The organism is Helicobacter muridarum (assembly GCF_000765805.2).
Lineage (GTDB): Bacteria > Campylobacterota > Campylobacteria > Campylobacterales > Helicobacteraceae > Helicobacter_A > Helicobacter_A muridarum.
The window spans coordinates 173,015-217,728 of the sequence record NZ_JRPD02000001.1; the positions used below are offsets into that span (position 1 = coordinate 173,015).

Annotated in this window: 33 protein-coding genes, 2 tRNA genes and 2 pseudogenes; 23 read left to right on the top strand and 14 right to left on the bottom strand. The window is 33.3% G+C overall.

The window, feature by feature from the left end:
- Positions 1-106: 106 nt before the first annotated feature.
- Positions 107-1,405: a hypothetical protein gene (locus LS73_RS00800; RefSeq protein ID WP_034557086.1), complete on the top strand. Its 1,299-nt coding sequence runs from the start codon at positions 107-109 to the stop codon at positions 1,403-1,405.
- A 62-nt stretch (positions 1,406-1,467) separates the two neighbouring features.
- Here the strand turns inward: LS73_RS00800 and actP are convergent, their stop codons facing one another.
- Both actP and LS73_RS00810 read right to left on the bottom strand, forming a co-directional pair.
- Positions 1,468-3,135 (bottom strand): cation/acetate symporter ActP, encoded by a 1,668-nt coding sequence (gene actP, locus LS73_RS00805; RefSeq protein ID WP_034557084.1) that lies wholly within the window; start codon positions 3,133-3,135, stop codon positions 1,468-1,470.
- 9 nt (positions 3,136-3,144) lie between these two features.
- Entirely contained in the window at positions 3,145-3,492 is a 348-nt protein-coding gene (locus tag LS73_RS00810; RefSeq protein WP_052089494.1) for a DUF485 domain-containing protein, read from the bottom strand.
- Positions 3,493-3,869: 377 nt separating this feature from the next.
- On the opposite strand from LS73_RS00810, the gene hemJ reads away from it, so the two are divergent.
- A complete protein-coding gene (gene hemJ / locus LS73_RS00815; protein ID WP_034557082.1) occupies positions 3,870-4,304 on the top strand; it encodes a protoporphyrinogen oxidase HemJ in 435 nt (144 codons plus the stop codon).
- Between the two features lie 103 nt (positions 4,305-4,407).
- Positions 4,408-5,685, top strand: coding sequence for a hypothetical protein (locus LS73_RS00820; RefSeq protein ID WP_104692183.1), 1,278 nt, complete (start codon positions 4,408-4,410; stop codon positions 5,683-5,685).
- 133 nt (positions 5,686-5,818) lie between these two features.
- Here LS73_RS00820 and LS73_RS00825 read toward each other — a convergent pair whose 3' ends face one another.
- Positions 5,819-6,847, bottom strand: coding sequence for a bifunctional 3,4-dihydroxy-2-butanone 4-phosphate synthase/GTP cyclohydrolase II (locus LS73_RS00825; protein WP_034557079.1), 1,029 nt, complete (start codon positions 6,845-6,847; stop codon positions 5,819-5,821).
- 119 nt (positions 6,848-6,966) lie between these two features.
- Between LS73_RS00825 and LS73_RS00830 the strand changes: the two genes are divergently transcribed.
- Positions 6,967-7,041, top strand: a tRNA-Gln gene (locus LS73_RS00830).
- Between the two features lie 7 nt (positions 7,042-7,048).
- A tRNA-Met gene (locus tag LS73_RS00835) sits at positions 7,049-7,125 on the top strand.
- Between the two features lie 149 nt (positions 7,126-7,274).
- Here LS73_RS00835 and LS73_RS00840 read toward each other — a convergent pair.
- Positions 7,275-8,429 carry a bifunctional chorismate mutase/prephenate dehydratase gene (locus tag LS73_RS00840; protein WP_104692184.1) on the bottom strand — a complete coding sequence of 385 codons (1,155 nt, stop codon included), beginning with the start codon at positions 8,427-8,429 and terminating at the stop codon, positions 7,275-7,277.
- A 128-nt stretch (positions 8,430-8,557) separates the two neighbouring features.
- Between LS73_RS00840 and LS73_RS00845 the strand changes: the two genes are divergently transcribed.
- The 8 genes and pseudogenes from LS73_RS00845 to LS73_RS00875 all read left to right on the top strand — a co-directional run bounded on the left by LS73_RS00845 (position 8,558) and on the right by LS73_RS00875 (position 16,561).
- Positions 8,558-9,595, top strand: a complete 1,038-nt coding sequence (locus tag LS73_RS00845) for a YeiH family protein (RefSeq protein ID WP_034557078.1) — start codon at positions 8,558-8,560, stop codon at positions 9,593-9,595.
- Positions 9,596-9,859: 264 nt separating this feature from the next.
- Positions 9,860-10,720 (top strand): plasminogen-binding N-terminal domain-containing protein, encoded by an 861-nt coding sequence (locus LS73_RS00850; RefSeq protein WP_052089493.1) that lies wholly within the window; start codon positions 9,860-9,862, stop codon positions 10,718-10,720.
- 336 nt (positions 10,721-11,056) lie between these two features.
- A pseudogene (locus LS73_RS00855) lies at positions 11,057-11,834 on the top strand (site-specific DNA-methyltransferase); the annotation flags it as partial.
- Positions 11,835-11,948: 114 nt separating this feature from the next.
- Positions 11,949-12,756: pseudogene (locus LS73_RS00860) on the top strand (DNA adenine methylase).
- 2 nt (positions 12,757-12,758) lie between these two features.
- Positions 12,759-15,938 (top strand): type ISP restriction/modification enzyme, encoded by a 3,180-nt coding sequence (locus LS73_RS00865; RefSeq protein ID WP_052089492.1) that lies wholly within the window; start codon positions 12,759-12,761, stop codon positions 15,936-15,938.
- 5 nt (positions 15,939-15,943) lie between these two features.
- Positions 15,944-16,105 carry a hypothetical protein gene (locus LS73_RS10075; protein ID WP_158655857.1) on the top strand — a complete coding sequence of 54 codons (162 nt, stop codon included), beginning with the start codon at positions 15,944-15,946 and terminating at the stop codon, positions 16,103-16,105.
- A gap of 2 nt (positions 16,106-16,107) precedes the next feature.
- Entirely contained in the window at positions 16,108-16,257 is a 150-nt protein-coding gene (locus tag LS73_RS10080) for an adenine specific DNA methyltransferase (protein WP_081955496.1), read from the top strand.
- Positions 16,250-16,561 carry a type ISP restriction/modification enzyme gene (locus LS73_RS00875; protein ID WP_034557075.1) on the top strand — a complete coding sequence of 104 codons (312 nt, stop codon included), beginning with the start codon at positions 16,250-16,252 and terminating at the stop codon, positions 16,559-16,561. Before LS73_RS10080 ends, LS73_RS00875 begins: the two co-directional genes overlap by 8 nt.
- A gap of 168 nt (positions 16,562-16,729) precedes the next feature.
- Here the strand turns inward: LS73_RS00875 and waaA are convergent, their stop codons facing one another.
- The 4 genes from waaA to LS73_RS00895 all read right to left on the bottom strand — a co-directional run bounded on the left by waaA (position 16,730) and on the right by LS73_RS00895 (position 20,572).
- Complete coding sequence (waaA, locus tag LS73_RS00880; RefSeq protein ID WP_034557074.1) at positions 16,730-17,983, bottom strand: lipid IV(A) 3-deoxy-D-manno-octulosonic acid transferase; 1,254 nt, start codon at positions 17,981-17,983, stop codon at positions 16,730-16,732.
- A 25-nt stretch (positions 17,984-18,008) separates the two neighbouring features.
- Positions 18,009-18,797, bottom strand: coding sequence for a zinc ribbon domain-containing protein (locus tag LS73_RS00885; RefSeq protein WP_034557072.1), 789 nt, complete (start codon positions 18,795-18,797; stop codon positions 18,009-18,011).
- A gap of 12 nt (positions 18,798-18,809) precedes the next feature.
- The gene (locus LS73_RS00890) at positions 18,810-19,568 is read right to left on the bottom strand and encodes a Nif3-like dinuclear metal center hexameric protein (RefSeq protein WP_034557070.1); all 759 of its coding nucleotides are present in this window, start codon (positions 19,566-19,568) and stop codon (positions 18,810-18,812) included.
- 74 nt (positions 19,569-19,642) lie between these two features.
- The gene (locus LS73_RS00895; protein WP_034557069.1) at positions 19,643-20,572 is read right to left on the bottom strand and encodes a ribose-phosphate pyrophosphokinase; all 930 of its coding nucleotides are present in this window, start codon (positions 20,570-20,572) and stop codon (positions 19,643-19,645) included.
- Between the two features lie 169 nt (positions 20,573-20,741).
- On the opposite strand from LS73_RS00895, the gene LS73_RS00900 reads away from it, so the two are divergent.
- From LS73_RS00900 to LS73_RS00920, 5 genes are all read left to right on the top strand, one after another.
- Positions 20,742-20,960 carry a DNA-directed RNA polymerase subunit omega gene (locus LS73_RS00900; RefSeq protein ID WP_034557459.1) on the top strand — a complete coding sequence of 73 codons (219 nt, stop codon included), beginning with the start codon at positions 20,742-20,744 and terminating at the stop codon, positions 20,958-20,960.
- A gap of 215 nt (positions 20,961-21,175) precedes the next feature.
- Positions 21,176-23,323, top strand: a complete 2,148-nt coding sequence (locus tag LS73_RS00905) for a RelA/SpoT family protein (RefSeq protein ID WP_034557067.1) — start codon at positions 21,176-21,178, stop codon at positions 23,321-23,323.
- A 17-nt stretch (positions 23,324-23,340) separates the two neighbouring features.
- The gene (tyrS, locus tag LS73_RS00910; protein WP_052089491.1) at positions 23,341-24,579 is read left to right on the top strand and encodes a tyrosine--tRNA ligase; all 1,239 of its coding nucleotides are present in this window, start codon (positions 23,341-23,343) and stop codon (positions 24,577-24,579) included.
- Positions 24,580-24,609: 30 nt separating this feature from the next.
- A complete protein-coding gene (locus LS73_RS00915) occupies positions 24,610-25,701 on the top strand; it encodes a nitronate monooxygenase (RefSeq protein ID WP_034557066.1) in 1,092 nt (363 codons plus the stop codon).
- Between the two features lie 10 nt (positions 25,702-25,711).
- Complete coding sequence (locus tag LS73_RS00920) at positions 25,712-27,004, top strand: N-acetylmuramoyl-L-alanine amidase (protein WP_034557065.1); 1,293 nt, start codon at positions 25,712-25,714, stop codon at positions 27,002-27,004.
- Between the two features lie 53 nt (positions 27,005-27,057).
- Here the strand turns inward: LS73_RS00920 and LS73_RS00925 are convergent, their stop codons facing one another.
- From LS73_RS00925 to gltB, 5 genes are all read right to left on the bottom strand, one after another.
- Positions 27,058-28,044: a DUF475 domain-containing protein gene (locus LS73_RS00925; RefSeq protein ID WP_034557064.1), complete on the bottom strand. Its 987-nt coding sequence runs from the start codon at positions 28,042-28,044 to the stop codon at positions 27,058-27,060.
- 10 nt (positions 28,045-28,054) lie between these two features.
- Complete coding sequence (locus tag LS73_RS00930; RefSeq protein ID WP_034557062.1) at positions 28,055-28,681, bottom strand: threonine/serine exporter family protein; 627 nt, start codon at positions 28,679-28,681, stop codon at positions 28,055-28,057.
- Positions 28,674-29,522 carry a threonine/serine exporter family protein gene (locus LS73_RS00935; protein ID WP_236097212.1) on the bottom strand — a complete coding sequence of 283 codons (849 nt, stop codon included), beginning with the start codon at positions 29,520-29,522 and terminating at the stop codon, positions 28,674-28,676. Before LS73_RS00935 ends, LS73_RS00930 begins: the two co-directional genes overlap by 8 nt.
- A gap of 10 nt (positions 29,523-29,532) precedes the next feature.
- Entirely contained in the window at positions 29,533-31,260 is a 1,728-nt protein-coding gene (locus LS73_RS00940; protein WP_034557061.1) for an ABC transporter ATP-binding protein, read from the bottom strand.
- A gap of 363 nt (positions 31,261-31,623) precedes the next feature.
- Positions 31,624-36,426, bottom strand: coding sequence for a glutamate synthase large subunit (gene gltB, locus LS73_RS00945; RefSeq protein ID WP_233708827.1), 4,803 nt, complete (start codon positions 36,424-36,426; stop codon positions 31,624-31,626).
- A gap of 480 nt (positions 36,427-36,906) precedes the next feature.
- Here gltB and acpP point away from each other — a divergent pair, with 480 nt between their 5' ends.
- The 3 genes from acpP to accA are packed head-to-tail and all read left to right on the top strand — an operon-like array spanning position 36,907 to position 39,382.
- Positions 36,907-37,158 carry an acyl carrier protein gene (acpP, locus tag LS73_RS00950; RefSeq protein ID WP_081955494.1) on the top strand — a complete coding sequence of 84 codons (252 nt, stop codon included), beginning with the start codon at positions 36,907-36,909 and terminating at the stop codon, positions 37,156-37,158.
- Between the two features lie 32 nt (positions 37,159-37,190).
- Positions 37,191-38,438: a beta-ketoacyl-ACP synthase II gene (locus LS73_RS00955; protein ID WP_104692185.1), complete on the top strand. Its 1,248-nt coding sequence runs from the start codon at positions 37,191-37,193 to the stop codon at positions 38,436-38,438.
- 2 nt (positions 38,439-38,440) lie between these two features.
- Entirely contained in the window at positions 38,441-39,382 is a 942-nt protein-coding gene (accA, locus tag LS73_RS00960) for an acetyl-CoA carboxylase carboxyl transferase subunit alpha (RefSeq protein ID WP_034557058.1), read from the top strand.
- 241 nt (positions 39,383-39,623) lie between these two features.
- On the opposite strand, the gene LS73_RS00965 is transcribed toward accA, so the two are convergent.
- Positions 39,624-40,259 (bottom strand): superoxide dismutase, encoded by a 636-nt coding sequence (locus tag LS73_RS00965; RefSeq protein ID WP_034557056.1) that lies wholly within the window; start codon positions 40,257-40,259, stop codon positions 39,624-39,626.
- 353 nt (positions 40,260-40,612) lie between these two features.
- Between LS73_RS00965 and LS73_RS00970 the strand changes: the two genes are divergently transcribed.
- On the top strand, positions 40,613-42,280 hold the full coding sequence (locus LS73_RS00970) for a lactate permease LctP family transporter (RefSeq protein ID WP_172458476.1): 1,668 nt from the start codon (positions 40,613-40,615) through the stop codon (positions 42,278-42,280).
- Positions 42,281-42,556: 276 nt separating this feature from the next.
- Entirely contained in the window at positions 42,557-44,191 is a 1,635-nt protein-coding gene (locus LS73_RS00975) for a multidrug ABC transporter permease/ATP-binding protein (RefSeq protein WP_034557054.1), read from the top strand.
- The last annotated feature ends 523 nt before the right edge of the window (positions 44,192-44,714 follow it).

The window sequence follows — 44,714 nt, forward strand, 5'->3', positions numbered from 1 at the left end:
TTTTTGTATTTTTTAGTTTGTAAAACTTGTATTATGATTATATAATATAGCATATGTGTCAGTTATTATTAATAGCAATTTATAAAATATATAATTACAATATATAATGATAAGTTTTTATTCAAGCATACTTAATAAATTTTCCACCCTGCTAGCTAAATGTTCATCTTCGCTTGTTAATTATTCGTATTTTCCAAAGCTAGATCTATATCAAGGATTAAGTTCCAAACAAACCAATGATTATCCATTCGATGATTCGCTATATGATTCTAACATCATTAATATAAGTCAATTCTCATTTGAGTCAAATATATCATATGTAGATAAAATCTTAGGATTTATGAATCATAATAAATTTTATCCATATTCTAAGTCAAGACATTGGGATTTATTGGTTAGCTTATTTAATAAGAAAATACGTGTTATCCCGCTTGATTTGTTGCAACACAAAGAGTTAATTATTCAAAAACAAGAATTATATGAGAGAAAATTAGATGATGTTCTATTAACAAAAGCCAAGCAGACAAGAATCCCATTAGCAACACATGAGTGCCAATTCATATTAAATTATATGGATAGCACTAGAGTGAAATTTGAATCATTTTTTGTAAATTCTAGGCTACTTTGCGAGGAGTCTATAGAATCAAAAAGCAATATTTACTATGTCAACCCTCTTTTAATATTTAGTAATCTCAATATGATGTTCCCTAATTTGAGTGATTATACTGTGATATTTCAAGATAAGCATAAGCATGCTATAGCACATTATAGGTATGGAGCTATTGATTTTTGTGCAATAATAGAAAAACAAATACCATTACAAAACTATTATCGCAATATTGATTCTATAGGTGAAGTTATTGTGTGTAATTTAACTTCACAATCATTTACTACTAGTAAAAGCCCAACAATAGAATCTATACTATCTTATGTTATTAAGTCTAATTGGCATACAAGTAAAGATATTGAGCATTATTTAGAAAAGTTTAATATATCTGAATGTTTTAGAATTTTGATGATTAATTATTTTTACTCTACTAATACGTCATTTTTACATAATATGTTAATTATTCCTAAACGGTTTTATATCATGCAGCGCAGAATTATCTTATATGGTGGTATAGGGATTCTTGCTGTGTTGCTTAGCAGTGCGTATAACCTGTATTTACATTATCAACAAAAGCTAACTATTCAAAAAGAGTTAACAAACTATTATCAAATAATTAATGATGAATATCATAAGAAGAAAAGTTATACTTCTGTGTATAGTAAGATTTATGATAGTATTAATAACAATAAGAGCTTGAATTTCTCAATAGAGCAGCATTATAACTCACAATTAAGGCAATGGGAGGATTCTAAGCAGAATCCACCAAGCAACCAAATCAGAGCTTCACTTAATTAAATGAAGCTAAACTATGTTTATATTTAAATCTAGTCTAAGGAATCCTGATATCTATTTTGATATTAATGTGCTACTGCTTTATCAGCACCAATTCCAGTTTTTGCCCTAAAATCAAAGGCTTCAAAACCTTCTTTATCAATCTTTGCCCTCTCGCTCTTGTCTGTGATAGAGAAAAACCACAGCAAGAAGAATGTAAGAGGGATAGAGAATATAGCGGGGTGGTCATAGGGAAATATTGCTTTTTCAAATCCCAAGGTCTTCACCCACATGCTAGGGCTTAGAATTACAAAGCTTACAACAGATATTAAACCTATCAATCCGCCCATAAATACGCCTCGAGTGGTTAGTCCTTTCCAATAAATGCAAAGTAATATGATTGGGAAATTAACACTTCCAGCAATCCCAAATACTAGTCCAACAATGAATGCTACATTTTGATTCTCAAAGACAAATCCAAGCACAATGGCAATCACACCAAGCACCACCGCAGAAATCTTACTTACCCTTATTGCCATCTTACTATCCACATTTCCCTTTTTGATTGTGGTTGTATAGAGGTCATGAGCGATTGCTCCAGCTCCGCTTATGCAAAGCCCAGCCACAACAGCTAAGATTGTAGCAAATGCCACTGCTGAGATAAATCCAAGCAAAACATTTCCACCTAGAATTTCTGATAACAAAATAACTACCATATTTGTAGCACCTGTAAAGTTGCCTTGTGCATCTACATATTTTGGATCTCCAAGCACAAAGGCTATTGCCCCAAATCCTAGCACGAATGTAAGTATAAAAAAATAGCCTATGAATCCAGTTGCATAGAATGCCGACTTTCTAGCTTCACTAGCGTCTTTGACTGTAAAGAATCTCATTAAGATATGGGGTAGTCCAGCTGTGCCAAATGTAACAGCTAACCCAAGAGATATGGTAGCTATTGGGTCTTTAAAGAATACCCCAGCTTTCATTATTGCTTCGCCTTTTGGGTGATTGTTGATTGCTAAATCAAAGTAATAATTCAAATCAAATTTTGATAGATAAAGAATCATCAAAGCCATTAGGGTTGTCCCACCTAGAAGCAAGCTTGCTTTTATGATTTGCACCCAAGTTGTAGCGTGCATACCACCAAAGACAACATAGCATACCATTAGGATTCCAACAAGAACGACAGCTAGGGCATATGGCAAGCCAAAGAGAGTTTGTATAAGCTGCCCAGCTCCAACCATTTGCGCAATGAGATAAAATATTACAATAACTAGTGTGCTAAGGGCTGCTACAATTCTTATTGGCTTTTCTTCTAGACGCAGAGCTATTACATCTGTAAAGGTGAATTTACCAAGATTTCTAAAGCGTTCAGCAATAAGGAATAGTATTACTGGCCACGCAATAGTCCAACCAACAGGATAAACTAGGGCATCAAATCCATATGAGAATATAAGCGCGGTAAGCCCTAGAAATGCTGCCGCACTCATATAATCTCCAGAGATAGCTAAGCCATTTTGAAACCCAGAGATACCACCCCCAGCAGTGAAGAATGCAGCGGCTGAATTTGTTTTTTTGTTAGAGTAGTAAGTAATGCCAAGTGTAACTAGCACAAAGGCTAGAAACAAAATTACAGCTGTGATATTTAGTTCATTTTTTACTACTTCATCATCACCTGAATCAAATGCAGCCCCAAAGGCTAGATTGCTACATAATAATAGTAATAATAGAATAAAAGTATTGAATTGTCTCATTGTTTTTCCTTAGATGATTTCGCTTTTTTGCATTTTGTTAAGAATTTCTTTTTGCTTATCATCAAAAAAATAATTCGCCACAAATCCATACAATCCCGTGCTAATAATGCCTAGTAAAATTGCACAGATTCCAAAGACAATGCCTACAGTAACAGGAGAATCCCCCACCCTCAAACCTAAAAGGTCTGGGAAAAATCCAACTAGCCCCAAGAAGCTAAAATAACAACCAAGAATCAACACAGTCAAAAAAACACAAAACCGAATCTTAAAACGCATGAATTCTTTGAATTCTTCATACACAATTTTTTGTTCTTTACTCAAATTATCTTGCTTAAAAACAAACCTTTTGTTTGACATTAACTCCTCCTTAAAAATTTATGTGATTTGTATTAATTATATTTAAAAAAAACATGAAATTACCTAATTTTTTATAAAAATATCTTTATTTATTAATAAATTAAGATAAAAATTAGGTAATAACGAACTAATTCTATACAACTGTAGAAAAATATATCTATAACATTGCATTTATTATATTTTTTGTATATATTTTGTGAATATAAATTACAAAATATACACTTATAATTTACTATGAACAATTTATGTTCATTGTGCTATTTATATTGTGTAGTTGCTAAATTTTAGGACTAGATACTAAGCACTTTGTGGATATAGATTATGTTTATTGGGCTAGAATTTCAACTCTAAATCTATATTATTTAATAAGGAGCAGCATGATAGAGTTTTATGGTGCTTTTAAGGCTCTTCACATTATTGCAGTAATTTCATGGATGGCTGCTTTACTATATTTGCCAAGATTATTTGTATATCATTCAGAACAGAAAGACAATATACAATTTAAGCAAGTAGTCCAAATACAAGAGAAGCGACTTTATTATGGCATTGGCTATCCCGGAATGCTACTATCTATTATTAGCGGGATTCTTATGATATTATCTAATCCGCATTTATTTGCAAGCGGTGGTTGGTTACATGCAAAGCTAACATTTGCATTGTTGCTTATTATTTTTCATTTTGCTTGCGGATTTTACCGTAGAGCTTTGATGCTAGATAATTATAAGAGTGCTAGATTCTTTAGATTCTTCAATGAGATTCCTACGTTATTAATGATAGGAATTGTGATTATGGCTGTGGTAAAACCTTTTTAATAAGAATTTATTTTCATTCTATAGTCCCATATTAAGAATTGCGTAAATATCTTTTGATTCGTGCTACAATATTAATTGTTTCAAAGTTTCAGCAAGGATGATAATGTTTTGTAGAAGCTTACTTCGAGTCATATTTTTTTTTAGTGCTTTTGTATGGGCAGATCAGTATTATATTTCTGGCAATAATTTTTATACGCGCGAGTCTTATAATCATCTTATTTCGCCAATACCAATTCCAACGCAAGAAGTAGTTAGACTAGATTCTAAAAAATGCACAAAAAATTGTCTAAATTCTATGTTTGATAATAAGATGTATTTCAGCTTTATGTCAAAATATATAGACTACAAAGACGATCTCTTAAGCAAGCGTTTTAACTCTGCTGTTAAAGCTTTGCTAGATTCTGAAATGTTGCCTATTATTACTAGTGATGAAATTATTCGTATAGCTTTGCTTATCCCTCAAAAGAGCATTGGTAGATATTCTGCTAGCAGTGCCGTTAGTATTCTTTCTTATCTCATTACAAAGGGTGTAGACTTTGAGTTTGATGTATTTGATTCTCAAAATGAAGATGCAAGCAATCTAAGTAGGGCATATTCTGAAATTCAAGAGCAGGAGTTCAATTACATAATAGCTATTTTAACTGGTAAAGGGTTGGAGAATTTAATAAATAGCACAGATATTACAACACCAATATTTGTGCCTACTTTAAATAAGTATCAAATTCCATCATCGCTAGATGTTAGCAATATATTCTTTGGTGGTATAGATTATAAAAAGCAAATTCAGATGGTGCTTGATTTTGCTAATGACAAGAAAGCAAAAATCATAAGCTATAACGATGATGGTGTGATTGGTAGAATGCTAGGAGGAATTGTTTCTGCGAAGGCTAGCTCCATTCTTGCAGAGGAGAGCGTAGATTCCAAACAAGCGACAAAATTTGGGACTTCAATAAGTAAGGTTAGAAAAGATTTAAAACAAAGTGTGGTAATTCTTAATACTTCTGTAACTAAAAGCGGGTTAATCATTCCGCAAATAGGCAATACATCTCAAGTACCAATAGCATTTCTTTCTACTCAAATTAACTATAACCCATATTTATTAAGATTAGTGCCAAAAGAAGATTCAAAAAATATTTTTGTTGTTAGTTCTATTGGTCTATTAGGCGACAAACTTTTGGCGTTTAGTGATTTATTAAGCTCTGATTTGCAATATGATTGGGTAAATTATGCTACTGCCTTAGGTGTAGATGTTATGCTTTCAAAAAATACTAAAGGTTGGAATAGATTCTTTTCTGAAAAAATTCAAAACAACCAAGTTTTATATCATAATAGATTTTATGGCGTTAAAGATTCTCACTTTGTACCTATTGATCCAAAATGATAAACATCTCTTGGCTATGTAATTTCAAAATCTTTTCCTTAGTTGTTACTAAAATGCTTATTGTTTATCTCAATGTATAGATAATAATAGCCTATTTTGCTTTGAATTCAAATACATTTAGAGTTCAATATAATCAAATCTCTATTTTTTCTAATAATGTAAGATTAAAACCACTTAAAGCCGCATATTCACTCTTACTAGAGCTAAGTAATCTAAAGCTTTCAACCTTAAGTAGCCTTAAAATTTGTGCTCCTACCCCATAATCTTTTACGTCTTTATTTTGTAATGAATCTGAATTCAAAAATATGCAATATCCACCCTCTTTTTGTATTTTTTCTATGGATTTTAATAAATCATCAAACTCAGCTCCATTTTCCAGAAGCTCCAAATCACTCCTAATGCTATGGAATTTAACCAACGGAATATCCATACAATGTTTGCTAAATTGAAATGATGTATGTTTATAGCCTAAATGGTCATGAAAGATAATGCGCTTACATTTATACCCTAATAATTCAAAGTCATCTTCAGTTATCTTGGAGACTAGATTCTCATAATTTAGTCGATACTGAATTATATCTGATACATATAGAATTTTTAGATTCTGTTCTTTAGCAAAGTCAAGTAAGAATTTATCACCACGTCTAGCCATTGAGCCATCTTTCTTCATGATTTCACAAATCACGCTAATTGGAGAGACACCTGCGAGTTTGCAAATATCAACACTTGCTTCTGTGTGTCCTGTCCTAGCTAGCACTCCACCCTCCTTAGCAATTAGTGGAAATATATGCCCAGGTCGCACAAAGTCACTAGGAGAAGCATTTGCATCGCACATAAGCCTAATTGTCATATCTCTTTCATAAGCAGAGATACCTGTTTTTGCCTCTCTAGCGTCAATAGAAACAGTAAAGGCTGTTTCATGATTGCTATCGTTCTTACTAACCATAGGGGGTAAATCTAGCTTTAGGGCAATTTCTTGTGTGATAGATACACAAATTAATCCCCTTGCTTCTTGTGCCATGAAATTTATTTTTTGTGGTGTGGAAAAAATTCCGGCCATGACCAAATCGCCTTCGTTTTCCCTATCTTCATCATCCATAATAATTATCATTTTACCGTTTTTGATTTCTTCTATGGCTTCTCTCACTCTTTTTTGATACATGAATATGCCTTAATCTTTACGTTTTTGCAAAAATTATAGCAAAAATATTTGACTTTCAAAATTTTCACGCTATAATACTATCTTTGATTTCTAGTTGAAATTTTTAGTTAATTTTATATTAGGGTATCGCCAAGCGGTAAGGCAGCAGGTTTTGGTCCTGCCATTCCGAGGTTCGAATCCTTGTACCCTAGCCATTTATATCGCGGGATAGAGCAGCCAGGTAGCTCGTTGGGCTCATAACCCAAAGGTCGGGGGTTCAAATCCCTCTCCCGTAACCATTCTTAATTAAATTATTCATTTTTTCTCACATATACATATCATAATAAAGCTATCTTTAGATATTAGTGTTTTATATAAAGCTTTAATGCTTATTTTAATTTGTTTAACTTTGTGTAACACAAAGTTTAGCATTATTTAATATTATAAATTACTTTGATTCTTTCGTGGTAGAGGTAGGATAGCTACCTAGCCACTTGATTTCATCACCTCTTTTAGCAAAGATTCTAGCTATATTCTCATCATATCTATGTCCATAGAAATCCATATAAAATCCAGAACGAAATCCTCTATCATAGTGAATAGGGCGTGAATCTATCTTTGTAATATTGATATTTTCCTCTTTAAAATCACGAAGCAATTCAAACAAAGAGCCAGATTTCTCAAAGTCTTTGATACTTACGAATATAGATGTCTTTTGATTCTTTGCTTGCGGATTAAAAAAATCACTAATGATTACAAAGCGGGTTTGATTATTAAAATTTGTTTGTATTTTATTAAACATAATTGGTAACCCGTATATTTTGGCTGCAATATGCGAACAAATTGCAGCACTTTTAGAATCCTTGCTAGCTAGCTTAGCAGCATATGCTGTAGAAGTAACTCCGACTTGCTCAACATTGCTTAAGTTATAGTCGTTTATAAATTCTTGGCATTGTCCAAATGCAATATCTCTTGAGTAAATTCGCTCAATTTCGCCAATATCTTGTGCCATAGTTGCAAAACTATGATGAATGTCAAATACAATTTCTCCTATGATGCTAAAGTTACATCTTGCTAGATTGTCAATACTTTCTCCAACCATGCCATTGGTATTATTCTCAAGTGGAATGACTCCATATTTTGCATTGTGGTTTTTTAAGGATTGAAAAACTGCAGTTATAGTATTTACGCTTAAATAGCGACTTAAAGGTCCAAATATGCTTTCAGCTGCTTGGTGACAAAAGCTTCCAATCGGTCCTAAGAACGAAACTCTTTGAGGCATTTCTATATTTAAGGCTACGCCAAATATTTCATGAAATATCGATTCAAGTCTCTCTCTATTTAGATTACTAAGGTTATGTTGTTTTGCATATTCTACTAGATTATCAATAATGCTTTTTTCCCTATCGGGGCGATATATGGTTGCGTTATTTTGAATTTTTAGATGCCCTATTTGCTTAACTATCTCAAATCTATTATTAAGTAACTTTGCCATTTCAAAATCCAGCCTGTCAATTTTATCGCGTAAAACACCAATCTTTTCATCTATATAAGTATCTGACTTTATATTATTGATAAATTCCGAATCTTCATTATTCTCCATATTTTATCCTTAATTAATTGACAAATGTAACATATAAATTAACCGATATTTTACCAAAATCGATATAATTCATATCATTAATAATTTTATCTATCAAGATTTTATTATAATTTAATTAGGAATTTATAATGAGAAATTTTGTTTTTTTTAATGCTGGAGGTATTTTTCTTGCATTTTGTATTGCCACTGCTAGTATATTTATTGCTAACTTAGATTACACAAAGTCACTTCATATATCACCACTAATTATTGGTGTTTGTTTTGGTATTTTGCTCTCTGATTTATATAGGAAAAATCATAGCTTTCATAAAAAAATGGAAGCAGGCATTGGCTTTAGTGCAAAGAGAATTCTAAGATTAGGCATTATTCTTTATGGTTTTAATGTTTCTCTTAATGATATTACTGATGTTGGATTTGTTGGAGTATTGTTATCTTTAGTTGTTGTTATTTCTATATTGATTATTGGATTCTTCCTAGGGACAAAGGTTCTAAAGCTTGATAGGGATTTATCAATCCTAGTAAGTGCTGGTGCGGCTATTTGCGGAGCTGCAGCAATTCTAGCTATGGAATCAGCCATAAAATCAGAGACATACAAAGGTGTTATTGCTGTTGGAACTGTTGTTGTATTTGGTTTGATTGGCATGTTTGTATATCCTGTGCTATATCAACTAGGTTTTATTCCTCTTGATTTTATACAAGAGGGATTATATATAGGTATTACTTTGCATGAAGTGGCAAATGTTGTTGGTGCAGGCGATGCAATATCTCCAGAATGCGCTTCTTATGCTTTGATTGTAAAGATGATTAGAGTAATGCTTTTAGTGCCTACGTTGATTATTGTCCCGTTATTACTTCAGAAATTCTTTTATGATGATAAACCACAAACAAGAAATAAACTTCATATTCCTTGGTTTGCGATTGGATTTATGATAGTTATAGTTTTACATTCTATTATTGATTTTCCATCTGTGATTATCGAATCAGGTAAGCTAATTTGCGTTTTGTTTCTTACTATGTCTATGTGCGCGCTTGGATTGCAAACAGATTTGAAGAAATTCATCTCACTTGGAGGGGCTGCGTTTAAGCTTGCATTTTTGTTAAGCCTTATTTTATTTGTAGGTGGATTTATCTTAATATATTCATTATCTCTTACTCACATTATATAGTTGGTGTATTTAACTCATTTATAATATATTTTTATATGCTTACCTCAATAATGGGATTTAAATCTGAATTCAGGCTATTATATAGCCCAAAATACTTATTATGTTTTCTAGTTCTTCAATTACTTAATATAATGCAAAGTTAGATATGTTGTTTTATTTATATACTAAGCTTCAAATGATAGGACTTAGAAGTTAGAATCTTATCATGTTTTGATGTGGTAAGATTTTAAAAATTTTATGCCTTTAGTGCGGAATGGAGATATTATGTTGCGATTTCTTATCTTATTATCATTTTATTATTTTGTTGTTTGTTACGGGGCAGTTAGTGATATAGATTCTAATTCTAAAGATAAAGAAAGCACTAATAATATAAACTCTAACCAAACCAAGCAAGCTTTGGATTTTGAAATAAATGAACATAAGATTCAAGAGCTTAAAAATTTAACCCAGATTGAAATAAGTCAGATTCAAGTCGTGGAATCTATTAATGATGTATGGTTTGCAACTTTTCCTGCTAAAAATCTTAAAGTAGGTGAGGTGGGAATTATTATTCGAGACTTAGAATCTTATCGTGTTGTTGTCGCAGATGTTGAAATTATTAGCATTGATGGAGATTTGGCTAGGGCTAAAGTTGTTCCATTTAGTCAATTAAAGCAACCATATTTGCCAACTCCAAAACTAACAGCACAACAAGGCGATAAAATTATATTTAGAAGTTATAATGATAAAGCATTCTTAATTGCTCCAGATGAAATGACATATAATTTAGTCAAGGAAAAATACCAATTTGTTAATTTTATTAGTTCAGATTTGCTTATGGGTTTTTTAAACTCAAGGGGTAAGCATGATCCAACTAAAAAAACTTTAGTTGCTGCATGTAACGAGTATGCTGTTGGTATGGTCTTTATTGTAGGTAGCGATACATTGGCTGCATTTGGTTGTCAGAATTTAAGTTTAATCCATGAAAGCGATATAGTTACTAGTGGTGTTAGTCCACAAACTCCATTCTATACACGTGTTAATTTTGAAGGTGGGGGCTCTCTTACTTATTTGTTTGCTTCCAAGAAAAGTAGGAAAAATTATTTTAGTTATTACGATTCTATAATTAAAGCAGGGAGAAATTAGAATAAGTTATATATTTTCTTGTCTTTAAAGCTTATCCTTGCTGTAAATACATAAATAAAATCAAAGTTTAGCAGCAAATATCTTTGACTTTGATTGTATTCGTGAAATGATTTTGATTTTATTTATGTATTTACACCTTTTTGAAACAAATGGACAAAGTCTTTTAAAAGAATTTTCTTTTATGAAATTTGTAAATCCAGCATATTCATCACGAGCAGCGATAGTAATGCTTTAAAAAGCATAGTAAATTTAGATAAATAATCCAATAAAGAATTAAGTCCGATATAGCTAGAATTTTACTAAACAAATAGAGATTAAAACAATCAAAGGTTAGAGATGGATACTAATCATAGCAAAGATTACAAAAAAGCATTTTATTCTAAGCTAGAGGATTGTTATTTGGGTGTGAAAATCAGGGATTTTCATCAAGGAAATATCGCTAAAAGTGGCTTTAGCAATCTGCTTAAAATCAAAGAGCAATACTTCACCCATATCAAAGCCTATTTAGATAAAGAAATAACAAGTGAATTGCAATCACACGATATTTACAATAAACTTTACACTTTCTTTGATAGTTATTTAAACGAAAGCGGCACACCCTTTTTTACCAATACTCCAATCTATAAAAACATCTATGCTAAAGTGTATAATAATTCCAAAGACACAAGCCTATTCTACAAAACACAAAATCTCTATTATGTCAAATCCGACACATTCTATCAAAACCTTACCTTAAGCGATGAAAAGCAAAATTATGAAGTGTTCTTTGATGCAAGTGAATATAAACAAAATGCCGATAATAATAAAAATAAAATTATTTTTAAATTTGTAAATGTTGAAACAAACAATCAGAACAAAATACAAATCTCAATCAAAGTAACTAATCAAAAAGACTTATTCCCAACTCTTAATAATGTTTTTAAACAAAATTCTAATGAGTTTAGCGAGGATTTTTTAAAAGATTTAAAGCAAAATGCAATCCTTAAAGATTCTAAAATCAAAATTAACGAAGAAGAGCTGAAAAAAAATCTTTAGAAGCTACAAAAAACAAAGTGAAATAGACTTTTTTATCCTCAAAAACGCAAGAGAGTTTCTAAAAGAGCAGTTTGATTTGTGATTTAAGTATTTGTATAAAAACAACGCCTTAAAAGGAGCAATTTTGACCAAGCCTAATAGAAATATAAGAGAACATTTACTTGATTTAAATGAAGGCTTAAATGAGAAAAAGATGTGTTTCTTGCATTCTCTCAAAGGCAAATCCCTTGCTTATAAGCGCTATACTAAAAGCCCATTGCGCTATGGTGGAGGCAAAAGCCTAGCAGTTGGGCTAATCTTGGAGCATTTTCCTAATGATATAAAGCGATTAATTTCGCCCTTTATGGGAGGAGGGAGCGTAGAAATCGCAAGTGCGTTAGAGTTAGATTTGGAAGTAAAAGCCTTTGATATTTTTGATATTTTGGTAAATTTTTGGCAGGTTTTGATCGTAGATTCCTTGAAACTTTATGATGAACTTTTGAAGCTTGAACCCACAAAAGAAACCTATGCGGAGATAAAAGAGGAGCTGAAAGCTTATTGGAATGAGAGGCATAAAAATGCAAATAATACTCCACAGAAGCATTTAGATTCCCTCACACTTGCAAGAGATTATTATTTTAATTTTAATCTCTCCTATGGACCCGGATTTTTAGGCTGGATGAGCAAGATTTATGAGGATAAAAGTCGCTATTTAAATGCTTTACAAAAGATTAAATATAATGTTTAAAGGAATCTACCCTATGCGGAATTTTCCTATTCATCACAATATATTCAATCATGCACTTTTAGCTCAATGCCTCAAAAACCATAATGGCAAGTTTCTTTTAAGCTATAATGATTGCGAATTTGTGCGTGAAGCATATAAGGATTATAGAATCTTAGAACCAAAATGGCAATACACTATGGGACAAGGTGAGATAAGAGTGGGCAAAAACAGGTTAGATAGAGGTGATACAAATAATATCAAACAAAGCCATGAATTGTTGATAATTAAGGAGTGAGAATGCAATTTCTAAAAGATTACCTTAAAGCAGTTCAAAATATTTCACCACAAGACAAAGAGCACACCTACCGCACATATTTGCACAATCTTTTACAATCCCTAAAAGAAAATCTTAGCACACAAGATAAAGCCTTACAATCTCTCCATATCAAGCACGAGCCAAACAACGACAAAGAGGGCAGAGGTGCACCTGATTTTCTTATTCAAAATCAAGGCTTGATGATTGGCTATATTGAAAACAAACGCGTCAATGCAGATTTGGATTCTGTGGCGCAAAGTCCCCAGATTGAAAAATATCTGCGACTTAGCGATAATCTAATGCTTACAGATTATTTGCGATTTTGCCTCGTGCGCAAAAATGACAAAGGCAAGGCACAAATTGTGCAAGAATGTAGAATCTGCGATTTAAGCCAACTTAAAGCCACCCTTAAAAACAAAACATTTTTAGAATCTAAAGAAAAAGAACTAACCGAGCTTTTCAAACTCTTTTTCGCTCACAGCCCAAAGCCTATTATCACTGCACAAGAATTTGCTTCTACTCTTGCTCAACGCACACAGATTCTAAAAAATTCTTTAATAGAGGCGCAAGAAAACACGCATATTACAAGCCTTTATGAAACTTTTAAAGAGCAGCTTTACAAAGAGTTAAATTTCACAGAGTTTGCCGATAGCCTCGCACAAACGCTCACTTATAGCCTTTTTCTTGCAAGGCTAAATAATACAAGTGGCAAGGAGATTGATTTGTATAATGCCAAAGCCTTTATCCCTAAGTCTTTTCCGCTTATTCGTGCGATGAGTGGATTTTTAGACAATTTAGAGGATTTAGATTCTATCAAATGGCTTATAGGGGAGATTTTGTATATTATCAATCATATTGACATTATAAGCATTATAAAAGAGCTAAACAAAGCAAGTGAAAAAGACTTGTTAGGGCATTACACCACACATTTTACACACAAAGACCCTTATTTGCACTTTTATGAAACTTTTCTTTCTCAATACGACCCGAGATTGCGTGAGATTCGTGGCGTGTATTACACTCCTGCAAGTGTGGTAAGCTTTATTATTAATGCCATAGATTCTATACTTAAAAAAGATTTTACCTTACAAAATGGCTTGGGTGCGAGTTTGGAGAATGATAATATCACGCTTTTAGACTTCGCCACAGGCACAGGGACATTTTTGCTTGAAGCTTTCCGCAAAGCCCTAGAATCTATCCCTAAAGATAGCCCAAGATATAATCCTAAAGTCTTGCTTTCTCGCTTTTTTGGATTTGAGTTTCTAATCGCTCCTTATACAATAGCACATTTAAAGCTTTCACAAAGCTTTAAGGAGGAGTTTAACGCACCCTTGCATGATAGAGAGTCTTTAAATATCCGCTTAACAAATACACTTTATTTTAACAAAGAAAGAGATGAAAAAAGAAAGCAAAGCAATCTTTTTGCGGGAATGATAGAGTTAGCACAAGAGTTTAAAGAAGCGCAAAGAATCAAAGAAAATGCAATTTTGATTATAACAGGCAATCCGCCTTATAGTGGGGCAAGTGCGAACAAGGGCTTATTTGAGGATAATGTGCGTATCACTTATGGCTTAGAGCCAAGTGAGGCACATTTAAATGAAAATGAGCAAAAATATATTGACTTACATCTTAAAAATAAAACAAAAGAATCCCAAAAAGCCTTTAAAGCTATTTTAGAGCGTAAAAAGCTTAAAAATGAGAAAAATCCCAAATGGTTACTTGATGATTATGTGAAGTTTATCTGCTTTGCAGAATCTAAAATCAAAGCCCAACATAGTGGAATCTTTGCCTTTATCTCTAACAATAGTTTTTTAGACAATCCCACCTTTCGCGGTATGCGCTATCATTTGCTAAAAACCTTTGATACAATCTATATTTTAGATTTGCACGGCAATGCGAGGAAAAAGGAAGCCGCACCTGATGGGAGTAAAGATGAAAATGTCTTTGATATTATGCAAGGTGTAAGTATTAATATCTTTGTGAAAAATAGCAAAAAATCCTTAAAGGGCGGGGCTTGTCATTCTGAGCCGACAGGCGAAGAATCCCGAGATATTTCGCATTCGCTCAATATGACAAATAATCTCTCTACACTCTACCACTATGATTTATATGGAAAAAGAAGCGATAAAACAAACTTTTTATATGAAAATACCTTAGATTCTATTGCTTGGACTACATTAGAGCCCAAAGAGCCTTTTTATCTTTTTATCCCACAAAATGAGAGTTTAAGGGCAGAGTATGATAAGGGCTGGAGCGTCAAAGATATTTTTAAGGTTTCAAGCGTTGGAATTGTGGGCGGTAGAGATAAATTTGTAATGTCGGATTCTGATAGCCTTGAATCGTTAGAGAGATTCAAAAAACGCATTAAAAGGTTTATGGAGCTGGATAAAGAAAGTGCAAGACAAGAATTTGACTTAGGCAAAGATTCTAGAGATTGGAAAATAGAATATGCACAAAAAGAATTAAGAGACACAGGTAATAATTCAAATAACTATGTAAAAATCCATTATCGCCCTTTTGATTTTCGTTGGACTTATTATACAGGTAAATCCAAAGGTTTTCATTGTATGCCACGAGGCGAAGTAATGCAACATTTTTTGCAAGGTAAAAATCAAGCATTACTTGTTTCAAGGCAAAGCTCGGCTGTGGGTGATGATGAGATAAATACTATTGCAATCACTGACAAAATCGTGGATATTAATTTTTACCGCAGAGGTGGCGAACAAGTAATGCCTCTTTATCTTAAAAATACAGAATCTAGCAAAGAGAAAAAGAGTAAAAAGACTAAAACTTGTCATGACTTAAGGGCAACCGCCCGAAGTATCTCACAAGACTCCGATAGAGATATTTCGCTTAACGCTCAATATGACAAGTTTGAATGGGTAGAAAACTTCACACCCGAATTTAGAGAGTTTATAGATTCTAAATACAACGAACATTTTAGCCCTGAACAGATTTTAGGCTATATCTATGCGGTGCTTTTTCATAAAGATTATAGAGAAAAATATATTGATTTTTTGAAAATTGACTTTCCAAAGATTCCCTTTGTGGAATCCAAAGAAAAGTTTTTAGCCTTAAGTGCGTTAGGACAAGAGCTTATACTTACACATCTAATGCAAGATTTACAACAAGAGAGAGAGAGAGAGAGAGAACAGAAATGATGAGAATGACTTGCAATATTGGGCTAAATTTGGCAAGACAATACAAGATGAGCGGTTCTTGGCAATGTGTGATAGTAACGAATACTCTAGTAGATTTATCGCTAATGGGTGGTGGCAACACAGGTGCAGGAACAATCTTTCCTCTCTATCTCTACCAAAAGGCTTAAATATGAATATCGGTTTAGTCTGTGATAGGGGGTGCAAATTGCAAGAGATTGATAATATTTTTATCACGCAAAACATTATTGATTTACATTTGGTGGGTGGTGGGAGCTATGTTTTTCCACTTTATATAAATGAAAGGGTAAGAAATGAGTGAGCAAATCGGTGAAGCCAAATACAAAGATACAAAAAATAAAAATCTCAAAATTGAAAAAATCGCCTATGACGCCGAAGCACAAAAGCTTTTTGTCAATGAAAATTTACACTTTTGCGGTGTGAGCGAAGCGGTTTGGGAATATAAAATCGGCGGTTATCAAGTTTTAGATAAATATCTTAAATCCCATAAGGGAGAAGAAATAGACTTTAAACACTTTGAAAAAGTCATTCAAAGTTTAAATAAAAGCCTAGAGATAGAATCTAAGATTGCAAAACTGGTGGTAGTAAAGAAATGGCAGAAATAATAATATATTATAGAGTATTATTGAAAAAGCAATAGGGTTGATTGCGACTTAAAACTTATAGGATATATATTTTAATGTTAGTAAATTTGTAAATACATAAATACAAAGTCATTTCATGAATCAAAGTGAATTTGCTGCTAAACTTTGATTTTATTTATGTATTTACACTTAGTCTATTATTGTTTTTAGCATGTTATCTATTATTTTGACATTGATTCTTGATTTGTGTAGATTAGGATATAGTGATAGTTTATTTGTTAATTCATTCTTAGAGACTAGATAATAATTTTCTACACAGCTAAATAATGCTTGCTGATTAAAGATTTCCTTACCGCTAATTAGCACATTGTCAAATGTGGCTGGCTCTAATGGATTATGTCCGCCAATTTTCTCAAAGCTACCCGCTAGTATCACAATATCGCTTATGGCATATAAATTAATTAATTCTCCTAATGTATCTATAAGTAAAATATCTGATTGTATATTGTCTAGGGTTTCTTTGCTAGATTCTTCATTACATTGAGTATTTGTTATCCAATCACTCCAACAGTTAACATTGGCACTTTTAGCACAGAGGTTATATACTATCCCAAATCGCTCGGGGTGTCTTGGTGCAATAATTAATAACGGGTTTGGTTTACTAGATTTATATTCATAATGTCCCTTTTTAGTTTCATTTGATTTTTTTTTATTGTATATGTTACGAAATTTTATAAATGATTCTAATATTAGCTCCTCTTCTTTGTCATGCGTGCTAGCTGCAAGCACAATTAAGCGTTTTGGCTTTGTGTAAAGCTTGCTAGGTTTTATTGTAGATAAAATCTTGATATTTCCAATGACATGAATATTATTAGCTCCAAGTAGCTTTAGACGTGATAAATCTTTATTGCTTTGCGCTAATACATAATCTATATGCAGAAAAATATGCTTATAAAAGTTTTTAAGCATCAAATATCTCTTAAAGCTCCGCTTTGAAATACGTGCATTGATAAGCTTTGTTTTTGCTCCCAATCTCTTAGCGTGAAAGAAGAGCATAAGCCATATTTCTGCTTCAAATACTAGTAAATTTTTACAAGTTGGAGCAACAAGTGGCAATAAACTCTCAAATGGCAAATACTCAATGCTCAAATTTTTTCTATTTCCAAAAAGATTATAAGCTTTTGTAAATCCTGTGTTTGTAATGACTGTTAAGAAGATTGATTTTGTGCTAGGTATAGAATCAACAATTGGCTTTAGTGAGCTCACTTCCCCAAGGCTACAAGCATGTAACCAAAAGTCATAGCTCTCTTTGGAATGATTCTTGGCGAATAAGAATCTAGCTCTTAGACTATTACGATACTTTTGCTTAAATGATAGAATAATTATTGCAGGAGTGGCTATGATATGGGCTAGGCAAGCTAGAACATAATAAATAAATGTCATTATTAAACCACTAGGATTAATAAAATTAGTTTTTTATCTCATCTTGGTTTTTTATATTGCTTGATTGTGAATTGCCGTAAATTTCTTTGTCATATAGAATCCTTCCGCAATGTGGACAATGTGCAATATCAGCACCCTTACGAACATCAATAAGATTTTTTTCATTTAAACGTATAAAACAACCTCCACATGCATCCTTATATAAGTGGATAACGCTTGTGTTACCAGCCCATTTTCTTATTTTCTCGTATAGAGTTAGCAGTGTTGGCTCCATATCAAGTGCTACTTGTTGCCTCTTTGCGCTTACTTTATCTTGACTTTGTTTGATTGCTGCAATTTCATCATTAGATTCTTCTTCTAACTCTATAATCTCCTTGCTAGTTTCTTCAATATCAGAACCTAGATTAACAATCTTTTTTTCAGCTTGTTTTATATATGATTCTATATTTGCTATTTCATTGTTAAATCCTAGAATCTTTTCACGTAAAATATCTTCTTCCATACTTAGATTCTTTACTTCTTTTTCGCTCTTGCTATCTTTTAGTTTTTCTTGTATTTTTTCAATCTCACTAGATATAACACCTAGCTCTTCATTTGTCTTTATAAGTAATTCTCTTTTTTCTTGTATTGATTGTTCTAGCTCTTGCTTTTCCTTAAAGAACTGTTTTTTTTCTTTCTCCTTTTTGACAATAGGAGCTCTTTTTTCATCAATTAAGGGATTAAATTTTGAAATTTCCCAATCAAATTTATTAACTTCTATAAGTTTTTGTAGATTCCTATTACGTAAGTTTTCATATGTAGGATTATCACTCATTTGTATCTCCTCTTAAATGTAGCAGAATGGATTATGTGAGTTGGCAATTATAGCCTGAATATTACTTTTTTGCAAAGTTTCGGCAAGCAGTGTTGCAAAAATATACTCACTCTCGAAGTGTGGAACATCAATAAAACTAACATTATTGCTATTTGCAATCATTGCATCATGGTATTTTATATCGCCTGTGATTACGCAATCATTTTTGTTAGCTATACAATGTGAAGGAGCATTGCTCCCACAGGTAATAAAAATTCTAGAGTCACTTTGTAAAAAATCAAAGCCTTTTGAATAGCGCAATACATCTAGCTTAAGCTTATTTTTTATATGCGTGGCAATGGAGTCTAGTGCTATTGGTTTTTTTGAGGTGTTTATATAAATGAGACTAAATTCTTTGCTTGATTCCAAGGTAAAGCCCAATTCTTCAAGTTGCAATGAATTAGCAAAAGTCTTATTTAGATGGGTTAAATCAAAGTTTGTGTGCATAGCAATAACTGCGATATTTTTTTTCAGACATTGCGCAATTAGATTGCTTGGATAAGTATTTGTATCCAATGTCTTTAATGGCTTAAATATGAGTGGATGATGCACAATAAGTAAGCTAAATTCATCAATACAATTCAAAACTTGCCAATCAAGCTCAAGGCTAATATATACTTGTTTAAATGACATAGATAAAGATCCTATGTTTAAGCCAGAATTATCCCAAGAGGCTTGTAATGCAAATGGACTTATAGAATCAAGTATTTCATAAATATCCTTTACTATCATGTAATATCTTTCCTTAGCGTTTATAGATTTGAGGATATTGATTAAATCAATTAAAATTTTATAAATATTGCTGTTTAAATAAACAATGAATTAACGCTTTCATTGCGGTAAATTCTACGCACTACCTCAGCAAATAGCGGAGCAACGCTAAGAATAGTAATTTTTTTGCTTTCTTGTCTTAACGGAATAGAATCGCTTAAAACTACTTCATCTAACACACTCTGATTAATCCTATCATAAGCCTCACCGCTTAGCACAGCATGCGTGCCTATTGCCATGACGCTAGCTGCACCTTGCTCCTTTAATACATGTGCCGCCTTACACATTGTTCCAGCTGTATCGATTATATCATCAATTAGAATCACATCTTTGTTTTTGACGTCTCCAATAATATTCATAACTTCGCTTACATTTGCTCTTTCTCGTTTCTTATCAACAATGACCAGATCAAGTCCTAGTTGATTGGCAAAATATCTAGCTCTAGATACTCCACCAATATCTGGACTAGCAATGATTGGACTAGTAAAATTTTTATGCCTTACATAATCACGAAATACGATAGCACCATAGAGATTATCTACGGGCACATCGAAGAATCCTTGAATCTGTCCAGCATGTAAATCCATTGTAATTACTCTATCTATGCCTGCGCTTTGAATGAGGTTTGCTACAAGTTTTGCAGTTATTGGCACTCTAGGGGCAGCTTTTCTATCTTGTCTGGCATAGCCAAAATATGGGATAACTGCGTTTATAGAACTAGCATTACTACGTTTAAAGGCATCAACCATAATTAACAGTTCCATCAAGTTATCATTGGTTGGCGCACAGGTTGGTTGCACTATAAAGACATCTTTACCTCTTACAGATTCTCCAATTTGTACGTTGATTTCACCATCGCTAAAACGTTCCAAAATTGCCTTAGAAAGGGCGCAATCAAGATAAGATGCTAGCCCCTTACTAAACTTTGGATGTGCGCTGCCTGTAAAGATTTTAAAGCCTTTCACCTTAGCACTCCTTGCATAACTTGCATAAATAATTTATCTGATTGTAGCATGCTATCTATTAAAATGTTCTACATGAATGTTCATTTCTATTAAAATTTTAGTCTTTTTGGATATAATTATAGTTTATCCTTATAATATATTTAATAATCTTTTTGGTTTAGGTTGGTTTATGCGAGCAGAACAAATCATTTCAAAGGCTTTGGAACGGACAGGCAATGATAGATATAGGCTTTGTGCTTTAGTATTTTCTCGTGTTAAAGAGCTTAGTAATGGGGATAAGCCTTTGCTTTCTCAATCTGAAGATCATATTAAAAAAATGGATCTATCTGATATTGCTTTGCAGGAAATAGCTGAGGGAAAGATAACTTTAGCACATGATAGATTCTAGTGCTTTTTGTTTTAAATGGTGTTTCCTTAAGGACATATAAACTATATTGTTTTACTTGGAATCCATGTTGGCTAATGCTTAGATTATGTATTCGCACTAATGTTTTTGTTCTGTATTGCTTTAGGTTGGTCTATTTGGTAATGCAAGTTGCTTGCAATTTAAGAATGAACTAGCAAGAATATAGATAGATTAAAATCTCAACTATAAGGCTTAAGGTGGAATTCTTTACTACTTTATCTAAAATAAATTCTATCGATTCTGCGCTTTCTCAATTATATTCAATCAAGCCACCTACGACTAAGGTTACGCAGGCAGTAGAAGATGCACAAAAGTTTCATGATGGGCAGTTAAGACGAAGCGGTATTCCATATGTGATACATCCTATTTGTGTTGCTTGTATTGTTGCATATTATGGTGGAGATGAATCTATGATTTGTGCTTCACTTTTGCATGACGTTGTGGAGGATACATTATGTGAAATTGGTTATGTATACGAAAAATATGGAGAATCAGTAGGAAAACTTGTTGATGCTTTGACTAAAATCGTTCAGATTCGAGACGGGGAGCTACCATCTGCTACTAGTAACGAAAAGCTAGCTGCTCAGGCACTTTCGTTTCGTAAAATTTTACTTGCAAGCGTAGATGATGCAAGAGTTCTTATCATTAAAATTAGCGATAGAATGCATAATATGCTTACACTGGACGCACTTAGCACTAAGAAGCAAATGAGAATAGCAGAGGAAACATTAGTAGTATATGCGCCCATTGCACATAGGCTTGGAATTTCTTCTCTAAAAAATGAACTAGAAGATAAGAGCTTTTATTACTACTATTCAGGCGAATATAATAAGATTCAAAATTATATTAACAATGAAAGCCAGAATCTTAGATTAAAGTTAAATCACTTCAAAAACAAAATAGAGACTTTTTTGCTTGGTAATGGATTCTTGCGCAATAGCTTTGAGATTCATGGTAGGCTAAAGCGTCCATATTCTATTTATCTTAAGATGCAAAGAAAGGGTATTGGTATTGATGAGATGTTAGATTTACTAGCAACGCGAGTTATAGTAAAGACTCCTCTTGATTGTTACCGCGCATTAGGCATAATTCATTTGAATTTTAAGCCGATTCCATCAAGATTAAAAGATTACATAGCCCTACCAAAGGAAAACGCATATCAAACTATACATACTACTGTGTTTGATGATGGGGCTATTTTTGAAGTGCAGATTCGCACATTTGATATGCATAAAATAGCTGAATTTGGAGTAGCTGCTCATTGGAAATATAAAAGTGGTGGTATCGCTCCAAATACGGAATGGTTAAAGAATATGCAATATGGTGATAATTCTATTGAGGAATTTTATGAACTTGCAAAAAATGATCTATATAACGAAGATATTATTGTATTTTCGCCAAATGGAAAGACATTTAATTTACCATTTGGCTCTGTTGTGCTAGATTTTGCCTATGCTGTGCATAGCGAGTTGGGAAATAAGGCTAAGATGGCTTATGTAAATCATCAACCTGTTTCATTATTGCAAAAGTTAAAGAGCGGAGATATAGTGCATATTGTTACAAGTGAGCAAGCTCAAACACGATGCACATGGATAGATTCTGTAAAAACATCTAAAGCAAAAGCCCATATGCGCACTATATGCAATAATAAAATTAAAGAAATTGATAGAAAAGTGGCATTCAATATACTTAGCACAATATTTGAAAAAGAACATGTGATGTTTTATGAGTTTGTTAAGAATAATAATCTTGATGGTTGTATTTATCGTGCTGCGACTGATTTGGTATTTCTAAAGGATATTAAGAATCGAATCAAAAAAGAATATAACATTGATAATAATTTCTTTGCAATGTTGCGATTTAAGACCATAAAACTTAGCCCATTGCAATTTGACAATCTATTAATTTACACTAATCGTAATATTAATGAGGCTTTATTTGATTCTTGTTGTCATCCAAAATATGGAGATTCTATTGTAGCAATAAAAAAAGGACAAAAAGCTATTGTTCACCATAAGCTTTGTGAAAGTGCTAATCAAGAAATCAATAATGGCGATAATCAGCTTTTTATAAAATGGACAAAGAATGTAAAATATAGATTTAGGATCATTGCCAAGCTTGAGGATAAGAGAGGCACTATGGCTACTTTCCTAAATGCTATAGCAAAGCATCAATATAATGTCATTAGTATTTCATATGATAGCCACAAGAATACATTTTCGCCACTTTGTGAGTTGATTGTGGAATCTGATAGTAGAGATGGTAAATTCTTGTATGATGTGATCAAGAAGAAATTTAACATAGTTGAGATTTCTAGCCTGAAAGATGCTTATCAAGGCTCATAATTTATTTAAGGATGCAAATGAAACCAATCCGAGATTCTAATATATGCAACAATGTAGAAGAAGCAATGAATGAGTTTGAGAGAGGCTGTATAGAGTTTATAGGTAAAGAGTATATAGAATCATTAGTATCTAGATTCTATACAACTGGCAAGAGATTTATTGTTAAAGCCGGTTTTGATCCTACTGCGCCAGATTTGCATTTAGGTCATTCTGTATTACTAACAAAGTTAGCTACTTTTCAGAAATATGGCGGTATAGTGAAATTTCTTATAGGGGATTTTACCGCCACAATAGGCGATCCTTCGGGCAAAAACGAGACTAGGAAACCTTTAAGCTTTGAAGAAGTGGCACAAAATGCAAAAACATATGAGACACAGGTGTTTAAGATACTAAACCCAGAATTTACAGATGTGTGTTTTAATAGCAAATGGCTAAGTAGCTTGGGTAGTGTTGGGATCATGCAGCTTACTTCACATTATTCAGTAGCGCGCATGATGGAAAGAGATGACTTTACCAAACGATATAAGGATAATCTACCCATATCTATTGTTGAATTTATGTATCCATTATTACAAGGTTATGATTCAGTAGCTCTTGATTGCGACATAGAGTTGGGTGGTGGAGATCAGAAATTCAATTTGCTTGTAGGTAGATCTTTGCAAAGGGCATATAATTGTAATAAAGAACAAAGTGTACTTACTATGCCGTTATTAGAGGGTTTAGATGGTGTGAGTAAAATGAGCAAGAGCTTAAATAATTATATTGCACTAGCAGAAGAGCCCAATAGTATGTATGCGAAGATTTTAAGCGTGTCAGATACACTTATGTGGCGTTATTACGAATTAATAAGTTCTAAGACATTAAAGGAGATAGAAGTCATAAAGCAAGATGTAGCGAATCATGCGCTGCATCCAAAAGCAGCAAAAGAAGCATTAGCCTTAGAGATTACATCTAGATTCCATAATGAGATCCTAGCTAAACAGGCGCAAGAAGAATTTAATAGAATCTTTTCTCAAAAGAGTTTGCCTAGTGATATGGACTCCATATATATACAGATTGACTCTTGGATATGCAAGGTTTTGTTGGATTTAGGATTTTCTCCATCTAGCTCACAGGCTAGGCGTGATATTAAGGCTGGAGCATTGCAAATCAACGAAGAAAAGATCAAAGATGATAGCTATGTTTTTTCACAAAAGGGTCAGTATGTTATAAAATTAGGCAAAAGAAAATTCGCTAAAATTGTTGTTATTGATTAATCACATATAAATTTATATTAAGGCATGTATATGCAACAAACATTTCAAAGTTTAAAAATAGGTAAATATACAATTAAGTATCCAATATTCCAAGGCGGAATGGGCGTAGGAATTAGTTGGGATAGATTGGCTGGTAATGTCTCTAAAGAGGGTTGTTTAGGTATTATTTCAGCAGTTGGGACAGGTTATTATAAGAATATGCAGTTTGTAGAGAGAATTCTCTCAAGTAAGCCACTAGAGGCAATTAATTTTTATAGTAGGAATGCTCTAAATGAAATTTTTAAAAATGCAAGAAAAATTTGTGGCAATAACCCATTAGGCACTAATATACTCTATGCTATTAATGACTATGGTAGGGTTGTTAGAGATGCTTGTGAAGTAGGAGCAAATATGATTATTTCTGGTGCTGGGCTGCCTACTAATATGCCAGAATTTACGAAGAATTTTCCAGAAGTAGCTCTAATTCCTATTGTTTCTTCAGCTAGAGCATTACGCATTATTTGCAAAAGATGGAGCGAGAGATATAAGCGAGTCCCTGATGCGATTGTTGTAGAAGGTCCATTAAGTGGAGGACATCAAGGTTTTAAATACGAAGATTGTTTTAAAGAAGAATATCAATTAGAGAATCTTGTCCCAAAAGTTGCCGAAGAAGCAAGACAATGGGGAAATTTTCCAGTTATTGCTGCTGGTGGAATATGGGATAGAAAAGACATAGATAAAATGCTTTCATTAGGTGCTAGCGGAGTGCAAATGGGGACTAGATTTTTAGGCACTTATGAATGCGATGCAGAGGCGTATAGGGAGATTATGCCAAACATTGTAAAGGAAGACATTGAGCTAGTTAAGTCTCCTGTTGGATTTCCTGCTAGAGCATTGAAGTTAGGAGTGCTTGAGCGATTAAAAGAAGGCAATGCTCCTAAGATAAAATGTATAAGTAATTGTGTTTCTCCATGTCATAGAGGTGAGGAAGCAAAGAAAGTTGGATATTGTATAGCCGATAGTTTGGGTAAGGGTCATTTAGGAGATAAGAGAGAAGGATTATATTTTAGTGGAGCAAATGGCTATCGTATCAATGAAATTGTGCATGTGAAAGACCTTATTGATGAGTTAACACAACGTTAAGCGAGGAATCATGCGCTATATCCTACTCTTTTTGTTGTATTTTAGTGGGATATATGCTAACACTCTACGCATTGAAAATGTTATACCATTTGGGGTTTCTAGCCTACGATTAGATGGGAATAGACCTATACAGAAAAAAGATATAATAGCTCAACTTAAATTAAATGAAACTACATCATATATTGATTTATCTGCTGTCTTTGTCCCAAAAAACAAAAAGGAATATAATTTTTCAAATAAAACTCAAATTGTTGTTGCACAAAATGATAATACAAAAAATAAAGAGCGTTTAAGGATTGTAGTAACACTTACTCCAAAAACTGAATTTGAATATAAAATTAATGGTAAAACTTTATATGTCTATATCAAGGAAAAAAATAGCTCTAGATCAAGTGTTCCGTTAAATTCAAAACCAACGCAACCAGATCCTAAACCGCAAGTAAAGCAGCCTATAATCACAACAAAACCACCAGCTACACCAGTGCAACCACCAAAGGCTACTGCACCAATAAAGCCAGCCAACACTACGACTCCTAACTCTCAAGATAAGAAAAATCAGCCAAATCCAATTTTAGTATCCAAGTCTAAGCCTAGCAATAAAAAAGATGGCAATAACAATAAGAGAATTATAATGCTAGATCCAGGTCATGGAGGTAAAGATTGTGGTGCACAAGGAGTAGCAAAAACCTGTGAAAAAATAATTGTTCTTAGTATAGCACAGTTGGTAGCAAAGGAGCTTGATAAAAGTGGGCACATAGTATATATGACTAGGAATAGTGATGTTTTCATAGAGCTGCAAAGAAGGACAGAAATGGCTAATGAAGTTAAGGCAGATCTATTTATATCAATTCATGCCAATTCAATGCCAGAGGGCTCTACTAAGCAACCAAAGGGAGTAGAGACATATTTTCTATCTACAGCTAGGAGCGAGCGCGCAAGAACTGTGGCTGCTAATGAGAATCAAGGACAAGATTTTGATGAGAAAGGCGTAGATATATTAGCTAAATCCCTAATCAATCATAGAATCCCAGCTTCGACCAAATTGGGTATGGAAATTCAAGATGGAATTATAAAGGAGCTTAAAAAAACATATAAAGAGCATTTAGACGGAGGTGTTCGTGAGGGTCCATTTTGGGTTTTAGTTGGAGCTAAGATGGCATCTGTGCTTGTAGAGGTGGGATATAACTCTCATCCAATAGAGGCTCAAAGGCTTAAAGATAAAGCATATCAGTCTATTATTGCTAATGGAATTGTAAGGGGCATTAATAGATTTATAGAAAGAAATCCATCTGTTAGATATTAGATATTAATTACATTCTAATATGTTCTTGCAAAGAAATGGCATCTAATTGATTCTTAAATCTTGGGCTTTTTATCTTTATGATTTTTCATTTTTGAACATATAAATGCGATACCAATGAATCCTATGCCAATAAGTCCTGTAATAACTTCGCTTACTTCTATAAATATTTTTAATAACATAATAATGGCTAATGCAAAAATGGCATAATGCGCCCCATGTTCAAGATATATATATTCTTGCAATGCTTTCTTTTCTACCAAATATATGGTGAGGCTTCTAACAAACATTGCTCCAATACCTAATCCTATCATGATAATAAATATATTGCTGCTTAGAGCAAACGCACCTATTACTCCATCAAAGCTAAAACTAGCATCTAATACTTCTAGGTATAGGAATCCAGCAAGCCCATTACGAATCCCATCTTCACCCATAATTGAGCTTATGCTAGACAGTAGCAAATATACTACTAAAGCGCAAAAATATACTACTCCTATCATAAAATCTTTAGTGAGCAGAAGCAGAGCTACACCAATGATACATGAAAATAATACAGATATATTAGATATATTCATGATTGTGTTGATTATAGGGTTTGATTCTATCCATGTTAGCCATTTTTCCTCTCTGCTAGAATCAAAGAAAAAATCTAAAAACACCATGAGTAAAAATGCCCCACCAAAAACATATATTTGATTTATATTCTTCTCTAATGCTTGGTGATATTCACTAGGATTATACATAGCAATGTAAAGCGTCTCGAAAAATCCCATTTTGCTAGCTATACATACAATAGCAATAGGAAATACAAACCGCATACCAAATACTGCTATTGGTATTCCCCAATATATAAAACGTGTGCGCCATTTTTTATCCATGTTGTCTAATACTTTTGCATTTACTACAGCATTATCAAAAGAGAGGCTAATCTCTAGCACAGATAATAATGAGCAGATAAATACAGCATGTATACCACCCAAATAAAAGGCTATAAACAAACCTATGATTGTTATGATAAATGAGCTGTAAAAATACTTCATGTACAATCCTTCACATTCTCTTATTTTTAACTTGATTTTTTTTGTTCTTACGTAATTCTCTAAAGATGATATAAATTGATACTTGTTTGCTGCCCCTTGTAACCATAAAGCTTTGCTCAAAAAATATTATAAATGTAACCAAAGCACCTACTACTAGCGATAGCGAAACAGACACCATTGTTATAAAGTTGTTGAAAAATGCTATTAAATAGTCTATTTGTTCTGGTTTATCTGTATTTTGCAAAAATGTAAGTAAAGAAATAATACTTTTGTATCCATAGCTTCCCGGGAACATAGGTAGCAAGCAAGGAAAAACAATTACTTCTACAGGGACTTTGACGCGCTTAGCAATCATCATAGTAAATATTCCCATGCAGAGTGCAGCAAAGAAGCTAGCACCAGCTAAATTAAAAATAGGCGACAGTAATAAAAGCGAGCGTATTAGATAACCTAGTGCCGCTGTTAACATGATTCCCAATAAAATTTTTTTTGGTGGATTACAAAGATATCCAAATCCAAATGCTGAAATCATTGCAAATATTACATTGATGGCTATATGACTAAATGATTTAGAATTAAAGAAATCTGTATGTAGAAATTCCATTAAATGCGGAATAGATTCTAAAACATTAGACATTGATTATGCTCATTTTAGAAATATCTAAAGTGATATATACACCTATTGCTATACATATAAGCCAAACACACATATTAATGCCCCTGCTAACTGCCATAAGAGTGTATTCATGTAAAATGTCTACAAGTGAGTTAATAATTTGCATACCTGGTATAAGATACAATATACTGCAGCCTATGGCGATTTCTGGCGTAGCTGTGATTCCAAGATATACACCTGTATATGCGCTAAATGATGAAGCAAAAGACACTATCACCAAGATTCCGCGAATATCAACCTTGAATTTAGTAAGGATAAATCTCAATGAGAATCCTATCAATGTCCCTACAAAAACACAAAGTAGAGCACCTACGTCTCCGTTAAAGAGTTTACATAAAGTAGTATTTGCAATACAAGCAGAAAGAAGCGTTGGGATAAAGCCATAATTTTTTATGCTTAAGATATGCTGAAATCTAATATTTGCCTCTTTAAGAGTGATTCTATTATCATGAATCTGCCAACTAAGTGCGCTTAAATCTGAAATGATTCTCAAATTCATACTAAGTAGACTATTTGTTGTAACTCTTGTTCGTCTATTGTCATAATTATTTTTGTCTGTTACGTTAATGCTAATATATTTTAACCAAATAATCATATTTACATCATAACCAAAACTATGCCCAATACGACTAGTGCAACGAACAATCCTTGATGTATAAGCTCCATTAGCAAGTAGGGCTGTAGCATATAGTGCCAAGAAATCAACCAATTCTTCTATATCAGCTTTAGTCTTTCTAATAGGCTTGGAAAGATTGGAATCCAAATCCATAGCCTTATCTGATTTCATAATTTCATTCTCCATACTTCATACTCTATGCAATATCCATGTTTGTTATCTTGCCTTGTTTCCTTGCCTCTTGATATTCTTCTTTGCTCCACTCATTAATAACTTGACCTTCATTGATTCTTATTACCCTTTGGGCAAGCTCTATTGTGCTTGGTCTGTGAGCAATTATGATTAGGATTTTGTCTTCTTTTAGTAGACTTAATGTATCTTTAAAAATCTCTTCTGTATGTTCATCAAGAGCACTTGTTGCTTCATCTAATATTAGAATATCCGGATTCTTATATATTGCTCTAGCAATGGCTATTCTCTGCCTTTGACCACCACTAAGGTTTTTGCCAAACTCATCTAGTATAGTGTGAATTCCAAACTCAAAGTTTTGGACAAATTCATATGCCTGTGCTTTCTTTAGAGCATCTATTACTCTTTCTTCATCAATCTCGTTGCCATATGCGACATTGCTAGCAATACTGCCATGAAAAATAAAGATTCTCTGTGTAACAATGGCTATATTCTCTCTTAGGCTTGCCTGTTTGAATTCTTTAACATCAATTCCATTGATTGATACATTTCCTCTGATTGGTTCATAGAATCTAAGTATCAAGTTTACAAGTGAGCTCTTCCCACTACCGCTCTTGCCAATGAGAGCTGTAACAGTATTACGCTTAAAGCTTATGCTAAGATTTTTCAATGCCTCAAGATTGTCATACCGTAGGGTTACATCGTTGATATCTATGGAGTGAATAGGGGCTTTTAATATCTTTGTTCCATCTTTGATACTAGGTTCTCTATCCAGAATATCTGAAATTCTCTCACTTGCAACAAGAGCTGATTGCACACCTATAAAGCTACCATTAAGACTTTTGATTGGCTTGTATAGTAAAAGCATAGCTGCTGTAATAGAAAAAAACTCGCCTGTAGTTAGTTGCCCTTGTATAACTTCCCTACCACCTATAATAACTACAATAGCAATAGCTATTGAGGCTAAAAACTCCATTACCGGAGATGTAAGTAAACTTATTCGAGTAGATTTTCTTGTTAATTGGAACATATTGTCGCTTTCTTGCTTGTAGTGATTATATTCTAGCTTTTCGCCTGAATTTGCTTTGATGATCTCCATATTATTAAATATCTCAAGAAGCCTTGAGGACATATTTACACCGCTTTGGAAGCTTTCATTGGCTAAGGCTCTAAGTTTTTTTGCGATTATGCGAATGGGAATGAGACAAAGAGGCATGATAGCAAATGCTAGGAGAGCCAAGAATGAGCCATTATATATAATCACAATAGCATAGGCTAGTATAGTCAAACAGGTATTGAGTAGATTCATAGGATATACTGTAGCGAATTCTGTTACTGTGCCTATATCGTTGATTCTAGAAAATAGTTCACCACCTCGCTTTTTATCAAAAAATCCAAGCTCAAAGCTTAACAAGTGTTTTAACATATTCTCACGCATAAGCTTATTTACGTTTGCGCTGATATATGACATATAGTATCCTTGTATATAAGAACCTAAACCCTTCACAAAGAATACTGTTATGAGTGCTAGAGGAATAATATATAGCATACTTTCATCTTTTGCTTCGAAGACTTTATCAGTTAGAGGCTTAATTACATATGCGCTACCCCCAGACCCAATAGCTCCAATAACCATTCCAACAATGAGCATGAAATAATGCCACTTATGCATAGTGATATAATGCCAATAACGTCTAAAAAAAAGCTTTATGTCTTTTTTCAAATTGGGCTTCATCAAAACTCCTGTTGGTTGATAAGGTTTAAAATTATAACATCAAGTTGCCAATGCAAAAAAATTCAGTCCACTAAGCTATTGAGGCTACATAAAGGATTTATTTGAATGTAATATTGTCAATTTTGTAATTTAAATATATGGTATATTGGTTTTTTTGTTTATATCTTTAGTCTGCTACATAATTTATATGATTTTTGGTTTATTATTCTATTTCAAATAGAATTTACATATTAAGCATAAGTAAATTTATAATAGTTAATAACATTAAGAAGACTGAATTTTATTGTCTATATCGCTAACATTTCAACTTAGGCTAAGTAGCCCGTAATGTTTAATGAAGTAGTAATTTTCTAGGTATAAGAGTTACTTCATTGGTTCTGTTGCTATGTTTGCTTTCTTATTTCCAGTAATTTCGTAAAATGCTTTTAAAATTGGATTTTCATTGTTTTTGTGCCTTGCTATGCTTAATAGCATCGCTTCATAATCGCGTGGAATAACCTTAAAGAACTCGCGTTCATCAAAATTATTCAGAATCTTTTTTGCAACTTTAGATTGTGTATGCTTTAAATGGGTTGTAATGAGACACTCAACTTCACTTGCATCATTTGAATCTAGTTCACGAATATCAACTAATTCTGTGTTTATGTTTGCTGTGTTATGTTTGCCGTAAATGTATGCAATGCCTCCACTCATACCAGCTGCAAAATTCCTACCAATATCACCTAGCACTACTACAACACCGCCAGTCATATATTCGCAACCATGTTGTCCAACACCCAAACATACGGCTTTTACGCCAGAATTACGAACACAAAATCTCTCGCCAACAATACCATCTAAATATACCTCTCCTTGTATTGCTCCATATAGGCATACATTGCCTGCTATTATATTTTCCTCTGCGGCAAAAGTAGCTGCATCTGATTTATGAACGATAATCTTACCTCCGCTCAAGCCTTTACCTAAATAATCATTAGCGTCCCCAATTATTTTAAGTGTTACGCCATGATTTAGAAAAGCACCAAAACTATTACCTCCATTGCCATGTGTAATTATAGTGATACTATCTTCTTCTAAGCCAGCCTTACCATGCACACGAGTGATTTCAGAGCTTAGAATCGTGCCAAATGTTCTACCTGTGATATTGCTTACTTCTAACTCTAAATGCACATTTTTGCCTTTTGTAATTGCAGATCTAACCTGTGGCAATATAACACTTACATCTCTGCTTGCGTCCAAATTAAGACGTTGATAGTCCTTGCAATGTGTATTTGTCCTATTGTATGTCAAAGGATTGTGTAAGATTCTATCCAAGCTAATCTTTTTTGCTTTTTTAAGTGTTATCTTTGTTAGGTTTTCATATCCAGATAATTTAGCATTGCTATATGATAGTGATAGTTTACTGCTGCGTTGCAATTTATCACTGCGACCAACCATAGAATCTAAATTCTTAAAGCCCAGTAATGCCATGTATTCGCGTAGATTTTGCGCAATAAAATGCATAAAATTCACAACATGCTCAGGCTTACCTGTGAATTTATTGCGTAAAAATTCATTTTGCGTTGCGATTCCGAATGGACATGTGTTAAGGTTGCAAACACGCATCATAGTGCAGCCAAGCACAACTAAAGGAGCAGTTGCGAAGCCAAAGTCTTCGGCACCAAGTAGTGTAGCAATTGCTAAATCTCTACCGCTTAAAAGTTTGCCATCAACCTCTAGCCTTACCTTTTCACGCAATCCATTTAGAATTAGCGTCTGATGCACTTCTGCTAAACCAAGTTCCCACGGTATGCCAGCATTTGCAATAGATGTCCTAGGGCTAGCACCAGTGCCACCATCATAGCCAGAGATTAATATCGTATCTGCTCCAGCTTTGGCTACCCCTGCTGCGACAGTGCCTATACCGCTTTCACTAACAAGTTTTACTGAAATCTTTGCTTCCCTGTTTGCATTTTTTAGATCAAATATTAGCTGCGCTAAATCTTCAATAGAGTAAATATCGTGATGAGGTGGTGGGGAGATTAATGTAACGCCGGGAGTTGAGTTACGAGCATTGGCTATCCATGGATATACTTTTTTGCCCGGTAGCTGACCCCCTTCACCCGGTTTTGCTCCTTGTGCTATTTTTATTTGAATCTCTTTACTGTTTACTAGGTAGTTAATGCTTACACCAAATCTACCACTTGCTACTTGCTTAATGGCAGAGTTTGCACTATTTTCATTAGTAAATGGCTTGAATCTATCTTCATTCTCACCTCCTTCGCCTGTGTTGCTCTGTCCTTTAATCCTATTCATTGCAATAGCTAGGCATTCATGTGCTTCTTTTGATATAGATCCATAGCTCATTGCACCAGTTTTGAATCTTCTTACAATTGATTCTGTGCTTTCTACTTCGTTAATTGAAATTGCTTGTGAAAAATCCATGTCCATACAATGCCTAATATGCACAATTTTAGAATCCACAATATTTACATATTCTTTAAACTCATTATAATTGGCATTTCTGCATGAGTTTTGTAATTTGTAAATCATAAGCGGATCGTATAAATGCTCTTCTTTAGTATTATCTGTATTGCCATTTGGATATTTTCCACTGCGATATCCATGTAAACCAATGCTTTCTAGCTCCTGTGTTAATGTGTTATTGTTAGCAGCAGGAGAGCTAAATGCATTATTATGCAGTCTTACTACATCACGTAAAATATCATCACAATCAATTCCTTCAATATTTGTTTGTGTGCCACTAAAGTGAGAGTTAATAAGCTCACTAGAAACTCCCAATGCTTCAAATATTTGGGCTCCATTGTAGCTTTGAAGAGTAGATACGCCCATTTTTGAGGCAATCTTAATAATGCCATCGGTTGCAGCATTGACGAAGTTATTTACGCCTTCTTCATACTTAATTTTTAATCTGCCTTGTTTTATTAATGACGCAATAGAATCATATACCAAATATGGGTATACAGCAGTTGCACCATATCCTAGCAGACATGCCAAATGATGTATCTCTCTTGGTTCAGCACTCTCTATGATAATACTTGCCTTAGTTCTCTGTGATGTTCGCACTAAGTGATGGTGTAAAGCAGAAGTTGCTAGTAAGCTTGGAACATATAAGTGATTGTTATCTAACCCTCTATCGCTCAATATTAATATTTGAATACCATTTGATATTGCCTCATTTGCTTGCAAGAAGATTCTTTGTAACACTTCTTCTAGCACATTGTGCTCTCCACATAGTTCTTTGTTTAGCTCACTTTTTTCAAAGAGAAGTGAGATTGTTTTGCTTTTAAAGCCCCTTGATTCCAAGTGTGAAATCTTGTAAAATTCTTCACTATTTATAATTGGTCTTGAAATGCGGATTCTTTTAGCATTATTTGCATTTGGTTGCAATAGATTGCTTTCTTTACCAATGTAATTTCTACAACTTGTAACGATCCTCTCACGCATGGAATCTAGCGGCGGATTTGTAACTTGAGCAAAAAGCTGTTTAAAATAATTGAAAAGAGGTTGAGGATTCGGACTTAATAGTGCTAATGGGGTATCTACTCCCATACTAGCTAGAACTTCCTTGCCATTGCAAGCCATTTGCTCTATACTTAACGTTAATTCATCATAACTATATCCAAAGGCTCTTTGTAGTATTGAAATATGTTGTAAGTCTTGTTGCGAAAGTGAATTTTGATTATATGAATTACTAATTGATGCAATATTACCTTTGTTAGTGCCAGCAGCGGAATTTGCACTCTTTTTTTCCGATTTTTTACTAGGAACTCGTTGTTTTGTGATTTCATAAGTGCTATCAGGCTCTGTATCTAATTCATCTATATTTATTTTATCCAACACAATTAAATTTTTTAGCCACTTCTCATATGGTTTTGCATGAGCATATTGCATTTTGATTTCTTCATCTGCTATAACGCGTCCTTTTTGCGTATCTACCAATAATAGCTTGCCAGGCTCTAGCCTCTTTTTTTCTTTGATATTTGATTCATTAATCTTTAATGCTCCTGTTTCACTTGATAGGATTAAAAAGTCATCTTTGGTAATGTAATATCTAGATGGACGAAATCCATTCCTATCAAGACTAGCCCCCATTATAACTCCATCGCTAAATATTATAGAAGCAGGTCCATCCCATGGTTCCATAAATGTTGAATTAAATTCATAAAAACTACGTTTTGTTTTATCCATAGAATCGTTTTTGCTCCATGGCTCTGGAATCATTAACATGATTGCTTCCTCCAAGCTCCTACCATTCATTATTAAAAATTCCAAAGTGTTATCAAACATAGCCGAGTCGCTACTAGGTTTTGCAATGATAGGAAAAACTTGTGATAAATCTTCGATATATTCTGATTGGCAAGTTCCCTCTCTAGCTTTCATAGAATTTACATTTCCATTTATTGTATTGATTTCACCATTGTGCACTATGTATCTATTTGGGTGTGCACGTTCCCAACTAGGGAATGTGTTTGTAGAAAATCTTGAATGTACAAGACAGATTGCAGATTCTACATTCAAATTTTGAAAATCAAGATAAAAATCGCTTACTTGAGTGGAAACCAACATACCCTTATAGACTATTGTGCGTGAAGAAAAGCTTGATATGTAGAATTTTGGAACATGCAATGCTCTTTTCTCAATTAGCCTTCTAGTAATATATAGTTTACGTTCAAAATCTACGCCTCTTGCAATGTCTGTAGGTTTTTTAATAAATGCCTGTAAGATGTAGGGCATGCTATTTCTAGCGGCTTCACCAATGATTATTGGGTTTGTTGGAACTTCTCTAAAGCCTAATAATTCTAGTGAACTTTCTTTTATTCCGTTTGTGAATATATCTATACCTTGCTTCTTTGAGCTCTCATTTGGCGAAAGAAATATTTGAGCTACTGAATAATCTCCCTCATCTGGCAGATCAAAATTTAGATTCTGAGTTTTAAAGAATTTATGCGGAATTTGTATTAACATTCCTGCACCATCGCCGCTATTTTTTTGCGCTCCGCCTCTATGCTCTAAATTCTCTAAGATTGTTAATGCATCTTTAATTAGTTTATGTGATTTTATTCCTTTGATATTTGCAATTGCTCCTATGCCACAGGCATCATGCTCATTGCGAGGGTTATATAGTCCATTCTGTTTGAAATCTTGCACATTATCTAAGTCTATCATAATACTTCCCTTGACTAAATCTAACTAGATTATACTAAAATATTTTACTTGCTTGTTATGTTTATGTTTGCTTTATGAAACACTTGCTTGCTCTAAAGCGTAAGGTGATTTAGCCCTACATAATTATTTAGTTGAATTCACATTTGTATCTTTCTAGCAATTTATATTGTTTATAGTAGTCCTTTTTAAGGTTTGTAATTTGTTATTGCTTATATTATTGCTTGTTATATGCTTAATTAACTATTCAATGTATGTAAAAATTACAACAAACAATAATATAATGGATTATTAAAGATTTTCTATATACTATAAATTTATATCCTTAACTCCATAAATAAGCCAAGATGTCTTTATCCATTAAATCATTAAACTATGATTTTATGTTATAATTTTGCTTTTCTTATTTTGATATTGTCAAGTTTTTTGGTTAGAATAAGAAATACATTTCAACTATTAAGGTTTGTTAGGAGTTGCATTATGATGAATGTAGATATTTTTGAAAAAGTCAAAGTATTGGTGGCTGAAGAACTAAAAGTAAAAGAAGAAGAAATTAAGCCAGAGTCTGACTTTGTTAAGGATTTGAATGCGGATAGTCTTGATGTAGTTGAGTTTATTATGGCTTTAGAAGAAAAATTTGATATAAAAATCCCAGATGAGTCCGCAGAGAAAATAAAAACCGTTCAAGATGTAGTTAATTACATTGCTGAATATCAGGCGGCTTCTGAATAATTTCCAGATATTTTATATTTTAAGGAATAGTGTTGCGAAGAGTTGTAGTAACGGGAATGGGCATGGTAAATGCGCTAGGATTGAACAAGGACGATTCCTTTGATCGAATAGTTAAAGGTGAATGCGGAATCAACCACATAAAGTCCTTTGATACAAAGGATTTCCCTGTTCGAATTGCCGCCGAGGTTGAAGGGTTTGATCCTGAATCTGTTCTTGAAGCAAGAGAAGTAAAAAAAGCTCATAGATTTATTCAGCTGGGATTATTGGCAAGTAGAGAAGCTTTATTGGATAGTAATAAAAATGTTAAGCAATCTTTTCTTGATCCCAATCTTACAATATTAAGCGATGTGAGTGATAGATTTGGTGTTAGTTCCGCTGCTGGAATTGGTGGATTGGAAGTCATACAAAATAACTCCATAGCATGCCATACTAAAGGACCAAGGCGCATTAATCCATTTTTTATTCCTTCTGCTCTTGTAAATATGCTTGGCGGATTTGTTTCTATTCAACATAGAATTAAAGGTGCTAATATCTCTAGTGTTACTGCCTGTGCAGCTGGAACTCATGCTATCATAGAAGCTGCAAAGACAATAATGGTTGGCAGTATGGATAAAATGCTTGTAGTAGGTTCAGAGTCTACAATTTGTGAAGTAGGTATTGGAGGATTTGCAGCTATGAAAGCATTAAGTTCTTGTAGCGATCCAAAAAAAGCCTCAAGACCTTTTGACAAGAAGCGAGATGGATTTGTTATGGGTGAAGGTTCTGGAGCATTGGTTTTAGAAGATTATGAGCAAGCCAAGGCAAGAGGGGCATTTATCTATGCTGAGCTTTGCGGATTTGGCGAGAGTGGTGATGCTAATCATATCACCACTCCAGCACCAGAGGGCGAGGGTGCTTATCGTGCTGTTATGGATGCCTTAAGAATGGCGAAATTAAGACCTGATTATATTAATGCTCATGGCACCAGCACATATTATAATGATATATTTGAAACTAAAGCATTGAAATTAGCTTTTAATAATAATGTCCCCCCTGTTAGTTCCACCAAGGGGCAGCTTGGGCATTGCCTAGGAGCTGCAGGTGCAATTGAGGCTGTTATATCAATACTTGCTATGCAAAATGGTATTATGCCGCCCACAATTAATCAAGAAGAAAAAGATGAACTTTGTGATATTGATTATATTCCTAACTCTCCTAGGAGTGCAACTATAAATTCTGTTATGAGTAATTCATTTGGTTTTGGCGGAACTAATAGTGTAGTGATTTTCAAAAAAGTATAAATATGGCAACTTATTTAGATTTTGAACAACGGCTAAAATCTTTGCAAGAAGATATAGAATCTGCACGCATGAGGAATGACGATGTTGCGATACAAATCTTGCAAAAAGAGTTGAACGAAGAAATAAATAAAGTTTATTCTAACCTAAATGATTATCAAAAGCTGCTTCTAGCAAGACACCCAGATAGACCATATGCTCTTGATTATATAGAAATGATATTGGAAGATCCATATGAAATTTTTGGAGATAGGCATTTTAGTGATGATAAGGCTATTGTTTGCTTTCTAGGTAAGATAAATAACGAAAGAGTAATGGTTATTGGAGAAGAAAAGGGCAGAGGGACTAAGAATAAGATTATTCGTAATTTTGGTATGCCTAATCCTGAAGGATATAGAAAAGCCTTAAGAGTCGCTAAGATGGCGGAAAAGTTTAATATTCCTCTTCTTATGCTCATAGATACAGCTGGTGCATATCCGGGTTTGGGAGCAGAAGAAAGAGGACAGAGTGAAGCCATAGCTAAGAATCTTCAAGAATTTGCTGTGTTGCAGATCCCTACTATCTCTATTGTTATAGGAGAGGGTGGTAGCGGAGGTGCATTAGCCATTGGTGTAGCTGATAGGCTTGCTATGATGGAATATTCTATCTTTAGTGTTATCTCTCCTGAAGGTTGTGCTGCTATTTTATGGAATGATCCAACAAAGATTGAGGCAGCAACAAAAGCCATGAAGATTACTCCTAATGAATTAAAAAAGGCAAATTTGATTGACGATATTATTAAAGAGCCTAGTAGTGGTGCGCATCGAAATAAAAAAGAAGCTGCAAAAAGTATTAAAAATTATTTCTTAGAATCCCTAAATAAAATACGTTCTGATTCTAATTTTATTAATACTCGCTATGAAAAGCTTATGAGTTATGGATCATTTTTAAATAACTCATCTTCATAATAGTTTTATTATGTCTGGCGTATACATTATAACCAATAAGTTATTTTTTATTTTAGTTGTCTAGTATTTTGATTGACATTAATATCTTTTATCTTAGTTTAATATGCAATTTGTAGAATCGCTATAAGCTTAAGATTTTACATATTGAGTGAATTACCCACCAGCTCAAGGCAGTTGGGATTTCTGCTTAATGAGGATTAAAATGAAATTAGTTTTGTAGGTAGCCCACTAACGATGTCCATTACCTTTTGTGAATATCATTTACATAAAATCTAATAGAATTAACACCTTCTTTTTTTGCCCATTCATATGCTTTAGAAACAAAAGCCCAATGTATATGTGAGAAGAATTTTTCTAGATATACTGGTCTTGCATTCTTATGATCTATATAGTAGGCATGCTCCCAAACATCAACTACTAAAAGCGGAATCTTGTCTTCTGTTATAGGTGTAGCTGCATTGCTTGTCTGCACAATTTCCATTTTGCTATTTGAGGTGTTATAAACAAGCCAACACCACCCAGCACCAAATAGAGTTGTAGCTGCTTGGAGGAATTTCTCCTTAAATCCAGCTAATGAGCCAAACTCTGAATCAATAGCATTTTTTAACTCATCAGATAGTTCAGTTTTATTGGGGCTTATGCAGTCCCAATAAAAGTCATGGTTATATACTTGGGCTGCGTTGTTAAATAACCCTCCACTAGATTTTTTGATTATTTCGTATAAATCTAAGTTTTGGAATTCATTGTCTTTTATGAGATTATTTAGATTTGTTATATATGTGCTATGATGTTTACCATAGTGATAATCAAATGTAGAAGAACTTAAAAAATCTCCCATGGAATCCTTATTATAAGGCAATTTTCGTAATTCAAACATAATATATTCCTTTAAAAAAGATAAACTGTATAGGCATTATAATATTTTTTATTTAATTTTCTTGTTATAGGGTAATTTTGTTTAAATCATAAATATTGATAACGTATTTAAATAATGCAATTTTGCTAGAGATAGAAATTTATAGATTAAGATTCTTTATTTTTGTATTATCTTTAGTTTAGTGAGTAAAATCGTAAAATTTAATTTTATTGATTACATTTTGTAGCATTAAATAACAAAAAGAATTATGTATGATATTTTTCCAATATAATATTTTTACTTTAATTATGACTTATAGTATGATGTAAAGTCATACTTAATTGTATATTTAAACATAATTACAAGGATAACTGATGGATACTAATGCGATTACTTGGACGCAAAATTATATGCCCATAGCAAATAATCTATGGATAAGCGGTTTTGTGGCGTTGTTGCCCATTTTATTGTTTTTGGCATGTCTTGTGTGGTTTAAGCTCAAGGGCTGGGTAGCAGCAGCTTTAACTGTTGGTCTTAGCGGATTAATAGCACTTGTTGTGTATGGTATGCCATTTAATATGGTTATTATGAGTTTTATACAAGGATTTTTAACTGGGCTTTGGCCTATTGCATGGATTATAATTGCAGCAATATTTTTATATAAAATTGCTGTAAAGACTGGTTACTTTGATATTTTAAAACAAAGTGTCATAGCAGTTACTCCAGATCAGAGATTACAAGTTATTTTAATTGCATTTTGTTTTGGTGCATTTTTAGAGGGTGCTATTGGGTTTGGTGGACCTGTTGCAATTACTGCGGCATTGCTTGTAGGATTAGGCTTAAGACCACTATATGCAGCTGGTTTATGTATGATTGCAAATACTGCTCCTGTAGCGTTTGGAGCGGTTGGAATTCCGATTATAGCGTTAGGCAATGCAGTAGGTATACCTGCTAGTGATATTGCCGCTATGGTTGGTCGTATGTTACCTCCTCTTACTATGTTTGTCCCTTTCTTTATTGTTTTCTTGATGAGTGGCTTTAAAGGCGTTAAGGACACATTTCCGGCTGTTTTTGTTGCTGCTTCATCATTTGCTATCGTGCAATATCTAAGCTCTAATTACTTAGGACCAGAGTTACCAGATATTATTTCTGCAATCGTTTCTATTGCAGTTACATCAATATTTTTAAAGTTTTGGCAACCAAGCAATATTGATACAGGCAGTAATTCGAGTGTTGAGCTTCAAGTTCAGCAATATCATATTTGTAAGGTTATCATAGCTTGGATGCCATTTATATTGCTTGTTTTAACAATTACAATTTGGAATATTCCAGATTTCAAGGCTCTATTTAAGGCAGGTGGTGCTTTATCTAATACCAATATAGCATTCCCTATGAGTGGGCTACATAAGGCTATTATACAGATTGAGCCTTTAGTTGCCAATCCTACTCCATTAGGAGCTGTTTGGACATGGAAGTTAATTGATAATCCTGGAACAGCAATATTCTTTGCCGCAGTTCTTAGTATATTTGTGCTACGTGCCACACCAAAGATAGTAATAGAATCTGCAAGCGATACTATTAAAGAAATGTCTATACCCATACTAACCATAGGTCTTGTTTTAGCTTTTGCCTTTATCTCTAAGAATAGCGGGCAAGCCGCTACAATGGGCTTAGCACTATCTCATACAGGTTCATTATTCCCATTCTTCTCTCCTCTGATTGGTTGGATTGGTGTATTCCTTACAGGTAGCGATACTAGCTCAAATCTACTCTTTGGACCACTACAACAAGTTACGGCTAGAGTTTTAGATATGCCAGAAGTTCTTTTCATGGCAGCAAACACAGTTGGAGGAGTTGTTGGTAAGATGATTAGCCCGCAGAGTATAGCTATTGCTTGTGCAGCTGTTGGTTTGGTTGGCAGGGAGTCCGAATTGTTTAGATTTACTTTGAAGTATTCTATTGGTTTTGTATTATTTATTGGGGTTTGGACTATGATAGTTGCCTATGTTATACCTGGAATAATCGTAGCTGTTGGACAATAATCCAATAACATTTACAAGGTCTTAAGCAATCTTTTATAATTAGATTTGATGCTTTGGCTTTGTATACTTGTTTCTTACATTGATGCTATAGATTACTTTCTCTTTCTTGGCTTGATTTATATTTGTTGTTAAATCAAATTGTATTACTATAGTAGGCAATTACCTAACCCTTTGTTAATGCTATAGATTTTTACATTTTATGCTTAGCATACTCCATGTCATTATCATGCTAGAATCTTTCTTTATTTAACCCCAATGATTATGAGAGTAGAATCTATGGATTTCATCGTATCGTTTCTTATCAGAAATAAATACAAGGTTTTAATGTTTTTGTTTGCAAGCGTTTTTACTAGCCTCTTTGGGATTGGAATTTTAGCTTTCATCAATCAGTATTTATTAAAATCAAATATTAGTAATAATAATATAATATGGTATTTTATTATTATTTTAATTGTGTTTTTTCTAAGTTCATGTTTAGTAGAAATTATACTTGGATATTTTGGGCAAAGCTTTATTTTCACTATGCAAACAAGACTTGTAAAACAGCTTCTTGACACACCATTACTAAGAGTCCATGAGATTGGCAAGGCAAAATTACTCGCTTCACTAGGCAATGATGTGCGAACTGTTTCTTTTGGGTTGTTGCGTTTGCCAGATTTTATTCAATCTCTCGTTCTAATCATTTGCACAAGCTTTTATCTTTTTTATCTTTCGATTCAAATATTTATTATTAGTTTTGTATGGATTGTAATTGTATTTTGGATTAATCATTATTTAATGCGAAATGTTTATAAGAATTTCAAAAATTCTCGAGATAGCGATGACTCTTTACAGCTCAATTATCAACATATAATTGATGGACATAAGGAATTAACCCTAAATCGATTTCGTGCTAAATATTATTATGATAATGATTTTATAAAAAATGCTCATAACAAAAAGATTAGCAATGTTAAAAGCAATATCTATCAAAGTATTTCTGGTAATTGGGGAAATACTGCATTGCTAGGTTTAATAGGGCTTGAGTTTTATTGTGCCTTACGTTTTGATTGGGCAAGTCTTGAAGATGCCACAACCATAGCTTTGGTAATTTTATTTTTGCGCACACCACTTGTTACATTGGTGGGGAATTTACCTACTTTAATGATTGCCAAAATATCGCTTGATAAGATACGCAATCTTAATTTACAAGATTACAAGCCAGATTTTACAATCCCCAAGCAAAATATTGTATGGAATAATATTAGGTTTGAGAATGTTAGTTTCTCTTATAATAACGCCTTTAGTCTAAAGCCCACTAACATAGAGATTCATAGAGGAGAGCTTATATTTTTGATAGGTAAGAATGGTAGTGGGAAATCTACCTTTTCTATGCTTTTAGCTGGATTAATACAGCCAAATGAAGGTAGAATCCTGCTTGATTCTACGCCTATTGTATCCGATAATATCGCGTTATATAGGAATCTAATTAGCGCAATATTTAGTGATTTTCATTTATTTACTCAGATATTGTCTAGGGATTCTTTTGCAGATTCTAAACATGTTCAAGAATGGCTAGATATTTTGGAGCTAGATGCTAAGATTGGCATTTACAATAATCATGTGAATACAACTAAGCTATCTACAGGGCAACGTAAGCGAATCGCTATGCTAATAGCCTTATTAGAGGAGAGAGATATTCTTATTCTTGATGAATGGGCGGCTGACCAAGATCCGCTTTTTCGCAGGTTTTTCTATGAAGTATTATTGCCCAAACTTAAAGCAATGGGTAAAACTATTTTTGTAATTAGTCATGATAACTTATATTTTGACATAACAGATAGAATCTTTTTAGCTAAGAATGGAGAGATTTGTGAAATTATAGGCGATAATGTCCAAGAGATTGCTAAGAATGTAGTAGATAAATTCTAATTTTTTGCCATGTCTTAGATTTTTAAAGAAAGCTAAGAATCTCTAAAGGATTCTAAAAGAGATACTTCAAATTCTTTCAGTATAACAAAGTAGCGATTCAATATCACTAGGTAATGGTTTAATATAACAAAATAGATTCACAAGCTAAATCATGATAAGATGATAGAAGTTAGCTAAATATGACTAAACAAAGATTCTTTGTCTTTGCCTAAGAATAATAAATGCTAGATATAACAAATTTATATCTTTATGAGTATATTTTATATTTTCTTAAATACTACAGAGTATTAGGTCTTAATATAGCTAATTAGTAAAACTAATGTAGGTTTAGAATCTATAGACATTTCTATTAGAGATTCCTCGCTTTATTGTGCTTCTTTAAGATATGGTAATGGTAAGGGAGAGATTCACAATATGACTAAACAAAGATTCTTTGTCTTTGCCTAAGAATAATGCAAATGCTAAATATAACCTAAATCATGACAAGATGTTAGTTAAATTAGAATCTATAACATGATTGTTT

Excerpts from the sequence above, each read along its gene's own strand:
- accA (WP_034557058.1), top strand. The coding sequence starts at position 38,441 with ATGGCAACTTATTTAGATTTTGAACAACGGCTAAAATCTTTGCAAGAA.
- LS73_RS00925 (WP_034557064.1), bottom strand. The coding sequence starts at position 28,044 with ATGAAGTATTTTTACAGCTCATTTATCATAACAATCATAGGTTTGTTT.
- LS73_RS00810 (WP_052089494.1), bottom strand. The coding sequence starts at position 3,492 with ATGTCAAACAAAAGGTTTGTTTTTAAGCAAGATAATTTGAGTAAAGAA.
- LS73_RS00965 (WP_034557056.1), bottom strand. The coding sequence starts at position 40,259 with ATGTTTGAATTACGAAAATTGCCTTATAATAAGGATTCCATGGGAGAT.
- LS73_RS00885 (WP_034557072.1), bottom strand. The coding sequence starts at position 18,797 with ATGAGTGATAATCCTACATATGAAAACTTACGTAATAGGAATCTACAA.
- tyrS (WP_052089491.1), top strand. The coding sequence starts at position 23,341 with ATGAAACCAATCCGAGATTCTAATATATGCAACAATGTAGAAGAAGCA.
- actP (WP_034557084.1), bottom strand. The coding sequence starts at position 3,135 with ATGAGACAATTCAATACTTTTATTCTATTATTACTATTATTATGTAGC.
- LS73_RS00930 (WP_034557062.1), bottom strand. The coding sequence starts at position 28,681 with ATGTCTAATGTTTTAGAATCTATTCCGCATTTAATGGAATTTCTACAT.
- LS73_RS00900 (WP_034557459.1), top strand. The coding sequence starts at position 20,742 with ATGCGAGCAGAACAAATCATTTCAAAGGCTTTGGAACGGACAGGCAAT.
- LS73_RS00845 (WP_034557078.1), top strand. The coding sequence starts at position 8,558 with ATGAGAAATTTTGTTTTTTTTAATGCTGGAGGTATTTTTCTTGCATTT.
- LS73_RS00825 (WP_034557079.1), bottom strand. The coding sequence starts at position 6,847 with ATGTATCAAAAAAGAGTGAGAGAAGCCATAGAAGAAATCAAAAACGGT.
- LS73_RS10080 (WP_081955496.1), top strand. The coding sequence starts at position 16,108 with ATGAATATCGGTTTAGTCTGTGATAGGGGGTGCAAATTGCAAGAGATT.
- LS73_RS00935 (WP_236097212.1), bottom strand. The coding sequence starts at position 29,522 with ATGGAGAATGAAATTATGAAATCAGATAAGGCTATGGATTTGGATTCC.
- waaA (WP_034557074.1), bottom strand. The coding sequence starts at position 17,983 with ATGACATTTATTTATTATGTTCTAGCTTGCCTAGCCCATATCATAGCC.
- LS73_RS00970 (WP_172458476.1), top strand. The coding sequence starts at position 40,613 with ATGGATACTAATGCGATTACTTGGACGCAAAATTATATGCCCATAGCA.
- LS73_RS00915 (WP_034557066.1), top strand. The coding sequence starts at position 24,610 with ATGCAACAAACATTTCAAAGTTTAAAAATAGGTAAATATACAATTAAG.
- LS73_RS00850 (WP_052089493.1), top strand. The coding sequence starts at position 9,860 with ATGTTGCGATTTCTTATCTTATTATCATTTTATTATTTTGTTGTTTGT.
- LS73_RS10075 (WP_158655857.1), top strand. The coding sequence starts at position 15,944 with ATGACTTGCAATATTGGGCTAAATTTGGCAAGACAATACAAGATGAGC.
- LS73_RS00975 (WP_034557054.1), top strand. The coding sequence starts at position 42,557 with ATGGATTTCATCGTATCGTTTCTTATCAGAAATAAATACAAGGTTTTA.
- LS73_RS00940 (WP_034557061.1), bottom strand. The coding sequence starts at position 31,260 with ATGAAGCCCAATTTGAAAAAAGACATAAAGCTTTTTTTTAGACGTTAT.
- hemJ (WP_034557082.1), top strand. The coding sequence starts at position 3,870 with ATGATAGAGTTTTATGGTGCTTTTAAGGCTCTTCACATTATTGCAGTA.
- LS73_RS00820 (WP_104692183.1), top strand. The coding sequence starts at position 4,408 with ATGTTTTGTAGAAGCTTACTTCGAGTCATATTTTTTTTTAGTGCTTTT.
- LS73_RS00865 (WP_052089492.1), top strand. The coding sequence starts at position 12,759 with ATGCAATTTCTAAAAGATTACCTTAAAGCAGTTCAAAATATTTCACCA.
- LS73_RS00920 (WP_034557065.1), top strand. The coding sequence starts at position 25,712 with ATGCGCTATATCCTACTCTTTTTGTTGTATTTTAGTGGGATATATGCT.
- LS73_RS00890 (WP_034557070.1), bottom strand. The coding sequence starts at position 19,568 with ATGATAGTAAAGGATATTTATGAAATACTTGATTCTATAAGTCCATTT.
- LS73_RS00875 (WP_034557075.1), top strand. The coding sequence starts at position 16,250 with ATGAGTGAGCAAATCGGTGAAGCCAAATACAAAGATACAAAAAATAAA.
- LS73_RS00800 (WP_034557086.1), top strand. The coding sequence starts at position 107 with ATGATAAGTTTTTATTCAAGCATACTTAATAAATTTTCCACCCTGCTA.
- acpP (WP_081955494.1), top strand. The coding sequence starts at position 36,907 with ATGATGAATGTAGATATTTTTGAAAAAGTCAAAGTATTGGTGGCTGAA.
- LS73_RS00840 (WP_104692184.1), bottom strand. The coding sequence starts at position 8,429 with ATGGAGAATAATGAAGATTCGGAATTTATCAATAATATAAAGTCAGAT.